The following is a 57,671-nucleotide window of genomic DNA, read 5'->3' on the forward strand; positions in this document are numbered from 1 at the left end:
GTGTGTCAAACGGGATTTTCTGGGGCGTTACAATGCCCACTGAGGCATTTGTTGTCATTTGTAATTTCCAAGTGAAGCGGCAAAAGGGGTATTATAACGTTTCGTTTTTGTTTTGTGCATGAGGCTTCAGACGGCCTGCCCTGATTAAAGGCAATATTTTTGGGAGAATGTGGAATGATAGGCAGGCTTTTACGATTTTTTTTCTTTTGTGCCATAGCGGCATTGATTGTGAACCGTTTGTTCAGCCGCAAACAAAAGCGCACCATTCGGGAAATCGCCAAAATCAGCGCGTGGGTATTGCTGGGCGCAGCGGCCGCTACGCTGTTTTGGTATCTGATGATGCTGTTTTTCAAGCATATTCCCAATTCTTATTGATAAAATATAAAAGGCCGTCTGAAAACCTTAATCCAGCGTTTTCAGACGGCCTTTTAATATTCAAACTTAAAACAATTCTTCCGGAATCTTGCAAACCGGAATCGGATTGACTTTGTGCTGCATGGCTTTGTGCAATCGGGTATAGATTGCCAAAACTTCGCGCTGTCTGCCTTCAAAATCTTCAGGCTTGTGGCTGTCGTACACGCTCATCGCCCATTCGAGTTCGGGATAAGATGCGCCCATTTGCTCTTCATCGGTACGCTCGGTATCCCAAAGGCCGTCTGTCGGCACGGCTTTTTGAATGTCTTCCGATACATCCAACTCGGCTGCCAACGCGTACACTTGAGTCTTGGTCAAATCGGCAATCGGGCTGATGTCCACACCGCCGTCGCCGTATTTGGTGAAGAAACCGACGCCGAAATCTTCAATTTTATTGCCCGTCCCCGCCACCAGCAAACCATGCAGCTGGCCGTAATAATAAAGCGTCGTCATGCGCAGGCGGCTGCGTGCATTGGCAAGTGCCAGCTGTTTGTTGGGAAATTCGGTTTCGCTGACGTCAACGGTATCGGCGAAAGTATCGAAAGTTTGGGTCAAATCGACGCTTTGCGCTTTTACATTGGGATAACGCTTTTTCAGACGGCCCATGTGTTCTTGTGCGCGGTTGACTTGGTCGGATTTCTGACGAATCGGCATTTCCAACAACAAAACCGACGAACCGGTTTGCGCGGCAAGGGTGGAAACCACGGCAGAATCGATGCCGCCGGATACGCCGACGACAAAACCTTTGGCACGCGCCTGCTCGGCGTAATCTTTGAGCCATTGAACGATATGGCGGATGATGGCTTGGGTTTGCATAGGGATAAATGTTCGCTTCAAATAAACCGAATGATAGCCTGATTTGCACTTGTCTGAAAGACGACAGGGTATAATGTTTCTTTTATTTCTTGCACACACACCATGTCCAAACCCATTCTTTTGCGCTGGCTCGGCGTCTGCCTGATTCCGCTTGCCACCCTTTTATGGTTTGCCCTCAACCCGCCCGAAGACAAAACGCAACACCTCATCAACGGTATCATCCTTGCCTGCGAAGCCACATTCCTATTTAAATTCGTCCTCTTTGACGTCATCAAACACCACCTCAAACAAGAGCCCGAATTGAAACGGCAAAGCATTTGGATGTTTATCCCGATTGTTTTGCTGATTGTTTATTTATTCCACTATTTCGGCGCATTCTGATGTTTTCAGACGGCCTTGGGCATATTTTTCCATGAACACCACCCCACCTTATACCTGCTGGATTTTCTGCAACGTCATCGATAACTTCGGCGACATCGGCGTTTCATGGCGGCTGGCGCGTGTTTTGCAACGCGAACTCGGCTGGCAAGTGCATTTGTGGACAGACGACTTCCCGTCCCTTCAGGCACTCTGCCCTGACTTGGCCTCGATTCCCAATATCCATCAAGGCATCGGCATTCACGCTTGGCAAGCCGACTACGCCGAAGAGACCGATACAGCCCCTACTCCTAACGTTGTTATCGAGACCTTCGCCTGCGAACTGCCCGACAACATTCAAACCATCATCCGCCGACACCGATCGCTTTGGCTTAACTGGGAATACCTCAGCGCGGAAGACAGCAACGAGAGGCTGCACTTAATGCCCTCGCTCCAAGCCGGCGGCATACAGAAATACTTTTGGTTTATGGGTTTCAGCGAAAAAAGCGGCGGCCTGCTGCGCGAACGCGATTACGCCGAATCTGCCAGCTTTGATACGGAAGCCTTACGCCGACAACTCAAACTTCCCGCAAAAAACGCGTCCGAGTGGCTGCTTTTCGGCTATCAAAGCGATATTTGGGCAAAATGGCTGACCATGTGGCAACAGGCCGGCCAACCTATTACCCTGCTGCTTGCGGGTACGCAAATCATCGCCAGCCTGAAAAACAGCGGCCTAGTGCCGCAAAATGCTCTGCTTGAAGATGGCGATATGTATCAGAGCGAACACATTACCCTGATCAAAATCCCTTTTGTCCCCCAACAGGATTTCGACAAACTGCTCAACCTTGCCGACGGCACCGTCATACGCGGCGAAGACAGCTTTGTTCGCGCCCAGCTCGCCGGAAAGCCTTTCTTTTGGCACATCTATCCGCAAGAAGAAAATATCCATCTCGACAAACTGCACGCGTTTTGGAACAAAGCGCATCAGGTTTATCCTGATGTTGTCGCCACGGTACACCGCCGCCTTTCCGATGAACTCAACAACGGTGAAGCACTCAGCGACAGCCAGCGTCTGCAGGCATGGCAAACCCTGACTGCACACCAAAATGAATGGCGGCAAAGCGCGGCAAAATGGCGGGACGGACTTTTTGCTCAAAAAAGTGCCGTTGAAAAACTTGCCGCCTTTATTTCAAAGCACAAAAAAATACGCTAAAATAGCGCGTTTTATTACAACCGATTTGATTGGAAAACTACAATGAAAACAGCACAAGAACTGCGCGCCGGCAACGTATTCATGGTCGGCAACGATCCTATGGTCGTTCAAAAAACCGAATACATCAAAGGCGGCCGCTCTTCCGCCAAAGTCAGCATGAAACTGAAAAACCTGCTGACCGGTGCCGCTTCTGAAACCATTTACAAAGCCGACGACAAATTCGACGTCGTTATCCTGTCCCGCAAAAACTGTACTTACAGCTACTTTGCCGATCCTATGTACGTCTTCATGGACGAAGAATTCAACCAATACGAAATCGAAGCCGACAACATCGGCGACGCGTTGAAATTCATCGTTGACGGTATGGAAGACCAATGCGAAGTTACTTTCTACGAAGGCAACCCAATCTCCGTAGAATTGCCTACCATCATCGTTCGCGAAGTTGAATACACCGAGCCTGCCGTTAAAGGCGATACCTCCGGTAAAGTGATGAAAACCGCGCGTCTGGTCGGCGGCACTGAAATCCAAGTGATGTCTTATATCGAAAACGGTGACAAAATCGAAATCGATACCCGTACCGGCGAATTCCGCAAACGTGCTTAATCAGCCCGTAACACAAAAAGGCCGTCTGAATATTCAGACGGCCTTTTTATCAATCTGCCTTATTGTTTCTTCAAGCCCTTGGCTGCAACAGTCGCAATCGTACCGTCAATGCCTTTGCTCTTAATCAGCTCGCCAAATTGGTTGCGGTATACCGTTACCAAGCTGGTACCGTCCACGCGGATATTGTAAATCTTATACGCACCGCCGCTTTGGTAAAGCTGGTAGGCTACTTCATACTTGGTGCCTTTTTTGGTCTGAATTTCCGAGAAAACGTCAAACTTATTACCGTTTGCCGTCATCTTCGGCAACAGGCGCACATTCGCATCCGCCGCACCAATCAACGCGGAATGCGAGTACATCGCAATCACCATATCTTTGAATGCACGGATAAAATCGGTTTTCTGTTTGGCAGAAAATTCACGCCATGGCGCACCAACCGCCAAAGCCGAAATACGCTCATAATCCAGATAACGGTTAGCATACTGCTCAACCTGTTTCACACGTTGCGCTTCTGTCAAAGAAGTATTGCGTGCAATTTTCAACACGGCATCAATGTTTTGCTGCATCTGCTTTTGCGCCGGATGCGTTTCCGCCGCCACATAAGGCGCGGCAATCACCATCGGTGCGGCTACAATCAAAGTCTGAAGAAAACGGGTCATGACGATATCCCTCCAAAATAAAACCGCATTGTAAAAACAATCTATTCCAAAAAACTTAATTCTTTGTAAAAGCAGTCATGAGCAATGAAAAATCCTGCAATTAAATTTCAGACGGCCTGATAAAAATAAGATAACATACGAACGCTATTTTAAAAGGAAAAAGCCATGCCCTATGTCAACATCAAAGTAACCGGCGGCAACGAAGCCCCGAGTGCGGAACAAAAAGCCGAATTAATTCGCGGCGTCACCGAATTACTCTCACGCGTTCTCAACAAAAACCCCGAGACGACCGTCGTCGTCATCGACGAAATCGATATGGACAACTGGGGCATAGGCGGTAAAAGCGTGACGGTTCGCCGTGCCGAAGCGCGCAATAAGTAAGCCTCGGCCGTCTGAAACCCTTTTAATTTACCCACAAAAAGAGTACATTTATCCCATTGTTAACAATTTTACGGAACACACATCATGGAGAAATTCCCTAAATCATCCAAACTGGACCACGTTTGCTACGACATCCGCGGCCCGGTTCACAAAAAAGCCCTGCAACTGGAAGAAGAAGGCAACAAAATCCTCAAGCTCAATATCGGCAATCCGGCTCCGTTCGGCTTTGAAGCGCCTGATGAAATCTTGGTTGACGTCATCCGCAACCTGCCGACTTCACAAGGCTATTGCGACTCCAAAGGCCTTTACTCCGCACGCAAAGCCATCGTCCACTACTACCAAACCAAAGGTCTGCTCGACGTTACCGTCAACGACGTTTACATCGGCAACGGCGTCTCCGAATTGATTACCATGTCCATGCAGGCGCTGCTCAACGACGGCGACGAAATCCTGATTCCCGCACCAGACTATCCTTTGTGGACCGCCGCCGCAACACTGGCAGGCGGCACCGTCCGCCATTATCTATGCGACGAAGAAAACAACTGGTTCCCCAACCTGGCCGACATGGAAGCAAAAATTACGCCTAAAACTAAAGCCATCGTCATCATCAACCCCAACAACCCTACCGGCGCAGTGTATAGCAAAGAAATCCTGCTGGAAATCGCCGAACTGGCGCGTAAACACGGTCTGATTATTTTCGCCGACGAAATTTACGACAAAATCCTCTACGACAACGCCGTACACCACCATATCGCCGCGCTTGCCCCCGACCTCCTGACCGTTACATTCAACGGTCTCTCGAAAGCCTACCGCGTTGCCGGATTCCGCCAAGGCTGGATGATACTCAACGGCCCGAAACATCATGCAAAAGGCTATATCGAAGGCTTGGACATGCTCTCGTCTATGCGCCTTTGTGCCACCACACCCATGCAACACGCCATTCAGACGGCCTTGGGCGGATACCAAAGCATCAACGAATTCCTCCTCCCCGGCGGCCGCCTGCTCGAGCAACGCAACAAAGCATGGGAACTGGTCAACCAGATTCCGGGCATATCCTGCGTCAAACCCATGGGCGCATTGTATATGTTCCCCAAAATTGATACCGAAATGTACAGCATCCATGACGACATGAAATTCATCTACGACTTACTCGTACGTGAAAAAGTCCTGTTCGTCCAAGGCACAGGCTTTAACTGGATACGCCCGGACCACTTCCGTATCGTTACCCTGCCGCCCGTTCATCAAATCGAAGAAGCCATGGACAAACTCAAACGCTTCTTGCAAAACTACCATCAATAAACCTAAGCTAGACAGGCCGTCTGAAAAAGCAAACTGCTGTTCAGGCGGCCTCTTTAATCAAACAGCAACTTGGCAAAGCCTGCCGACATGCGTATAATCGACTTTTCCTATCTGGGGGCGATCTTGGTTTCGACGGGGGTTGCAAAGCAGATGCGGGCATACCGGGGTCTCAGATTTCCCGTAAAACACTGAATTTAAATAGTCGCAAACGACGAAACTTACGCACTGGCCGCTTAAGGCCTGCCGTTGCAGCAGTTGGTCAATGGGCTGTGTAGCGCAAGCTACCGCAACGTCATTCTACATTGACTGGTTTTCTGTCGGGTTACTTGGCAGGAAACGAGATTTAAGGTAACTGGTTCTCTGAAGGCCTGTTGGTCGGCATGATGGGGACGAGATTCTAAATAGACACAACTAAGTATGTAGAACGCTCTGTAGAGGACTTTCGGACGGGGGTTCGATTCCCCCCGCCTCCACCAGATTTAAAGCGCAAACTTTTGATATAAAAAGGTTTGCGCTTTTTTATAAACTTAAACAGGCCGTCTGAAAAATTTCAGACGGCCTGTTTTATCTCAAATATCTGAGCGAAAAAACGTTTTCTTTCGATACATTCCCAATAGTGCTTTAAAAAAATTTCAGCCTCACATTTTTCTATCGGATTTCATATTCATTTTACGATGAGGTCTAACCGTTACACTCAATGGCAGATGATCTGACAAATGCTGCCAGTCTTTACTGTTGTGGATTTCAGAATCGATGACATCAAGATTGCGTGTATAAATGCGGTCGAGGCTGAGGATGGGCAGGCGCGAAGGGAAGGTTTTGGGGCGTTTGCCTGTATTATCGACGAATACTTCGTTCAAATCTAATGCCCTGCCCAGCTCACGCGCTGATTTCTGCCGCCAGTCATTGAAATCTCCGGCGATAATCAACGGGCTTTCCGGACGAATATATCGACTAACGTAGTCGCTGATGGCACGGTATTGTTTGAGGCGGTCCGGTTCGCGCAAGTTGAGGTGGACGCACAAACACACCAGCGGGTCTTCCCAACCTTCGGGCACGACCTCGCAATGCAACAGGCCACGCTGTTCGAGTTTGTTGACGCTGATGTTGAGGTTGTTTTCCGTTTTCAGCGGTAGGCGGCTGAGAATGGCGTTGCCGTGGTGTCGTTTGGGATAGACGGCATTTTTGCCGTAGCTGCGATGATAATCGAGGCTGTCGCCGATGATATCGTAATGCGGCGCATCGGGAAAGTCGGTACGGCGGCTTCTGTTGAGATGTTGTCCTTGGACTTCTTGTAAAAACAAAACGTCCGAACCCAATGCACCCAGCGCGTCAGCCATGCGGTTGACCTGCACTTTGCGGTTGAGCGCAGACATGCCTTTGTGCATATTGTAGGAAGTAATGGTAACTGGACGGGGAGACATGATGTGTGATGAAGCGGTTTATTTGTTTTAGTATAGCACCGGAGCGTGTGGTTTTACGGCAATTTTGGTTATACTTGTTTAAAGAATAAAACGGCGTTTTGACAGGGAATTTCCCAATCAAAACGCCTTCTGTTTTTCAGACGGCCTTGCGTCCAAATCAGTTGTTGATTACTTCGACATTGGTTTCAAAAGTAACGGCGTGCTGATATTTAGATGCGGTTTTGCGTTTCGGATAAGGATATTTGGAAACGCTTTTCACTGCGCGTTCGTCCATTTCAGGATTACCGCTGGATTGAATGATATTCACGCGGTCAACATTGCCAGCAGGAGTTGTGAAGACATCCATCAAAACGGTTTTAACGCTGCCATTTTGCGCTTTCATGGCTTCCAGGGTTTCGGTATCGGCTGCTTGTGCGGTACCGAATACAGCGGCAAACAACAGGGCTGAGGCGAGGAGTTTAGTCGTTTTCATGTTTTAGTCCTTATTAGGGTTGTGGTTAGGTTAAATATTTCAGACTGCCTGATTCGTCGTTATTTGAAATTCAAAATCGGCCAACCTTTTGCTTTGGCTTCTTTTTCCAGCTCGGCATCCGGATTGACGGCGACAGGTTCATCCACGATACGCAGCAGCGGCAAGTCGTTTTTGGAGTCACTGTAAAAATAAACCTTGCCGTAGCTTTCAAATGTCTCGCCACGCTCGGCAAGCCATTGGTTCAATCGGGTAATTTTGCCTTCTTTCAGGCTGGGCGTACCGACATAGTTGCCGGTATATCGGCCGTCTTCGCCGGTTTCAAGCTGTGTGCCGATGACGTTGTGAATACCGAAAAGATGGCAGATAGGGGTAATGATAAATTCGTTGGTCGAAGAAATAACCAACATTTCATCGCCCGCCATTTGATGGCTTTGCACCAACATACGCTGCATCGGAGAAATGTGTGGAACAATATATTCGGCCATAAACTCGCGATGAAACTCAGCCAATTCTTCCTTGCTGAAACGGGCTAAAGGCGCGAGATGGAATTTGAGGAAGGCATCGATATCAAGACAACCGTTTTGATAGTCTTGGTAGAACTTTTCATTTTGCGCCTCGGTTTCAGCCGCATCGACTATGCCTTTTTTAATCAGGTATTGCGGCCAAGAGTGATCCGAATCGGTATTGATCAAGGTATTATCGAGGTCGAAAATGGCAAGGTTTTTCATTGGGTTTCCTGTTGTTTTAGAAGCTGGCGCAAAAGTGGCAAAGTAATGCGCTTGCCCATCATAACGGCGTAGTTGTCGAGGGTATCGAGCATTTGCATCAGGCTGTCCATATCGCGCCGCCAATGGTTCAGCAGGTATTCGAAGATTTCCGGATCGATGGTTACCTGACGGGCGGCGGCCATGCTGACGAGCGCATCGATTTTTTCCCGGTCGGTCAACGGTTTGACTTCGTAAACCAAGCAATACGCCATGCGTGTGCGCAGGTCTTCGCGGATAACGAGTTGTTGCGGCGTATATTCGGAACTCAAAAGCAAAAAGCCTTTGCCGCTGTTGCGGAAGCGGTTGAAGATGGCAAATAGTAAAGCCTGTTCTTCATTATTGAGCTTTTCGATTTGGTCAATGGCGAGATATTCTGCATCCAACGCGGCTTCTGTCAGCGGCGTGGCGGCGGCATCAATATAGAGAGCATTTCGTCCGGCATCGAGCGCCTGTGCGACCCATGCCTGCAAGAGATGGCTTTTGCCTGCGCCCTCTTCGCCCCACACATAGATAAACTGCCCATGTTTGTGCTGCAACACATACACCAGCTCGGCATTTTCTGTTCCCAGAAATTTGTCGAAGCCGGGATAATCATGGCTGGCAAAATCGAAGATGAGCTGGTTCACAAAGGCGCACCGGTTAGGTTGAAATCGGCTTTATTTTACGTTGTTTTGCCGTCCACCATCAAGGATAAAGGCCGTCTGAAGCCTATACCTGCAACATATCTGCACTTCTAAACATATCTTGACGTGCTTACGGCATTGGTTTTATTCCGCTTTGGTTTTACAATGTCGAACTTCTCGCCGAAACATTTGTCTGTTCTTTTTCAGACGGCCTTTTTATTTGGGGAACCCTAGTGATTTCTACCCTTATTGATTTCATCCTCCATATCGACCAACACCTTGTCCACCTCTCCGCCCAATACGGCCCGTGGATTTACGCGATTTTGTTTGTTGTGATTTTCTGCGAAACCGGTTTGGTCGTAACGCCATTTTTGCCCGGCGACTCACTGCTGTTTGCCGCCGGCGGTATTGCGGCCATCGGCGGCATGAATATCCACGTCATGGTATTGCTGCTCTTAGTAGCCGCCATTTTAGGCGATGCGGCCAATTTTATGATCGGCAAGTATTTTGGACAAAAACTGTTTGCCAATCCTGATTCCAAAATTTTCCGCCGTTCGTATTTGGAAAAAACCCATGCGTTCTATGAAAAACACGGCGGCAAAACCATCATCATTGCGCGCTTTGTGCCGATTGTGCGGACGTTTGCGCCATTTGTCGCCGGCATGGGCGATATGCACTACGCGACGTTTATCCGTTACAACATTATCGGCGCGGTGTTGTGGGTATTGTCGTTTTCCTATGCAGGCTACTTCTTCGCCAATATCCCCGTCGTCAAAAACAATCTGGGCTTAGTCATGGCGGCAATCATCGTGATTTCGATTTTACCTGCGGTAGTCGAAGTCATCCGTGCCAAACTTAACGCCAAAAAATAACAATCAATCGAAAAGTTTGAAAGTTTAAACACATCAAGGAATTGTCATGCCGTTGCTGTCTATTGAGTTTGCGGTATTCTTTATCGTATTTTTGCCAGTGTACTGGGCATTTGCACGTTTGCCGCAAGTTCAAAACGTTTTACTTTTGGTTGCCGGGCTGGGCTGGCTTTACCGTATCGACCCTATCTTTGCCGCTCTGATTTTGGTTTACTCATCTGTGGTTTACCTGGTCAGCGTGCTGATGTTTTCTGAAAACGAGAATATCCGCAAATTTTGGCTGGGTTGCGGTATTTCGGCGGCATTGACTGTTTTGTGTTTCTTCAAATATTTCGACTTTTTCCGCCCGATTATTCAGCAATATACAGGGCAAAGCGCCGTCATCGACATCCTTTTGCCTCTGGGCTTGTCTTATTACACTTTCCAATCGCTGGCTTACTTGGTGTATTGCTACCGCGAGCCTAAGGGAGACCGTTTTGAATGGCACGAGCTCCTACTGCATCTGAGCTTCTTCCCCACCATCACATCTGGCCCGATTATCCGTGCGGCCGCTTTTAAAAGCATAGACGGCGAACAAGCAGGCGCATTGGCGCAAATCCGTACCAAACAGGCACGCCAACTGATTTATCCGGCTTTGGCAGTTGGCCTGATTGTATTGGGCATTGCCAAAAAATGGTGGCTTGCCGGCGTATTGGCAGAAGGCTGGGTATCGCCTGTTTTTGAAAATCCGGCCCAGTTCGACGGCTGGGGCGTGTTGTCTGCGATTTATGGCTACACCTTCCAACTCTTTTTCGACTTTTCCGGCTACTCGGATTTGGTCATCGGCTTGGCCATGCTGCTCGGCTTCCAGCTGCCGAAAAACTTTGCCGCGCCGCTTCGCGCCATCAACATCCGTGACTTCTGGGATAGATGGCACATCAGCCTTTCCACTTGGATTCGCGACTATATCTATATCCCTTTGGGTGGCAGCAAGAAAGGCTTCGGACGCACCCAGCTCAATCTGATGACTGCCATGTTGCTTTCCGGCATTTGGCATGGCTACGGCTGGAGCTTTTTGATTTGGGGCGCGCTGCACGGTGCGGCTTTGGTCTTCCTTAACTGCGGCGATAAAATCGTCGGCCGCAATGCTTTAGGCCGTCTGAAAATCGGCAAACCGCTTGCCTGGCTGTTTACCTTCCATTTCGTTTGTTTCGCTTTTGTCGTGTTCAACAGCGCAACGCTTGCCGATACGGAAATGCTGTTTAGCGCATTATTTGCCAATGACAAAGGTTGGAACGCGCCTCTGCCGACCGACCTCATGTTGCTGGGTACATTTGCACTGATGCTTTTGCTGTACCCGTATTTGCTTCGCTTATTTGAAGCATCAGTAAAAGGCTTGGACAAACTGCCTGCATGGCTGTGGTTTATCCCCATCACGCTTATCCTCGCCCTGATTATCGTCTTCGCCCCGTCCGGCATTCCCGGCTTTATTTACGCCAACTTCTAAGGAGCAGAACATGAAACGCTTTATCTCCCTGTTTGTTTCTATTCTGCTCAGTGCGGTTGCGCTGACGTGGTTTGCCCAAAACTCCATCAATGCCTATTGGCAGCAAACCTATCATGAAAACAGTCCGCTTGAGCCTTTATCCGAATACGCTTGGTGGCGTATCGGTGCGGATTGGCAACAAAAAGCCTACGAATTTTCAGACGGCCTGAAAGCTTCGCTGGAAGCAGAAGACACTTTGGCTTCGGAAGACTCTGGCATTGAAACAGCAAAGCCGTCTGAAAATACGGAGAACATTGAAACATCGGACAATCAAAAAGAGCCTACCGCTTCTGATGCGGCTAACAATACGGATACCACAGCCAGCGAGCCAAGCAATCAGGATGATCAGTTGGCAACGCAGGTTGTATTGAAAAAAGGCAACAAAGTTTTCTTTGCCGGCGACTCGCTGATGCAGGGCGTTGCACCTTTCGTACAAAAACACCTCAAGCAAGAATATGGCGTACAATCGGTCAACCTCAGCAAACAAAGCACCGGTTTATCCTACCCCAATTTCTTCGACTGGCCGAAAACCATCGAACAAACTTTGCAAAAAGAACCTGACATCCGCGTTTTGGTTGTATTCTTAGGCCCTAACGACCCTTGGGATTTCCCGATGGGTAAAAAATACCTGAAGTTCGCCTCCCCCGAATGGGAAGCGGAATATCTCAACCGCGTCCGCCGTATTCTTAATGCAGCCTCCACACATGATGTCCAAGTCATCTGGCTGGGCATTCCTTACATGAAAAAAGCCAAGCTCAATGAACAGATGCGCTACCTCGACAAAATCCTGTCGGGTACAGTATCGCCTCAAGCCATCTGGCTGCCGACCGACAAACTGTTGAGCAATGGCGCAGAAGAGTATGCCGACTCTGTCAAAGTAGATGGAAAAATCATCCGTTACCGCAGCAAGGACGGCATTCACTTTTCCGCAGAAGGCCAAAAACTATTGGCCGGAAAAATTATGGAAAAAATTAATTTTACACACGATACACAACCATGAAATTTAATAAAACCTTACTCCTCACGCTTCTCGCACTCCCTATTACCGCCTGCGCAACCAATGACGGCCTGTTAAGCAACTACGGCTCCAACCGCCCTGCCTGGCTGAACAAACTGCAACAGCTCAACCATACTTCAGACGGCAAATTCCGCATTATCCAAGTCGGTGACTCCCATACTGCCGGCGACTATTTCACCGACCGCCTGCGTCGCCGTTTGCAACAACAATGGGGCAACGGCGGCATCGGTTGGGTTTATCCCAACACCGTTAAGGGCCAGCGTATGGCAACCATCCGTTACAACGGCAGCGGTTGGAACACCATCAGCAGCCGCAAATCACACAGCGATTTTTCTTTCGGCGGTATTGAAGCACGCGCCGATGGCGGCAGCGTTACCTTAAGCGCAGCCGACGGCAGCATGGATATGCAACAGATCTCCATTTTCGGCAAACCGGTTTGGTCCGAGCAAACCCTGACCGTCAACGGCCGCGAAATCCCTGCCACACAAAACGGTTGGCAACTGATACGTACCAATGCTTCCCTGCCGATGACCCTCAGCAGCAGCATGCCTTGGCAAATCGGTTTCATTAATATCGAACGCCCCGGACGCGGCGTAACCGTTTCCGCCATGGGCATCAACGGCGCACAGTTGTCCCAATGGTCAAAATGGCGGCCGGGTATGTGGGAAGATTTGGCACAAACCAAAGCCGATTTAATCATCCTTGCCTACGGTACCAATGAAGCCTTTTCCGGCAACCTCGATATTTCCTCTACCGAGCGGACATGGCGCAATTACATCCGTCAAATCAAAAACACCCTGCCCAACGCAGGTATCCTGATCCTCGGTGCTCCGGAATCTTTGAAAACCGCCTACGGAAGCTGCGGCAACCGCCCTGTCTTACTAAGCGAAGTACAACAAATGCAACAACGTGTTGCCCGTGACGAAAAAATCATGTTCTGGTCTTGGCAGGATGCGATGGGCGGGGCATGCAGCATGAAAAGTTGGATGGCTCAAGGCTTGGCAGCCAAAGACGGCGTTCACTTCTCTGCACAAGGTTACGAAACTGCAGCTGATAAGCTTGCCGACAGCCTGATCCGCTTTGCCCAATAAATTGGCAAAAGCCTAAGTATTTTTCATTAACAGCACACAAAAGGCCGTCTGAAATTGATATTTCAGACGGCCTTTTGTTTATCGCTTATTCAGCAAACTACCTAATTTTTAAGCCAACAAATTGCTGCTCATTCGTTGCGTTTGGTTTTCCGTAAAATGAACCAATCTTACCTGCTTATCAAAACCTAATGGCTTGGCGACAAGGCGGTTGGGCAGCTTGTTTAAATGATGGTTGTAACTTCCGGCTCTGCGGTTGTAAGTACGGCGTGCCGATGCGACTTCAGCTTCTGCAGCATCCAGCATTTCTATCAAACCGGCCAATTGCTCATCAGGATACTGTTTCAAAAGGCCGTTGACGGCAGTTTGCAATTTTTTCAGCGCATGATTCAATGCTGTTTCGGCTTCACACAGATGTTTGATTTTGGATTCGGAAAATGTTTTGGCAGTTTGCGCCAATGCGGTTTCGACTTCGGCACACATCTGCTGAACGTGTTGATCCGATGCAATGCCCTGCTCTTGCAGGTGTTTGCTGTATGCATCCAATACATGACGGACGGCCTGATGTCGGCAGTCGAGCGCAATACGCAAAGAGACAAAAGATTCGCGACAGTCTTTTTTGCGGTCTTTCAACTGTTGTTTGAAATACAATAAGACGGCGGCGATTGATACAAAGATAAGTGCAAGACTAATAATGCCCATAGTGAGTTCCCTAGTTATGATGCCACTCATATCGGTGGCTGATTTTATTAACATCGATTATAATCCAATTTTAATATTTTTTCCCAATTTTCATAAAAAAGGCCGTCTGAAATTCAGACGGCCTGAAGTTTATATTTCTATTTCAATGCTTTGACTTGATGTCAATAACCCACACTTCTGATTGCGAACCCAAACGAAGGGGAATGCCCCAGAAGCCGTAGCCTGAAGTGGTGAAGAAATGGCCGTTGCCGATTGCTTCATAACCATAAGCGAGACGATAAAGCGTACGGACGATAAGGTTGGCGGGTGCAACTTGGCCGTTGTGGACATGGCCGGAAACCTGCACATCTATCGGCAGCCGGGCATGGGTTTCGATTGAAGTAGGACGGTGATCCATCAATAAAACCGGTAATTGGGTATTTTGACCTTCCAAAAGCTGCTCCGCACTAGGACGCTTGCGATCCAAATCATCGCTCCGCCCTACCAGCAACACACCATTCACTTCCAAAACCTGATTGGCCAAAACCGTCAAACCTGCCGCTTCCAATTCATGTTTGATGCGCTTCTGATCGCGGAACCAGTCATGATTGCCCAAAGTGGCGTAAACGCCCATCGGCGCAGTCAGCTTCTGCAAATGCGGTTTCATGTTTTCTTTCAGGTACGCATCGACGGTATCGTCCATCAAATCGCCCGGCAGCAACACCATATCGACTTGTTCCTGCTTCATAATGTCCGTCAGCTTGTCTAATTGACGCGCGCCAAACAAAATCCCCAAGTGCAAATCGCTGGCCACGCCGATACGTAGCGGCTTATCCATTTTCTTATTGATGAATACGGTCTGATGGCGGACAACGGGCGTATAGGCGTTATACATCCCAAAACCGAGCAAACCGGCCACAAACAAAGGCGCAAACAGCCTCAGGCTTCGAGAAAGCGGTTGGCGTGCCATAAAACGGCGCAGCAAAAGATACAGGATAAATGTCGCCAGCGCGGCATACATCACAAACAGCAAGATCACCATCCAAAACGCCACCACGCGGAACATCATATGCCCCAATTCCAGCAGTAAGCCGACCAACAAGCCGTTTGTAATGAAATAGGAAATACCCATCAGCCAACGCCTGCCGACTTTGCCAATCCAAGGCGCAAACAGCCATTGCAGCGAACGCCCAAGCCCGAATGTAAACACTTGCAACAGAATGACGCTCACAAAAAACATCTTGCCAAACATGCCTTTCCGCCCTAAAAAATCAAAAGGCAGATTTTAGGCCGTCTGAAACTTTCAGTGTATAATCTCCCGCGTAAAAACCCATAATATTTTGAAAGGAATCATCATGAGCCAACCTCAATCAGCTATTATTCCTGATCACGCACAAGCCGGTATTTTTATCGAAGCAGACATTTCAGACGGCCGCAACGAAGACATCAAATCTGCCTGCCGTCTTTCTTTGGAATCCTTGGCCAAACTGAAAACTCGTTTTCCGAATGATATTTTGGGTTTGACCATTGCTTTTGGCAGCCGCGCATGGCAATCGTTCGGCCATACTGACGAAGGCAGAGAAATCAAACCTTTCCCTGAATTGGGCAACGGCCTCGCCCCTTCCACCCAACACGACCTCTATATCCACATTCAAGCCACCGAGCAAAAAGCCGCCTATGCCTTGGCTCAATCTGTTTTAGGCGCATTCGGCGACAGCATCCGCGTATCCACTGAAGAACACGGCCTGCGCCTGTATGAAGACCGCGGCTTTGACGGTTTTATCGATGGTACGGAAAATCCGCAGGGCGATGACAATGTGCGCAATGTCGCCATTATTCCCGAAGGCAAGCCCGATGCCGGCGGCAGCTATGTTTTGCTGCAAAAATACCTGCACGATTTGAAAAAATGGGATGCCGTTCCTACTGCCGAACAAGAAGCCAGCGTGGGCCGCAGCAAAGAAACCAATGATGAATTCAGCGAAGATGTACGCCTGCCCGACTCCCATCTCGGCCGCGTCAATGTCAAAGAAAACGGCGTTGGCTTGAAAATCGTCCGCCGTAGCTTGCCATTCGGCAAAATCAGCGGCGAACACGGTTTGATGTTCACTTCCTATTGCAACACGTTGCACAATATTGAAGTTCAACTGCTCAATATGTTCGGCGAATCTGACGGCAAAACCGACTTACTGCTGAAATATTTGTCTAAAGCCGTATCAGGTGCTTACTACTACGCGCCTTCTGTCGAGCGTTTGCAAAATCTTTAACGGCTCACAGGCCGTCTGAAAAAACCTGCCTTCTCAAAGGCAGGTTTCGTTATTTAAATTCCCTTAATATTTTATGGTATCATCATAGAAATTTATCCCATCGTTGCTTAATAAACCCTGATTACAGACAACAATAAAAACTGATACGCCCCAAGCAGCTATTTTCGATAAAATAAACCCAATTATTATCCCTATAAAATTACGACACCATGTATAAATCCCGCCTTCTTCCCCTACCCGTATTGATTCTCTCCGCGCTGAACGCCTATGCGGCCAATACGCCGAATCCGCTTGATCAAATCGATAAAAACGTACCCAACCAATTCGACAAAGACTTCCGCGACAATCTCGATCAAATTCATTCGGTCGAAATCCAAAAACGCGAGCAGTCGGCATGGGATTTACAAAAAAAACAAGATAACGATGCGGTTGCACAAGAGGTGCCGTCTGAAAACAATACCGAATGCTTGGATTACACCGGTATCGAGCTTTCCGGTATTACCCTCATCGATTCCCAAAAGATTGAAGCCAAGTTACCCAAATGCATCAATCAAAACAGCATCAACCAACTGAACCGGGACATCGTTGCCGAATATATCGCTCAAGGCTATCCGCACACGCAAATCAAATTTGAAACCACGACTGAACGCGTCCTGAAATTGACAGTCATCGAAGGCAAAATCCGTGAGATTACCGGCGGCTCCCGTACGGTCAACGTCGACACCCTCTTTCCCAATCATCAAGGCAAACCGCTAAATATCCAATACCTCGACCAAGGTATCGAACAGGCAAACCATGTTGCCGGCAACAACGTCAGCATCGATGTTTATCCGCATGATGACGGCACCGCCTCCATCCAACTCAACAACGATGCCGAAAAACATTGGGGCGGCAGCATTACCATCGACAATAAAGGCAGCAAACCCAATACCACGACACTGCGCAGCAGCCTGAATATCGGCAGCCCGTTGGGATTGAGCGACTCCCTTTATCTAAACGGCTACACCAATCTAAACAACCACGACAGCCATTACAGTCGCGGCGGCAGCCTGTTCTACCAAGTTCCTTATGGCGCATGGACATTCAGCACTTACGCTGCCGCGTCGCAATCGCAAAGCATCCTAACGCCCAGCGTAACGCGCTACGCCTACCGCTCCCAATCCAAAGCGGCAGGAATCAAAGCAGACCGCGTATTCTCACGCAGCCAAAAACACATTGCCTCCGCCTATGCCGGCATCGATTATGTGAAACAGACTGCAAAATTTGCCGACAGCAAACTGGAATTGCAAAGCCCTGAAATCTATTCGGCACAAGTCGGCCTGTCGCATACAGCCATCCTGCCAAACGGCATTTGGCTCAACAATATCGGCGTGGAACAAGGGTTTGCGAAAAATACCGAACATACGCCGTTCGACAAACGCTATACCTCTGTATCCTTGCAAAGCAATTTGATTCAAAACCGCCCATTGGGCAAATGGATCGTGCGCAACCATCACCAAGTCGATGCCCAATATAGCCCACATGATTTGTTTGCCGCCAAAGAAATGGACGTCGTCGGCTACCAAAATGTACGCGGTTTCCGTTCGACTTCTTTGGGCGCAAGCAGCGCAGTCCTGTTAAGCAATACCGTTTATTTCCGCCGTAATACGCCCCACGGCATCTATATCGAACCTTATCTGGGCGCAGACATCGGCGTTGCCAAAAATCATCACGAAGGTTCGCAACGCGCCATGGGCTTAGTGGCAGGTTTGAATTTGGGCAAGGCGGACAAATGGCAGCTTTCTGCCGACTACGGCAAAGGTTTTGCGCGCATGCCCAACCAATCAAACAGCGAAAAACAGGATCATGTGACTGTTTCTTTACGCATTCCATTTTAAAGTTATGTAAATATATATCCTTTTATCCAATATATAAACCGCCCATCTTAATATTATTAATTTTCCATTAATATCAATGAGATGGGCGGTTTTTATTTGCATTTGAAATAGTGCACACAAGGCCATACTGGTGGTATGATTGTAAAAAATTTCATAACAATGTTAATACATTCAAAAATTTCCTCAACAGAAATCCAATACTCGATATGGGATTTCTGATTCAATCTCCATCACGATAAATAAGGATTAAAATCCATGAAAATCGACACTTTATATCAGCCTAAGCTCTCAGCTTCCGGCAAAGTAACTGTCGCCGTGTGCTTTGCATTCCTGGGAAATGCAGCGGTAGCCGCCAATATCGAAGCCATCGGCCAAACTTCGGTACAGCAGCAGCACAATGTTGACATCGTCAACATTGCCGCACCGACGGCCCAAGGTCTTTCTCACAACCAATATAATAAGTACAACGTTTCCCAACACGGCGCCGTTTTGAATAATGCCCTGTCTGCCGGTAAATCCCAACTGGCCGGAAACCTGTCTGCCAACAAAAACTTCCAAGGTCAGGCCGCATCTGTGATCTTGAATGAAGTGGTCAGCAAAAACCCTTCCCTGATCTTGGGTCAGCAAGAGATCTTCGGTATTGCCGCAGACTATGTTTTGGCAAACCCTAACGGCATTACCCACAACGGCGGCAGCATCCTGAATGCCAACCGCGCATCCTTGGTTGTCGGTACGCCAACTGTTTCAGACGGCGCATTGAAATCTTTCAATATCAGCGACAATGGCAAACAACTGCAAGTAAACGGCAATTTGAGCGGCAACCGCGTAGTTGACCTGCTCGCGCCGCAAGTTGTAGTCGGCAAATCAGCCAACGTTAATGCCGCCGACGCCATCAACATTTCTTCAGGTAAAAGCAACTTCGACTACAAAACCGCACAAATCGAAGCATTGGACGCTGCTTCAAATGCGCCGGTGCTTGACGGCCATATCTTCGGCAGTATGCGCGCCGGTACCATCCGCATCCACGCGACCGACAAACGCGCCAAACAAAACATTCAAAATGCCGCCATTACCGGCACCCGCTACCTGAATATCGACAGCAAAGGCAACCTGAGCATCCAGTCAGCCAATCTGACCAGCGCACAAATGGAATTATTTGCTCGTGATACCGACATCAAAGGCACGGTTACCAGCCATTCCGCCAACAAATCTTCCAGCGGCAAAGAGGCAAAAAATGTTCAACACTTCCGTTCAGACCGCAACAAAACGGAAAACTTTACCGCCAGCAATATCAATGCATCCGAGTCATTGACTTTGAACAACAGCGGCAGCCTCAACCTGAGCGCGGCCAACATCAATGCCGGTGCGCTGACTGCATCTGCCACGGGCAACATCAATTCTAACGCGGTAAAAACAACCAACCGTACAGAATCCGACCATACTCAAAGCAAAGGCCTTTGGTACAACAACAACCTGAGCTCTTCTGCTGACGAAAGCCTGCATCAAACCAAAATCAATGCCGGTTCTGTCAATATTGCCACCACAGGCAAAGTCCAATTGGACGCGACCGAACTGAACTCGGCTGCTGATGCTCGCATTGCCGCCCAACAAGGCATCGTATTGAGCAGCAACAGCGAAACCGACAGCAGCTCGACTTATGTCAGCTTCAAAAATGAAACTGCTGCCCTGAAAACCGGTATCGCTACAAAATCTTCCAAAAACTCTACCGCCCATCAAACCAAAATTTCCGCAGCCGGTGATATCGGTTTGATTTCCGAAGGCGATTTGAGCACTTACGGCGCAAGCATTGCGGCAAACGGCAATATTGTTACCGATGTCAACAACATCAACTTGGGTACTCAAACCACCATCAACACCAACAGCCTCGACGACCAGAAAAAATACTGGGGCGGTCTGTTCGGCGGTGAAAGCCAAGTTCAAAACAACCGTACCGAAAACCTGCACAGCAGCAGCATTACTGCCAACTCAAACGTAGTTTTGGGTGCAAAAAACGGCGTCAACGTTTACGGCAGTACCGTTGAAGGCCAAGCCGGTACATTCGTCAGCTCCAAAGCAGGCAATGTTGATATTAAAAACGCCACCAGCACCGATACTTCCGCACAAAGCGCGCGTAAAGGTACGATTTTCAATATCACGACCTCTAAAACCAGCAGCAATAGCAGCATTGAAAAAGTAACCGGTTCAACCCTGGTTTCCAATGCCGACCTGACCGTTGTTTCCAACAAAGACATCAATGTGATCGGCTCTGCATTGTTTGCGGCACAAAAACTGCAACTGTCTTCCGCAGGCGATTTGACCATTGATGCTGCCAAAGCGGTAGAAAACAAACAGGTCAACGAGTATTCCATCAAAGGCTACTCTGGCACCGAAACCAATAAAGAAAACGGCAGCGTGACTGCCAAAGCCGGTATCAAATTCACCGATACCCACACCGACACCCATTCTGTCGGCCTGAACGGCAGCATTTTGACCGGTAAAAACACCCAGTTGTCTTCCAACTCAAACATTACCGTCAGCGGCAGCCAAGTCAACGGCGAAGAATCTGTCAACATTTCCGCAGCCAATGACGTCAATATTGTTGCATCCAAAGGCAGCAACACTGTGACCGAATCCGGACGCGTAACTGATTTGGGCGTATCTGCTACTGCATACGAAAAAAATAACGTTGCAGGCGTCGGCGTGTCTGTCGGCATTACCAGCACCAAAACAGATGCAACTACCGTAACGAATACATCCCATGTATCCAACATCAACACCGGCGGCAATACTACCATCACTGCAAACGGCAATATTAATCAAGAAGGTACAGTGATTAATGCGACCGGCAATGTGGTTGAATCTGCCAAAAACGTTACCCATGCAGCGGCACACAGCGGTGCGAAATCCGATGTGAAACAAAATAGCGGCGGTTTGGTCGTTTCTGCCGGCATCAGCACCAACAAAGGCATCGGCGGTGAAATCACTGCACAAGGTCAAGGCAATTCTTCGACCCACAATGAATCCACTGCAACCGTAACCACCATCAACGCAGGCAATGCCATCGTTTTGGCAAATGACAAAGTGTCTGATGAAGGTACAAAATATGATGTTACCGGTGCGATCAACATTGATGCAGGTTCATACCACAACACTGCCGCCCACAACACCAGCAACAGCAGCAGCAAACAAGGCGGCGCTTCTTTGACTGTCGGCGCGTACACCAAAGACGGTTCAAACGTTGATGTGAATGCGAACCTGAACGTCAACTACGCTGATGAAAACAAAAAAGAATCTACCGCCGTCAAAGGCGATATGAATGCGACCAATGTTGTCATCAACGCCAAAGACTCTGCTGAAATTGCATCCAACATTACTGCCAACAACAACGTCAACATTACCGCAGGCAACGGCGTAACCTTCACCGAGTCAGCCAATACTGCCTCCAACCAAGGTACAACCGTTAATGTCGGTATCGGCGCTGGTGCGACAATCAATGTTGAAACCGGTGTTGCCGTTCCTCACGTCAATGGCTCTGTCGGCGTCAACAAAACCGATAACGCTTCTTCTACCGCCACAGGCGCGAATGTAGCGGCCGGCAACGAGATTAAAATCAATGCCAACAACGGCGACGTCAACCTGCACGGTACCAACCTGGTATCCAACAACTCCGTTGAAGTAGAAGGCAACAAAGTCAATACTTCCGGTGCGATCAGCAGCGTTAACGAAAAAAATCTGACCGTCAATGTCAACGGTAGCTACGCTTCAGGCAAACCAAACGGCGGCATCAACGCCAAAGGTAAAAACGAAGCCAACGTAACCAATACGGCAAACACCATCCAAAGCGACAATGTTGTTATTACTACCGGCTCTCCAACCGGTTTGAGCGTCAACAATACGACCATCAACGGTAATAATGTTGCGTACTACTATGACGACAGTAAAGCTCCTGCGGCGAACCGTTATACCTATCGTCCTCGCCAACCAAGCTACGCCAAACGCCGTTTGCGCTACTAAGATGCGCTATTGAAGCCATTTAATAGCCATTAAGACATGCCGTCTGAAAACAGAAAGTTTTCAGACGGCATTTTTATCATCAATGCAAAACAACACACTATCTCTGTTATGATAATGCCTCGCTAATATTATTCCGTTCCAACCATGTCTTCCGCCCTTCCTTTTGACGCGCTCACACTTTCCATCGACGGCACCAACCTCATCGAAGCTTCTGCCGGTACGGGTAAAACCTACGGCATTGCCGCGCTCTTTACCCGACTGATTGTCTTAGAAAAAAAAGACATCGAGAAAATTCTGGTCGTTACCTTTACCAAAGCGGCGACGGCAGAACTGAAAACCCGTTTGCGTGCGCGTTTGGACGAAGTGTTGCAGGTTTTAAACGAAATCCAAACCTTGGGCGGCAAGCCGGAACATATTTCAGACGGCCTGAACAAATATTACGAAAAAGAGAAAAAATCCCCTGATGACTTTCTCAATCGCTTGATTCCTTTGGCTTTAGGCGAGCAAGACGGACAGGAAAGCTGCCATCGCCTGATTCTCCGCCTCAAAGCCGCGCTGAGCCAGTTTGACAACGCATCGATTTACACCATCCACGGCTTCTGTCAGCGCGTCTTGCGCGATTACGCATTTTTATGCGGTGCACCTTTGGATGTCGAGCTGTCGGACGACTCGCGCGAGAGGCTGCTGATTCCTGCGCAAGACTTTTGGCGGCAGAGAGTGGCAACCGATGCCACATTGGCACAATTGGTTTTTGACCGGAAATGCACGCCCGAAGAAATGCTTGCCGAAATCAAAAGCTATACCGGCCGCCCCTATCTGAAATTCAGACGGCCTGAAGGCAATTTGCAAGAAGCCCAAGCCAACCTTCAAGAAACATGGCAAAAAGTTTGCGGCCAATTGGAAGACTTGGAAAAAGCGTTTTGGGCAATCTTTCCCAAACTTAACGGCCAGACCTACAGAAGAAATACCTTTGAAAATGTTTTTACCGATTTAAAAACAAACGCCGAATCCAACCGTCTGCCCCGCCTGAGCAAACAAACGCTGGAAAAATTAAGCCTCTTCAGTATCGACACGCTCAACAGCAAACTGAAAAAAGAATATAAAGCCGATGCCGATGCGCCGGAAATTATTCAGCTGCAAGCCTTGGCCAATCTCGGTCGTGATTTGCAGGCAATGAAAAGCGCGGAAGAAGCAGTCTTCATCTGCCTGCAACTAGACCTCCTTTCCTACATCAACCAATCCATTGCCGAACAAAAAAAATCACGCCGCGAGCGCGTGTTTGACGATTTGCTGCTGGATGTCCATCAGGCATTGACCACCCATGAACACGGCAACGCATTGGCAAAAGCGGCAGCGGCAAACTGGGAAATCGCGCTGATTGACGAATTCCAAGATACCGACCCGCTGCAATACGAAATTTTCCGCCAAATTTTTATCGAACAAGGCTGCCCGCTGTTTCTTGTTGGCGACCCCAAACAGGCAATTTACAGCTTTCGCGGTGCGGACATTTACGCCTATCTGCAAGCCGCGCAAGATGCGGACAGGCATTACACCCTTGCCGTCAACTACCGCAGCCATGCCAAGCTGATCAACGGCATCAGCGCCTTGTTCAAACAAAAAAAACACCCATTCGTGTTGGAAAACATCGATTACAGCGAGGTCTCCGCCAGCCGCGCCGAAAGCCGGCTGTCGCCACACCGCCCCGCCATCCAAGTGCGCTGGCTCAATACGGACGATCAAACCGGCAAAGAGATTTTGCGCGGCTGTGCCGCCGAATATTGCGCCGATGAAATTGCCTTTGCGCTCAATGAAGCGGCCGAAGGCCGTCTGAATTTCAAAGGTCGCGCATTGGAATCCGGAGATATTGCCGTTTTGGTCCGTACCAATAACGAAGCGGCGATGATTGCCGGTAAACTGAAACAGCGCCGTATCCAAAGCGTGTTGCTGTCGCGCCAGTCCGTTTTCGATTCTGCCGAGGCAGACTCGCTGTCCGCGCTGATCGGCTTTTGGCTCAACCCAAGGCAGACCGACTGGCTGCGCTTTGTCTTGACCGGCGTTTTGTTCGGCTATACCGCCAAAGAGATTTACGAACTCAACCACAACGAACACCAGCTGCTGAAATGGCTGGAGTCATCTGCCGAGGCCATGGAAAAATGGCGGAAAGGCGGCATTTTTGCCGCCGTGCAGCAGTTTTCCGCCCTACATGACATAGAAACCCGCCTGCTCAAAGGCGGCAACGAACGCAGCCTTACCAACTACTACCAAATTCTGGAGCTTTTGGCCGAAGAAGACAGCCAAAGCCGCAACCCTGCCGCCCTGCATAAATGGTTAAACGAACAAATCAGCCGTGCGCGCAGCGGCCATTTCCCGTCAGACGCGCAAACCATCCGTCTTGAAAGCGACGAAAAATTGGTCAAAATCGTTACCATGCACGCGTCGAAAGGTTTGCAATACCCTTTGGTTTACTGCCCCTTCGCATGGGATACCAAAGACAACTCCAAAGAAAACTGGAAAATCCTGCATACGGACAACCACGAAACCGAGCTACTGGCAAAATCGCAAACCTCGGAAGCAGAACTAAGCCACCTTGCCGACGAAAAGACGGCAGAAGATTTACGCCTGCTTTATGTCGCCCTTACCCGCGCCGAAGAACAGCTCAACATCTACGCTGCCGCCAATAAAAACTGTACGCCCAACAATCCTTTTGCCTATCTGCTCGAAGGTTTACCAGATGCCGGTTGCGAAAGCGTCAGTCAAAGCTATAAAAGCGCGACAGACGTTGTGGAAATGCTTAAAAACAACTGGCAACACTTTATCAAAAACGCGCCTGAAAATACGGAGTTTGCCTTCACGGAAGAAGCCCCGCCGGAAACCGTCTACCAATACAGCCTCCAGCAAGACCAAGCTTTTAGCGTACAGAGCATCAAACGCCGCGATTTTGACTTTATCCGCCACACCAGCTTTACCGGTTTGAGCAGGCACACCAAGTCAACCGACGAACAACACGAGCCTTTGCAACCTGCCATCGACCCGGCAGAAAGCGCAGACCGTGCCATGCCGTCTGAAAACCTGCCGTCCCCGCTTTCAGACAGCCTCGATATCCACCATTTCCCCCGCGGCACCAATGCCGGCGTATGTTTGCATGAAATGTTGGAAAAACTCGACTTCGCCGCCTCTGCCGAGAGCCAATCCGAAATGATTGCCGAAGTTTTGCAACGCCACAGCTTTGAAGACAAATGGCTGCCGACGGTAAGCACTATGCTCGACACCTGCCGCCTGACGCCTTTAATCGGCGAGAGCCTGTCGCAGATTCCGCCGACCCGACGCCTGCCCGAAATGGGGTTCACCCTGTACATGGACGATTTCAAACTGGACGACTTGCGCCGTTGGTTTGCCTCAAGCGAAGCAAACCTGCCGCCCGAATGCGTCCAAGCCGCGCAACTGCTTGACTTCCATGATTTGCAAGGCTATTTAAACGGCTTTATCGATATGGTTTGCCAAGATTCAGACGGCAATGTCGTTTTAATCGACTACAAATCCAACCATTTGGGCAACGATGCAAACGCGTACACGCAACAGGCGATGAACGAAGCCGTGGCGCATCATCACTACTACCTGCAAGCCCTGATCTACGCCGTTGCCATTGCGCGCTACTACGCGCTGCGCGGCAAGCCGTTGCCCAAAATCGCCATCCGCTACCTCTTCCTGCGCGGCATGGACGGCTCGGAACAAGGCATTTGGAAATGGGACATCGATACCGCCTTGCTCTCTACTTTCGTTGAGCGGAAAACAAATTCCTGATAAATCATTTTGTTAAATCGTCAAAAAGGCCGTCTGAAACGTTTTCAGACGGCCTTTGATTATTTGTGCAAACCGCATTCCTTACTGTCTTTGCTTTCCCACCACCATCGTCCGGCACGGATATTTTCGCCCAGCTTGACCGGACGCGTGCAGGGTTCGCACCCAATACTGGGATAGCCCTGATGATAAAGCGCATTGAGCGGAACTTGGTGCTCATGTGCATATGCCCAAACATCCTGCTCTTCCCAATCGAAAATAGGATTGAATTTGGCGATGTTGCGGCCTGTATCCTGCTCTTCAAAATTCAATTCGCTGCGCGTTTCGGACTGGCTGCGGCGTTGTCCGGTCAGCCATGCGGGGGCGTTGTGCAAAGCGCGGTTGAGCGGTTCGATTTTGCGGATATGGCAGCAACGGCGGCGCAACTCGACGCTGTCGTACATGGCAGTCGTGCCGAATTCAGCTTCAAATTCATCGGCGGTTTGCTGGTTGGGATAAAACACTTCCAATTCGGTTTGATAACGCGCATTGGTTTCGGCAATCAGCGCGGTGGTTTCGGGATTGAGTTTGCCCGTATTGAGCGTAATGATGCGGATGGGCAGTTTCAGACGGCAAACGGCATCGGTAATGACCATATCTTCGACCGCAAGGCTGGATGCGAACACGGCTTGCGGATAGCGCGCGGTAATGTCTTGCAAACGGCGCTCCAAAGCAGCCGCCAACTCAGGCAGGCGGCGGCGTTCGGCATCATTGGTTTCGGGGATTTTCCAAAATTGAGGACGGAATAAAGACATGGCTGGTTGTTCCTAATAATTTTCAGACGGCCTGTTGAAACGGCTGTCGATATGGTTATGGAACGATATTGTCCTGCGCCCTATCTTCAAACGGAAAGAATGCTTTTCTATTTCTTTATAACCAAAGCGTCTGCTGCTGGTTTTTCGGCAGTAAATGACTCACGCCGATGCCGATCAGGCGGAAGGCGTCTTCGCGTTGCGGCGGTATGCGTTGCAGCAAAGTATGCGCCGCCTGAAGCAGCGAGGCACTGTCGGGCAGGACGGAAGAATACGTCAGCGAACGCGTAATAATGCGGAAATCGTGGGTTTTGAGTTTGAGGGTAACGCCTTTGGCTTCGACGTTTTTGCGCTCAATCTGCCGCCAAAGGTCTTCGGCAAGGTGCGGCAAATGGCTTGAAGCCTGCGCCAAAGACAAATCTTCGGGCAAAGTGATTTCGGTTGAGATTTGCAGGCGTTCGCGTTCAGCTTTGACCGGCCGCTCGTCGATACCGCGTGCCAAATCATAAAGGCGGTAGCCGTAGCGGCCGAAATGGTTTAAAAGTTCGCCGCGCTCAAAACGGCGCAAATCGCCGGCAGTCTGCATACCGAGGGCGTTCATCTTTTTCAGCGTAACTTTGCCGACACCGGGAATCTTACCCAACGGCAAGCTCTCCAAAAACGCCATGATTTTGGGCGGCGGCAATACAAACTGTCCGTTTGGCTTACGCCAGTCAGACGCGATTTTTGCCAAAAACTTATTGGGCGCGATGCCTGCGGAAGCAGTCAAACCGGTTTCTTCAAAAATTTCGGCGCGAATGCGTTTGGCCACCTCGCTGGCGTACGGGATATTTTTAAAATTTCGGGTAACATCCAAATAGGCTTCGTCCAAAGACAAAGGCTCGATCAAATCGGTATAACGCCGAAACACGGCATGAATCTGAGCCGACACCTGGCGGTACAAATCAAAATGCGGCGGCACAAACACCGCCTGCGGACACAGCCTTTTTGCCGTCGCCACCGACATGGCCGAGTGCAAACCGAATTTGCGCGCTTCATAAGACGCGGCACAAATGACCGAGCGCGCACCGTCCCATGCCACAACGACGGGCAGCCCTTTCAAGTGCGGCTGCTCGCGCAGTTCTACCGAAGCGTAGAATGCGTCCATATCGATATGGATGATTTTGCGTTGGGACATGGGAAAAGGTAGATAAGGAAAAGGCTTATTGTAACAAAAGGCCGTCTGAAATTTCAGACGGCCTCCATGTTCACACCTTATTTTTTACCGGAAAGCTGATCAAACAATCCGCCGTCGGCAAAGAATTTTTTCATGATGTCCGACCAAGCGCCGAACTTCTCATTCGGATTAAAGGTTTCAATATCGGGGAAATCGGCTTTGTGTTTGGCCAACACTTCGGCATTGCGCGGACGCAGATAAAGATTGGCGGCCAACTCTTGAGCCGGTTCGCTCCAGAGGTTTTTCAGGTAGGCTTCGGCAGCGGCGCGCGTGCCTTTTTTATCGACTACGCTGTCCACAACGGCAACCGGCGCTTCGGAAAGAATAGTGTAGCTTGGGTAGACAATTTCAAATTGGTCTTGGGTCAGTTTTTTGCTGACGTAGTTGGCCTCGTTTTCAAAGGTAACCAAGACATCGCCGATATTGCGTTGGCTGAATGTCGTCGTTGCCGCGCGGCCGCCGTTTTCAAACACAGGCGTGTTTTTCAGCAATGCGGCCACAAAATCTTGGGTTTTGCCTTCATCGCCGTTGTTGACTTTCAAGCCGTAACCGTACGCGCCCAAAAAGGCGTAGCGGCCGTTGCCTGTGGTTTTCGGGTTGGCCAAAACGATTTGCACGCCGTCTTTGGCCAAATCGCCCCAGTCTTGGATGTGTTTCGGATTGCCTTTGCGTACCAAGAAAACGACGTTGCTGGTATAAGGCACGGCATTATCCGGAAGGCGCGTGTTCCAATCGTCTTTAATCAGGCCTTTTTTCACCAAAAGCTCGATATCGGAAGTCTGGTTCATGGTCACCACATCGGCAGCCAAACCGTTGGCGACAGCCAAAGCCTGCTTGCTGGAGCCGCCGTGCGACTGTTGGACTTCAACCGACTGTCCGCCGTTTTTTGCGGCAAACTCTTTGACAAATAAAGGATTGTATTCTTTATAAAAATCTCGTGCGACATCATAAGAGACGTTCAACAGCTTCACATTACCGCCCTTGCCTGCGGAAGCAGCATTGTCGGCAGATTGTTCGTTTTTGGGAGAGCAGGCACTCAACGCCAGCGCGGCGGTCAATGCGGCAAAAGAAAGGGTACGGATATTCATGGTCGGCTCCTATTAAAAGTATGGCGATACTTTATCGGGATCGGAGGCAAACGGGAAATAATGTTTGCTTTTGGGTTTATCAGTTTTGGTTATATAAACCGAGGCCGTCTGAAATCAAAAAATAATTATTTATAACTATAAAATCTAAACCATATTATTTACAAAGTTAATAAAAAAGAGTACCGTTCGTATTCGCCGAATCATTAGGCGTTTTGTTCAATAATCGAAAAATGGAGTGTAGAAACGATGAAACAATGGATGCTTTTAGGATTGCTGGGATTGGGCGCAGTGGCACAGGCTCACGATGTTTGGGTGGCCGCACCGACACATCAGCCTGCCGGCCAAATCCTGCATGCGGATTTGGGTTACAGCCATGACTTCCCCAATGTCGAAAAAATCGCCGACGACCGCGTACATATTTTCAAACCGCTGCAATTGACCGGCAGCTCAAAGAAAACCGTTGATTTGGTAAATAAAGGCGAAAACTATCAATACGTTTCCAAAGCCGCTTTGCCTGAAGGTTCCTACTGGGTCAGCGCGACCTACCAACCGACTTTCTGGTCGAAAAACAAAGATGGCTGGAAACAGCAAACCTTGAAACAGCTGGCCGATGCCACCTATTGCGAACAATCGCAAATGTTCGGCAAGAGCTTTGTCCAAGTGGGCAACGGCGCAGTTGATGAAGCGGTATTGACCCGCCCTATCGGCCAAGAGCTGGAACTGGTTCCGCTGCAAAATCCGAACGAAGTCAAAGCCGGCGGCATTTTGCCGGTCAAAGTCCTGTACAAAGGCGAGCCTTTGGTTAAAGCCACCGTTACCGCCAGCTCGGACACTTTAGCCGAAATGGACTTGGAATCGACCCATGACCACCGCGAGCCTCAAGGCTTCTCCGGCAAAACCGATAAAAACGGCGTGGTCAATGTGATTACGCTGATTGACGGCTTGTGGAAAATCAAAGTGGTGAACGAGACCGATTACGGCGATAAAAGCGTATGTCAGAAAGACAATACTTACGCAACGCTGATTGTGCCTGTCGGCACCAAACGCGCAGCCGCACGCCATGCCCACCATCATCATTAACAGTCATTAAAAAAGGCCGTCTGAACTTTCAGACGGCCTTTTTTTATTCTAATTCATAACCCAAATTTCTAAAAAAACGGGAGTATGTTTCCAACTCATCACCATTTAATTGGGTAAAACGGATACGGTTGCAGCCGGTCAAGACCACACTTCCCATCCAGTGCGCCCCAAAGACGCGCTCTAAAGGGACATTCCTCATTTGATTGATAAACGGTACTTCTGAAGAAAATTGCGTCGCAATATTCGGAGGCGCGAATTTCAGACCCAAGTCCTGCAATGTATAACGGTGTTGCGCCGTCAAAAACATATCCTCGTGGTGCAGCCGCACCAGCCATTCCATATCGGCAATTTTTCCGTCTTCCGGAGGCAAAGGCGGTCGGATTTCTACATTTAAGCCCAGCTGTCGCGGCATGGTTAAAAGCCGCTTGCTGCGCAGGCTGAAACTGCCGTTCTGCGGCTCGTCCAAATTCGGAGAAGTCTGAATCAGATGTTGTTTGGCCAAATATTGGTCGGTTCCCTTCAGGAAAAACTGCCCGTCTGCTTCAGTTTCCAACAAAATCGGCAAAGGTGCACCGATGTAGTCATATTCCCGATAGGCATCCTGCCAGTTTTGACCGTTCAACACCCATCCGTCATTTTGAACAATCAAACAATAATCAGTATCGATGTAATACATCAGTTGGTACAAAACAAACAGATTGTATTCCAGATACCCGAATGGCCGGCAAGGCTGATGTCGGATATTCTCCGGCAAACCTTGCGGACAGCTTGGGCTGATCAGCAATCCACGACTTCCGGGCAATTCGGCACAGCTGCGGATAATGGCATACATCGTGCCCTCGGTATAAGAATCTACACCGGTAATACCAACCACGGTAATGTCAGTAAAACTCATCAATATGTTCCCCTGTTTCAGATGGCCTTTGAGTTATTTACGACGCCTTGTTGCAGATATCTTTCAAGCGATACAAAGCATCCAAGGCTTCGCGCGGCGTGAGGTTGTCGGGCTGAATTTGCGCCAACGCTTCAGCCAATTCATTGACCTGCGAATGATCGACCGGCTCAATTTCCTGTTCTTTCCCTTCCTCGTCTTCCCTATTTTCAGACGGTATGGCGCTGAAAATATCCAACTGCGGACGGTTGGCGGCGGCTTGGTTTTCCAAATCGTTTAAATGCTTTTGAGCTGCTTTCAAAGCGCGGTTGGGCAGGCCTGCGAGTTTGGCGACGGCGATACCGTAGCTTTTGCTGGCGGGGCCTGGTTCAATGTGGTGGAGGAAGACAATGTCTTGTCCTTGCTCAAGCGCGGAGAGGTGCATATTGACTGCGGTTGCATGGGCTTCAGGCAGTTTGGTCAGCTCGAAATAGTGGGTGGCGAAGAGGCTGAAGGATTTGTTTTTTTGCAGCAAATGTTCGGCGATGGCTTGGGCAAGGGCGAGGCCATCAAAAGTCGAAGTGCCGCGTCCTACTTCGTCCATAAGGACGAGGGATTGCTCGGTGGCGTGGTGGAGGATGTAGGCAGTTTCGCTCATTTCGACCATGAAGGTGGAGCGGTTGGAAGCTAAGTCGTCCGATGCGCCGATACGGGTGAAGATTTGGTCGATGGGTCCGATTTGGGCGGCGTCGGCGGGGACGAAGCTGCCAGTGTGCGCCATGAGGACGATGTGGGCGACTTGGCGCATGTAGGTGGATTTGCCGCCCATGTTGGGACCGGTCAGGAGCATGAGACGGTGTTTGTGGTCGAGGCGGGTGTGGTTGGCGGTGAAGTGGCGCACTTGTTGCTCGACGACGGGATGGCGGCCGTTTTCGATATGGATGACGGGATAGTCTGCGAACTCAGGACAAACGAAGCCGCGTTCGGCGGCGGTAGCAGCGAAGGTGGAGAGTACGTCGAGGGCGGCGGCGGCTTTGGCTGCTTTTTGAAGCTGCGGCAAGGCCGTCTGAACTTCTTTCAGCAGGGCTTCAAACAGGCGTTTTTCCAATGCCAATGCTTGCTCTTGTGCGGTCAGGACTTTGTCTTCGAAGGTTTTGAGTTCGGGGGTGATAAAGCGTTCGGCGTTTTTCAGTGTCTGGCGGCGCTGGTAGTCGGCGGGGGCTTGTTCGGCTTGAACTTTGGATAGCTCGATGTAGAAGCCGTGGACGCGGTTGAACTCAACTTTGAGGGTAGAAAGGCCGGTGCGTTCGCGTTCGCGCGCTTCAAGCTCGAGCAGGAATTCGTCGCCGTGGTTTTGGATGTGGCGCAACTCGTCAAGTTCTGCGCAATAGCCTTGGTTGATGACGCCGCCGTCTTTGAGCCAGACGGCAGGTTCGGGCATCACGGCGGCTTTAAGGGTTTCGGCGACGGGCAGGGTTTCGGGGAAAACGGCTTTGAGGGTTTCTAAGAGACTGCTGCCCTCGGCGGACAATTCGATTTCGAACAGGGCAAACAGGCTGTCGCGCAGGGCGGCGAGGTCGCGCGGGCGGGCGTTGCCGACGGCGATGCGGGCGGCGATGCGTTCGATGTCCGCGATGTTTTTCAGACGGCCTTGCAGGGTTTCGTATTGCGAACCCAACGCGGCAACGGCTTCTTGGCGGGCGCGGATGTGGGCGCGGCTGCGTAAGGGGTGGTACAGCCAGAGTGCCAAGAGGCGGCTGCCCATGTGGGTGGCGCAGCCGTCGAGTATGGAAAACAGGGTCGGCGATTTCTTACCGGAGAGGGTTTGCGTGATCTCGAGATTGCGGCGCGTGGCGGCGTCCATGCCGATATATTGGCTGTCGGTTTCGAGCGAAATGCCGTCGAGGTGTTGCGGCATCAGGTTTTGCGTCAGGCGGATGTAGTTCAGCAGCGCGCCCGCCGCACCGACGGCGGCTTCGTGTTCCTTGCCGTCCAAACCGAAGCCGTGCAGGTCTTGGCAGCCGAAGTATTCGGTCAACAATTTCGCGCCCGCGTCGGCGGCAAACTGCCATGAGTTCAGGCGTGTGATGTTGGCGGAGGTTGCCTGAAAACCGTCAGGAAGGCTTTTGCCTTCGGGCAACAGGATTTCCGCCGCCTGCAAACGCGCCAGCTCGTCGGCGAGTTTGTCCGCCGTCGTCAGCTTGGTTTTGAATTCGCCGCTTTGCAAAGATGCCCACGCGATGGCGATGTGTTTTTTATCCGCGTTCACCGCCGCGATGCGGTTGGTTTCCTTATCTTCCAAAAACGCCGCGTCGGTCAGCGTACCGGGCGTAACGATGCGCACGACTTTGCGCTCCACCGGCCCTTTTCCCGCACCGACTTCGCCCACCTGCTCACACACTGCCACGCTTTTGCCCATCTTCACCAGCCGCGCCAGATACTGCTCCGCCGCGTGAAACGGCACGCCTGCCATCTTAATCGGCATGCCGTCCATCTGCCCGCGCGTGGTCAGGGTGATGTCCAACAGCTTCGCTGCCTCCACCGCATCATCCAAAAACAGCTCATAAAAATCGCCCATACGGTAAAACACCAGCTTGTCGGCGTGTTGCGATTTGATAGCGAGATACTGCTGCATCATCGGGGAAACGGTGGGTTTGGACATGGAAAAGCCTTAGAAACGCAAAAGTATTATTGTAACAAAAGGCCGTCTGAAAACCTAAATAAGCTTTCAGACGGCCTTTTATATGTGCCGAATAAGATTAGTCATAAACGAAAATAATATCTAAGTCTTTTTTCGGCAGGAAATTTTCTTTGACTGCTTGGAAGCGGTTCGGCCCTACTTTGCGCAAGGATTTGTCCCAGCAGAGTGACAACACAGTATTGGGCTCGCGGTCTATGGTCAAAGTGAATTTACCGATAGGTTTTGCCCAGTTGGCACCTGTGGTCAGGACATAGCCCAAATGGTGATAGACCTTTGAACCTCCTTTCACATTTTTAAAGTTTTTAAGGAAGTTTTCATCCATGCAGTACTCATCTATGAATGCTTTGCTGTCTTTGGCTTTAAGCGAAGGCAGGAAGCTGCCGCCGACCAGCGGGGTGTATTGGTGTTTGATTTCGGTTACAGAGTTGGCTTTAAAGGTTTGCTTCCAGCTGTAAATAATCTGCGACGACCAATCGGGCAGTTCATCCGTCTGTTTGGGCAGCATGGATTGGACTTTGGCGGAGCGGCAGGCTCCGATTTTGCTGCCGATTTTTTCACCGTCTTGCTTTTTCGTCCAAGGGTGCATCAGTTCCTGATCGCTCAAACCGCATTTTTTCAAATCGGCGGTCACGTCCACCAGCGAGCCGTTACTCCGTTCAAAATAGGCACGGACGTGGGCTTGCGGGCGGACAGGTTTGCCGTCGGCGTAAATTCGGAAGCTGTCAACCAAGCCTTTGGTGTCGGCAAAGTCGTAATCGATGAAAGCAGGAACAATCGGCAAAGGGAAAAGGACGGTTTCGGTAAGGTCTTGCGAGGAAGTGTTTTTAAACCGGTAATGCACGCGAATCTGGTTTTCGCTGATGTACAAATCTTCGCTCTGCATATCGATATGCGGATTTTTCAGATATTTGATGCCGCTCGTGCTGACTGTACCCGTGCTGTCGTTGGCATGGGCTGCTCCGGCAAGCAGGAGGAGCAAGATTAAAGCTTTTTGTTTCATGATTTAACCCCTTTGAAACAGGCCGTCTGAAAAACAGGTTTCAGACGGCCTTTAACAGTAGCTTGGTTTTAAGCCAAAGCCACTTCCAAATTATCAATCAGGCGCGTGGTACCCAAACGGGCGGCGGCAAGCACCACCAATTCTTTATCGCCAACATGAGCCACTGCCAAGCTGTGTGCATGGCGGATTTCAACGTAATCAACTACCCAGCCGGCATCGGTCAAACGGCGGATACATTCGGCCTCAAGCTGGGCGTAATCCAGATTGCCGTTTTTCAGGGCGGCGGCAATGTTTTGCAACTCTTGATAGAGGCGTGGCGCTTCTGCGCGCTCTGCTTCGCTTAAATATTGGTTGCGGCTGGAAAGTGCCAGGCCGTCTGAAGCACGGCCGGTGTCGACCGGGACGATTTCGATATTGAAATTCAAGTCTTCGACAAAGCCTTTGATAATCACCAGCTGCTGATAGTCTTTTTTACCGAAACAGGCGGTATCGGGTTGAACAATGTTGAACAACTTAGTCACAACGGTCGCAACGCCGCGGAAATGGCCCGGACGGAATTTGCCGCACAATTCGTTTTTCAGGTGCGGAGGCTCGACATTGAAACGCTGTTCCACATTCGGATACAGCTCTTTTTCATCAGGCGCAAATACGACGGCAACGCCCTCGCCTGCCAATTTGTCGGCATCTTGTTGCAAAGTGCGCGGATATTTGTCGAAATCTTCGCCTTGTCCGAATTGCAGGCGGTTGACAAAAATGCTGACCACAACGTTATCGGCACGTTTTTTTGCTTCGCGCACCAGCGCAAGATGGCCTTCGTGCAGATTGCCCATGGTCGGTACAAATGCCACTTTTCCGGCAGTTTTGCGCCACTCGCGCAATTCTTTAATCGTATGAATGATTTGCATGGTTTGAAAAATCCTTTATCTTTTCCGCCGCTTCATCTACGGAAATCACGCGCCGATTATACGCTTTTATTCATCAAAAAGGCCGTCTGAAATAAGTTTCAGACGGCCTGTTTTTTATTTTATCCGGCAAACGTATGTTCGACAGATGGGAACGTTTTTGCTTTGACTTCGTCCACATAGGCTTTGACCGCAGCTTGAACGCTGTCTTTGCCCTGCATAAAGTTTTTCACGAATTTGGCGGTTTTACCGGGGAAAATGCCGAGCATATCGTGCATCACCAAAACCTGACCGTCGCAATCCACGCCTGCACCAATACCGATGGTCGGGCAAGAAACGGTTTCGGTTACTTTTTTCGCCAACTCTGCAGGAACGCATTCCATCAATACGATTGCCGCACCTGCCGCATCATGCGCTTTGGCGTCGTTGAGCAACGCTTCCGCCTTGTCGCCCCGGCCTTGTACTTTATAGCCGCCGAATGCAAACACGGATTGCGGAGTCAGGCCGATGTGGGCGCAAACAGGGATACCGCGCATTTGCAGAAATTCAGTGGTCTCCGCCATCCAGACACCGCCTTCGAGCTTGACCATATGCGCGCCGGCCGCCATCAACTCTGCCGCCGCCGCAAATGCCTGCTCTTTGCTCTGCTGATATGCGCCAAACGGCAAATCACTGACAATCATGGCATTTTTAGTGCCGCGAGCCACGCATTCAGTGTGGTAGCACATATCCTGCAAGCTCACCGGCAAAGTAGATTGACGACCTTGTACCGCCATACCCAAAGAATCGCCGACCAGCAATACATCCACGCCAGCATTGTCCATCAGCGCGGCAAAGCTGGATTCATAAGCGGTCAGCATGGCGATTTTTTCGCCCTCTGCTTTCATTTTTTGCAAAGTGTTTACGGTAATCATGGTGTTTTGTGTGTTCCGCCCGACGGGCAGCCCTTTGTTGTAATGGAAACGCGGTATTATAAGGTCTGCTTTTAAAATATCAAAGCATAAGCAAAAAGCCCGACTGCTTTCACAATCGGGCTTTTAATTGGTGCCGGCACCAAGAGTCGAACTCGGGACCCCCTGATTACAAGTCAGGTGCTCTACCAACTGAGCTATACCGGCTTACTGAAATGCCTTGCGGCACCATCAGTCTTTAACTGGTGCCGGCACCAAGAGTCGAACTCGGGACCCCCTGATTACAAGTCAGGTGCTCTACCAACTGAGCTATACCGGCAAGGAAGTCGGCATTATGCCGATAAGTTCCCATCTTGGCAAGCATTTTAAAACAAAGTTACTCACGAAATTATAAAAACCAATGATTTTAAAGAAAATTAAATACACGCCTTATCTTCCAATTCAACACACACAAAGGCCGTCTGAAAACCGCCCCAGCGCAAAACATCATTGTTTCTGTTAAAATAACGCCTTCTACATCTTTCCGTCTTTGCCCATGCCACCCCGCCATCCTTACCGCCGCTTGCGCCCAGCCAAATCCCATCTGCCCGAAGTCGGCATTTCCGAAGAAGGCAATATCCGTTCCCTGCACTTGGGCAGCGACACCATTCAAAGCTCTATGAATGTCGATCATCCGTCCGAGCTGGTGTTGTCGTACAGCCGCGCCATGATGGGTTGGCTGCTGTTTGCAGAAACCCCGCCCAAACACATCACCCAAATCGGTTTGGGCGGCGGCTCGTTTGCCCGTTGGATAGACAGCTACCTACCCGATACCAAGCAAACCGCCATTGACATCAATCCGCAAGTCATCGCCGTGGCGCGCAGCCTGTTTGAATTGCCGCATGAAGGTGAAAATTTTGAAATTATCGAGGCAGATGGCGCGGAATATATTAAAGTGTTCCGCCACAATACCGATGTGATTTTGGTAGATGGTTTTGACGGCGAACAGATTATCGATGCTTTGGTGGAAGAGCCCTTCTTCCAAGACTGCCGCAATGCCCTCTCTCCAGACGGCGTATTTGTTACCAACTGGTGGAGCGGCGACCAGCGTTATCAACGCTTTGTCGAACGCCTGCTCAACGTCTTTGACGGCCGCGTACTCGAGCTGCCTGCAGAAAGCCACGGTAACGTAGCGGTCATGGCGTTCCAAAGCAGCCCCAAAGAGCAAAATCTCGACAACTTAAAAAAACGCGCCGAAAAATTAAGCGAAAAATACGGCTTGGACTTCAAACGGATGCTTGCTGATTTGAAAGCCAACAATCAAAACAACGGCAAGAATTTTTATCTGTAAACCGCTTCAGGCCGTCTGAAAAAACAAACAAGGACACACTCATGCTCAAACCCGACATCATTCAAATCCCCGGCCCAGCCGGTTTGCTGGAAACCATCTACCTGCCAAGCACACAAGAATCCGCACGCGGCGTTGCCGTCATCAACCACCCCAATCCCCTGCAAGGCGGCACCAACACCAACAAAGTCATCCAAACCGCCGCCAAAGCCCTCAGTCAACTCGGTTTTCATTGCTACCTGCCCAATTTGCGCGGCGTAGGCAATAGCGAAGGCGAACACGACTACGGCCGCGGCGAAACGCAAGACTGCATTGCCGTTATCGACTACGCCCGCGCGCAACATCCAGACGCACCGCAATTCGCCCTAGCCGGCTTCTCATTCGGCGGCTACGTTTCCACCTTTGCCGCCCAAGAACGTACGCCTGATTTACTGTTGCTGATGGGTGCCGCCGTCCATCACTACACCGATCGCCCGGAACCATCCAACGTTCCCGATGTCGCCAAAACATTGATGATTCATGGCGCGGAAGACGAAGTCGTCAAAATCAACAAAGCCCTGACATGGGCAAAACCACAAGACCTGCCGGTTGTAACCATTGCCGGCTCGTCCCACTTCTTCCACGGCAAACTCATCGTTTTGCGCGATACGATTACACGGTTTGCACCGGCTTTATTAGGCCAAAATATAGCTACAAAATAAAACAAGGCCGTCTGAAAGCTTTTTCAGACGGCCTTGTTTGTATAAAACCTTATTATCTAAATATCAGGCTCAAGTATTAAAAAACCATCAAGGATTGTCTGCTTAACATATCAATTCTGAGCCAACCAATACTGCAAACCAATCAAAGTCTTACCATCTTTGATTTCATCGTTTGCCAATGCATTGCGCACCTCTTCCTTGCTCATCAGGACGGTTTCTGTAATTTCATCCTCATCATTGCTCAACTCACTGCCCAAACGCACACCTTGCGCTTGGTAGAGATACATTTTTTCATCGCAAAAACCGACTGCAGTATAAAAGGAGTACAACAGTTTGACGCTGTCGGCGACATATGGCGTTTCTTCCGCCAACTCACGCAAAGCGCATTCGGCAGGATCTTCGTCCGCCACATCCAATTTACCCGCCGGCAATTCCAACGTCGCCTGATCGGCGGCATAACGCCATTGGCGAACCAAAACAACTTTGCCGTCTTCCGTTTCCGCCAACACACACGCAGCACCCGGATGACGGATCACAACCCGCTGGCTTTCGTTGCCATTTGGCAGGCGAACCCGATCACGACTGATGGTAACAAAAGAACCTTCGTAGATTGGCTCACTGCTTAATTTAGTTTCTTTCAAATCCATTTTTTACCTCATTTCCAAATTATTAAATATTAAAGGCCATCTGAAATTTTACAGAAATAAACTCAGAGGATGCCTTTTCTAATAGTTACCGCTGATGTCGTTGTTGCAAACGCTCCGTATGTGTTCGCAGCTTTTCACTATTTGCTTGGTAGTCACTTGAAGACAATACAGCAACTATTGCCTCTACCTCATGAGGAAGCAATAAGGCCGTCTGAAAATTCTTAATATAAGCCGCTGCCTGCCTAATACGGCAAACATTTGGTGGCATTTTCGATTTCAACTCACAATCACCTAAGAAAACTACCATTGAATGAAACTTCTCCTCAGGAAATTGCAATAGTTCTGACAATGCTTTGATATGAGCATAATTCTGACGCAACGGGTTTTGGAAATAATGTTTCTGTTTATAGATGATTTGCGTCCATTTAGATTGCTTTTCACTACCAAAAATCCAACCTGTGTAATTTTTAGTTTCTATCACAAATATCCCAAAAATTGAGACATAAATATGATCAATTTGTGTCGTACCATCTCGAGATGGAATAATTAAATCGTGAAACTCAAAATAAGTTTTCTCATCTAAATTTTTTCCAATTACAGAACGAACTGCTATTTCCCCCATGCTTCCCTTTATTTTAGGATTTCTCAACAGTGCTTTTAATAAAAGCAAAGGAATAATGATCAGAAAAATCCAAAATATACCTGACATACTTCCCAATATTTGTTCAATCATGACGTTTTCTTTTTTATTTAAAACTAAAAATTTATATATTTATGGTTTATTCCCGAGCGCGTTCAATTTCAATACCGACCTGCGCCACATCAGGCAAGATACCCGGCTTCACAATACGGACGCGCACTTTGGCCGCACCAAAATCATTTAAAATCAATTGGGCGATATGCTCTGCCAACGTTTCCAGCAGTAAAAAATCCTGTTCGGCAAGGTTGCGGCGTACGACTTCGCATACTTCGCCATAATGAATGGTATCGCTGATATCGTCGCTCGTGAAGGTACGTTCGGAAACACTGATTTCCAAATCCAAAATCAAAGTCTGTTTACGCTCGCGTTCCCAATCATATACGCCGATTAAAGTATCGGCCTTCATGCCGTACAAAAAGATTTTATCCATTTGCCTGTCCATTTTTTTGATAGAATAACCGTTCCCATTTTAAGTAAAGCACCCAAAATGTTCAATGTACTCGCCATTATTGCCGCCTATCTTATCGGCTCCCTATCTTTTGCCGTCATCGTATCAAAATATTACGGCATGGACGATCCGCGCACTTACGGCTCCGGCAACCCCGGTGCCACCAACGTCTTGCGCAGCGGTAAGAAAAAAGCGGCCGCACTGACCTTGCTCGGCGATGCAGTAAAAGGCTTGGTTGCCGTCATCTTGGCTCGTTGTCTTCAAGATGCTTTAAATTTGTCTGATGCAACGATAGCCCTGGTCGCCATCGCCGCATTGGTCGGCCATATGTGGCCAATATTTTTCAATTTTAAAGGTGGCAAAGGCGTAGCCACCGCATTAGGCGTCTTGCTCGCCCTCTCCCCCGCAACCGCCCTACTCTGCACCTTGATTTGGCTGGTCATGGCATTCGGTTTCAAAGTATCCTCCCTCGCCGCACTGGTCGCCACCGTCTGCGCACCCATCTTCGCCTTTTTCATGATGCCACACGCCTCTTGGGCATGGGCAACCGTATTCATTGCCGCATTGGTGTTGTACCGCCATAAAAGCAATATTCAAAACCTGATTCAAGGCAAAGAAAGCAAAATCGGGGATAAAGCCGGAAAATCTTAAAAACGTAGACATATTCAAATAAAAGGCCGTCTGAAAGTATATTTTTCAGACGGCCTTTTATATTACTCAATGATTAGAATGGAATATCGTCGTCGATATCATCAACCGGAGCGGTCGGTTGTGCCGGAGCGGGACGACGGACTGGGGCGGCTGGGGGTTCTTGAGCTGGGGCAGATTGGTATTGCTGTTGTGGCGCTTGTTGGTAACTGCCTTGGCTTGAATGGCCGCCTTGGTTGTAGCCGTCATCATATGGTGCGCCGCCGCTGTTGTCGTTGCGGCCGCCAAGCATTTTCATTTCGTTGGCGATGATGTCGTAAGCGGTGCGCTCGATGCCGTCTTTGCCTTGGTATTTACGACTTTGGATACGGCCTTCCAGGTACACTTGGCTGCCTTTACGCAGGTATTGACCTGCAATTTCGGCGAGTTTGCGGTACATGGTAATGTTGTGCCATTCGGTACGTTCTACGCGTTGGCCGTTGCGGTCGTTCCAAGTTTCGCTGGTGGCAACGCTGAAATTACAGACGGCCTCGCCGTTAGGCATATAGCGGACTTCCGGGTCGCGGCCGAGGCGGCCGATGAGGATAACTTTATTCAATGACATTTTACACTCCTGTGATAATTTTTTCGGCGGCCTCTTGGTCGAATCCTTTTTGCAAGGCCTTGATATAAATGGTTTGTTTGTCTGCGCTAAAGCTGATGCTTTCAACGCCTTCAATTTCAGTCAATTTTTGGTAGAGCAAATCCGGATTTTGTTGCCATTCGGCGTTAAGCGGATAGCTGAGGTTTTTGACAGGTTTTGGTGCCGGCGAAATGACTGCCAATACCAGCCACAGCAACATCAATACGCTACAAAAGGCAAATACGCCTACAAAACCGTATTTTTGGAACAATAAACCACCGGTTGCGCCGCCGACAAATAAGCCGACCGACTGCATGGTGTTATACACGCCCATCGCGGTGCCTTTCAAATCGGACGGAGCAATTTTTGACACCATAGACGGCAGGCTGGCTTCCAATACATTGAAACCAATAAAGTAAACAATCAGATAAGCGGTAATCAACCAGACCGAGTGCATTCCAAACAGCAAACCGATTTGCGCTGCGGCAATGCAGATGATACCAAGGATAAACACTTGTTTCAGTTTGTTGCGCGTTTCGCCGACGATAATCAGCGGCACCATAATAATCAGGCCGGTAATGGTTGACGGCAGATAAACTTGCCAGTGATGGATTTTTTCCAAACCCAACTGCGTCATGGCAAACGGCAATGCTGTAAATAAAGCCATTTGCGCCGCATGCAAGGCAAAAATACCAAAGTCGAGATTGAGCAGTTGGCGGTTTTTCAATACCTCACCCATACGCGAAGGCTGAGCCTGCATGTCTTCGTGCATTTTTGACACTTCCGGATCAGGGGTCATCCAGGCAACTACGCCGATACTGATTACAGTCAGAATACCGGTCAGCGCAAACAGGCCGGATACGCCGATAAAGCTGGCAATCATCGGTGCCAGCACTAGGCTGACGGAGAAGGTCAAGCCGATACTCAGGCCGATCATCGCCATCGCACGCGTCCGCACTTCATTACGGGTCAAATCCGCCAGCAAAGCCGTTACCGCCGCGCTGACGGCACCCGCACCTTGAATGGCACGCGCGGCAACCAACATCTGCAGGCTGTCGGCAACTGCGGCCAAAAAACTACCCGCCGCAAATACAATCAGGCCGGCATAAATCACTTTTTTACGGCCGAACTTGTCGGAAGCCATGCCCAAAGGCAGCTGCAGCAAAGCCTGTGTCAGCCCGTAAATACCCATCGCCATACCGACCAATGCTTTATTATTTTCTGCGCCGGGCAACGAAGCGGCATACATTGCCAAGACAGGCAACACCAAAAACATCCCCAACATACGCAGTGCGTAAACGCCGGAAAGTGTGGTACTGGCACGCCACTCGTGCGGAAACATTTGGATGCGGTTATCTCTTGCCATAAATAATGTTTCAGACGGACTTAAGTTTGCGAAAGGCCGTCTGAAAGTGTGAATTAACAGATTTTCTGATTATACAGGATTCAAAGGAATTGCATGGGGTCAAATCGCAAACCTGCTTCATCGGTATAAAACGGTTTCAACTGAAAACCAGCATCACGCAAGATCTGCCCTATCCCATTTATCCCGAATCAACCCCACTGCCATCTATTTCGCCACGCGCCTAACACGGCATTTGGATATTTGTTACTGCCCAAGCTGCCGTTAAACCTTGCCAAAGCACGGACAATATTGCCTTTTTCGATATTGTTGTAATGGCGCAGAATGGTGCAGCCATAGCGCAGATTGGTGCGGATATCGAAAAGATTGTGCGACGGATTGCCGATATAGTTTTTCCAAAACGGCATCACCTGCATCAAACCTCGTGCGCCCACGCCGCTGATGGCATATTGGCGAAACGCGCTTTCCACTTCAATCAAACCCAAAATCACTTGGGTGTTGAGTCCGGCACGACTGCTTTCATATTGAATATTGACCAACAAACGGCGGCGCTCGCCCTCATCGGGAATAAAGCGTGCCAATCTGGAAGACATCGCCGCCAACCAACGCTCCCCTTCCCTCGAATCGGCAAACACCAGCCGCGCAGGGCTGGCGCTATTGATCGAACTGCGCATCACGGAAGCCACATCATCCGCCAGCGTTTCTTCACGTTGCGCTCCTGCCCATGCGGTCGCAGGCGTCAAAAGCATGGCTCCGCCCACTTGCAACAGGCGGCGGCGCGATAAAAATAAGGAATCTTGGTTTTCCGATTTCATGTGTTTTCTCTTTTTAGGCCGTCTGAAAAGTTCAGACGGCCTTTGATATATTTGCTTAAAATCAGCATTATAAAATACATCTATGAGCAGAATCAAAGAGCTGTATTCCTTTTATTGTCAAGTGATACCGCCTCAAGTAACATTTAGGTTTTTCTAATCAAGCGGTATTTTTTATGACCACCACTCCCGCCAACGTTTTAGCCTCCGTCGACTTGGGTTCCAACAGTTTCCGCCTGCAAATTTGTGAAAACAACAACGGCCAGCTGAAAGTCATCGACTCGTTCAAACAAATGGTTCGCTTTGCCGCCGGCTTGGACGAACAAAAAAACCTGAGCGAAGCCTCTCAAGAACAAGCCTTGGAATGTTTGGCAAAATTTGGCGAACGCCTGCGCGGATTCCAACCCGAAAACGTGCGCGTGGTGGCCACCAACACTTTCCGTGTCGCCAAAAACATCGCCCAATTCCTGCCTCGTGCCGAAGCGGCGTTGGGCTTCCCCATCGAAGTCATTGCCGGCCGTGAAGAAGCGCGTCTGATTTACACCGGCGTAGTACATACCCTGCCGCCCAAAGGCGACAAAATGCTGGTTATCGACATTGGCGGTGGCTCGACTGAATTTGTCATCGGCTCGGATTTGCAACCGCTGACCACAGAAAGCCTGCCTTTGGGCTGCGTAACGTACAGCATGCGCTTTTTCCAAAACAAAGTGACTGCCAAAGATTTCCAAGCCGCCGTTTCCGCCGCGCGTATCGAAATCCAGCGCATCAGCAAACTGATGAAGCGTACCGGTTGGGATTTCGCCATCGGCACGTCCGGTTCGGCAAAATCCATACGCGACGTTTTGGCAGCCGAATTGCCGCAAGAAGCCGACATTACCGCCCAAGGCATGCGTTATCTTGCTGATAGGATTATCGAAGCCGGTTCGGTTAAAAAAGCCAAATTTGAAAACCTCAAACCCGAACGCATCGAAGTTTTTGCGGGCGGGTTGGCCGTGATGATGGCCGCTTTTGAAGAACTCTCGCTGACCAAAATGACCGTTACCGAAGCCGCCCTCCGCGACGGCGTGTTCTACGACTTAATCGGCCGCAGCCTCAATGTCGATATGCGAGAACAGACAACGGCAGAGTTCCAAAAACGCTACCACGTCAGCCTCAACCAAGCCAAACGCGTTGCCGATACCGCACAAGCCTTCATGAACAGCCTGTGCCACGCCAAAAACGTAACCGTTCAAGAGCTTGCCTTATGGAACCAATACCTTAGCCGCGCAGGCCGTCTGCATGAAATCGGCTTGGATATTGCCCATACCGGCTATCACAAACACTCCGCCTACATTCTCGAAAACGCCGATATGCCGGGCTTCTCACGCAAAGAGCAAACCATTTTGGCGCAACTGGTTATCGGCCATCGCGGCGACCTCAAGAAAATGGCGGACATTATCGGCAACAACGAAATCATGTGGTGTGCCGTATTGTCCCTGCGCCTGGCCGCCCTCTTCTGCCGCTCGCGCCTGCCGCTTGATTTGCCGCCGCAAACCCAGCTTCGCGTCGATGAAAACAACCACAGCTTCATCTTGCGCATCAACGCCCAATGGCTGGAGCAACACCCCCTCATCGCCGATGCGTTGGACTATGAAAGCGCACAATGGCAAAAAATCGATATGCCTTTCTCGGTTCAAGCACAATAAACCGCGCTCCGTTATAATAGGCAGCTTTTCAAAATCCAAACCGCAGGCCGTCTGAAAACGACAGCCTGCCATACATCAAGGAAAACCATGAGAAAACCTCAACGCGGCTACGCCCGCCAAGACCGTGTCAAAGAACAAATCATGCGCGAGCTTGCCGAACTCGTCCGCACCGGCCTGAAAGACCCGCGCGCAGGCTTCATCACCATCAACGAAGTCGAAGTAACCCGCGATTACAGCCACGCCACCGTGTTCTACACCGTCCTCGACGACAGCACACGCGACATTACCGAAGAAGCTTTGGAACACGCCAAAGGCCATTTGCGCAGCGAATTGGCCAAACGCATCAAACTCTTCAAAACGCCCGAGCTGCACTTCAAATACGACGAATCACTCGAACGCGGCATGAGCATTTCCAGCCTGATCGACCAAGTGGCGGCGGAAAAACCGGTTGAAGATTGATTGATTAAAACACGCAGGCCGTCTGAACCCTTTCAGACGGCCTGAACATTAATATTCCCTAATTAATATGACCAATAAACCCACCAAACACCCGGTCAACGGCGTCCTTCTCCTCGACAAACCTGAAGGCCTTTCCAGCAACACTGCCCTGCAAAAAGCACGGCGCTTGTTCCGTGCCGAAAAAGCCGGGCATACCGGCGTACTCGATCCTTTGGCCACAGGGCTTTTGCCTGTTTGCTTCGGTGAAGCGACCAAGTTCGCCCAATATCTGATTGATGCCGACAAAGCCTATACGGCCACGCTGAAACTGGGCGAAGCCAGCAGCACAGGCGATGCAGAAGGCGAAATCGTTGCTACCGCACGCGCCGATATTTCATTGTCCGAATTTCAGACGGCCTGCCAAGCCTTAACGGGCGATATCCGCCAAGTGCCACCGATGTTTTCCGCCCTTAAACACGAAGGCAAACCGCTGTACGAATACGCACGCAAAGGTATCGTTATCGAACGCAAAGCGCGCGACATCACCATTTACTCCATTGATATCACTGAGTTTAATGCACCCAAAGCCGTGATAGACGTACGTTGCAGCAAGGGTACCTACATCCGCACCCTCAGCGAAGACATCGCCAAACACATCGGCACATTCGCCCACCTGACCGCCCTGCGCCGTACTGAAACCGCCGGATTTACCATTGCCCAAAGCCACACGCTCGAAGCCTTGGCAGAATTAGACGAAGCCGAACGCGATGCCCTGTTGCTGCCTTGCGATGTTTTGGTGCAACATTTCCCCAAACTTGAGCTAAACGACTACGCCGTTACCATGCTCAAACACGGCCAACGTCCCCAGTTCACCGACGACATTTCCGCCGAACAGCCTATCCGTGTATACAACCGAGACGGCACATTTATCGGGCTGGTGGAATATCAAAAAGAAATAGGCCGTCTGAAAGCCTTGCGCCTGATGAATACCGCCGACCAATAACTTCCTGCAAAGAGAGCCGATCATGAAAGTCTATACCGCCGCCCAAATGCGCGAACGCGAACAAGCAGCCGTCGATAAAGGCACGAGCTTCGACCAACTGATGGAAAACGCCGGCAGCTCTGCCGCCCAAGACCTCATGCAGCGTCATCCCCAAGCCGGACGCGCCCTGATCGTTTGCGGCAAAGGCAACAACGGCGGCGACGGCCTAGTCATGGCAAGATATATGCAGGCGCAAGGTTGGCACATCGATATTCTATTTTCACTCGGAGAAAACCTCTCCCCTTTGGCTCAAACCAATCGCGAACGCCTCAACGGTTTGCCCCATATTGAATTGATATCCGTCCAAGAACTGGAAGGCCGTCTGAAAAACGGTTACGACATCATTATCGAAGGCATATTCGGCACAGGCTTCAGCGGTGCGCTTCCAACCGAAATCGCCGCCCTCTGCCGCCAACTCAATCATGCAGACGGCCTGAAAGTTGCCCTCGATATTCCCACCGGCCTCAACTGCGACACCGCCGAAGCCGATCCTGACACATTCCGCGCAGACCTGACCTACACCTTTGCCGCCTACAAACCGGCACACTTAAGCGAATCCGGCAAAACCTATTGTCAAGAAACCGTCTGTTTGCCTATTGGCATTGATTAAAAAAGCAAATAATATGTCATATTTAAATCGCTTTATTTTTAGAAACAACACATTCTAAAAAAACACGCGAATTAATTTACAAGCCAATCATCAACAACACGGAAACAGACAATGAACGAACAAGAATACCGCCAAACTTTTAAAGAAGATCAGGCTGTCGGCTGGGAAGCTATCGATTCTGCGCTTAAAGCACTTTATGGAGATGTCAAACCACGCTCCTATGGTCCTATAATCAAGTATTGGTTGGGAGGCACCGATCCACTGGACAATAGCGACATTTTTGATTGTGAAGAGCAAACCTTCCATCGCCATATTGTTTCCTACGGCATGAGCGAACTTTACTTTAATCCAGAACTTGCCGGTGCAGATTACAGTAAATGGGGATTTGAATTTACCTTCCGCACTCCCCCTTACGATCAGGATCCAGATTCCGACTACAACACTAAACACGAGCCTTATTGGGCAGTCAATATGATGAATAACCTTGGTCGTTACGTTTTTGAAAGTGGCAACTGGTTTGAAGCCTACCACTTTACTTCAACTAACGGCCCTATCCGAATGGATACAGAAACCGCCATCGTCGGCGTAGCCTTCGCACCAGACCCCAAGCTGCCCGCTATCAAAACGCCAAACGGCGAAGTTCAATTTCTGCAGATAGTCGGCCTTACCCAGCCTGAGCTTGACTGGCTCTGGCAAGATCCAACAACCAAACGTTGCCAAGAGCTGATCGATATGATGCGCAAAGACAATCCGCTGTTGATTACCGATTTAGCGCGTACAAAAAGCTATGTACAACCCTAATTGATAAAGCCAAAGGCCGTCTGAAAACAGATTTTCAGACGGCCTTTGGCTTATATTTCAAATAAAAATAACAACTTACTTACAAATCTGCGCCAATTTAATCCCCAGTGCCGTCAAACCAAACGAACCGAAAACATGCAGACAGGTTGCCATCAAAGCCATGCCCCAACGTTGCGCCTGCATCAAACCCACCATTTCCACTGAAAAACCTGAAAATGTGGTCAAGCTGCCGAGAAAGCCGGTAATCCAAAGCAAACGCCATTGCGGATCGGTTAAAAGTTCCGCCAACACACCAATCAGCAGCGCGCCCAACCAGTTTGCCGCCAATGTACCGATAGAAAAAGGCGCAGAAGACACCAGCACCAAGCTAAACAGCCAACGCAATACAGCCCCGACAGCGGCACCGCAAACAATGGGAAAAATATACGCAAACATAACACGTTAAATATTCAATTCAAAAAACAGGCCATCCGGTCATGAGGCCGTCTGAAAACCAAGCAAGGATGCCTTCATATCTTATTGCCAAATCTTAGGCGCGGATTTCAAATACCTGTCGTCATCGAAAGTACAAATCCATTGCGGCTTGAGCGCGATAAAAATGGCTGTTGAAATACCGCTCAAAAATGCCTCTGCCCAAGCGATTAAGAAGAAAACAGGAAAAGCGGTTTTCCACAATACCGCCGTATCAAATACATCCGCCCAGTCCAACAAACCGACCAAAATTACGCCGGTAAACACCATACCGACCGCCGCAGCCCAAAAACCATTCAGAAAAATAAAGATAAAGATATTGGCAGGCAATCGCGATACCCAATGGCGGAAACCCAAGTTCACCAACAAAGGCGGAAGCAATACGGACAAGGCATTGATGGGGAACATATGCCAATCGCCCCAAAGCCACAAATACGGAAAAAACAGTAAAACGCCAAGGCAGAATGCGGCAGAGGTGCCCAGCATTAAAGCCGTCAGGTTCAAGGCGAGCAAATGATAGCTCATGCCGGCCAGTTGTCCGCTTTCCGGGGAGGCATTCAAACTCCAAGCCAGCGGCAACATCACGGCAGCCACCAAGAATGCGGAACGATGCTGCGATACCGACACCCATGCCTGCTTTGCACACAAAGCAAAAATCACCAGCAACACAGGCCATGCCGCCATCACGACACCAACGGGAAACCATCCGTTTTGAAAAATCATCATCTCATCCGCAAAATGTTCAGACGGCCTATTATACGCGTCTCAAGCCATAGCTTTGACAATCCTGTCTGCCTTTGCCGTTAAAGCTTGTTTCGGCTGGTTTTGTTTACCCGAAAAAAGCGTTAGAATAACGGACTTTGCCGTTTAATTAAGGGGATGGACGCATGCTTTGGACAATATTGGCTTTAATTCTGCTGGCTGTCATAGCCGGCTTGTTCTGGTGGCGCCAGAAACAAGAGCAAAAGTGGCGCCAAGAATTGGCCCGACTCAGTGGCGACGAACAAGAAATAAACGAAGAAGACAGCCCGGTCGGTTTTTCCGACCAACTGGACAGCCTGAAACGTTTGTTCAGCATGAACAAGCACACTGCCGACAACCATAAAATCGCCCGCATCCGCCTGCTTTCTGCGCTCGAACACAATAAAACGCAACGCGCCGAAACAAACGAAGAGCATGCAGCAGAGCCGTTTGCCGAAGAGCCGGAACACATCGCAGCTACCGAAGAAGAAATCAAAGTTGCGCCTAAAACCCGTAAATCTGCCAAACCGGAACGTATTCCTAAAATCACGCCGTTTGCACAGATGGAAGCTCCCGAATACAGCCCGTCTTTGGTGCAAAACAGCAATTTTGAAGAAATCACATTAGAAGAAGCCACACGTTCCCTGCATGAAGCAGCGGTTGAAGAATGGAACGAGCATTTGGCCGAAAAAAATGCGCCAATTTACAAAGACGAAGTCGAAACTCCATTGTTGCGCGCTTCATCCCTGCCGATGACAGGTATGGAAATCATCGACTACAACGACCCTATCTTGCGCCGCACACGCGAACGTGCCTTGGCGCGGGCCAATAATGTCCGCGTGGCAGAAGCCAATGCGCCACATATCGAAACCGTTCAGACGGCCTTAAGAACTGCCGAAAAAGAAGCCATCCTCCCCTATACTTCCATGCAGGCATTCCCTTCTGAAATCCAAGCGGAAGATATTCACAACAACCTTGCCCGCCGTACCGCCGCACGCCACAAACTGGCCGCAGCCGTCGCCCCATTGCGCGACTACTCTCCGCGCACCATCGAAAATGACGAAATTCTGGCCAACTTGGGACAAATCAGCCGCCCTGCCAGCCTGCGCCGTCAAGTTCGCCATACCGAAGCGGCCGCTGAAAGATGGGCGCGTAAACGAGCTGCCACGGAAGCTGTTGCACCACAACCTGCCGCACCGGCAACGCCGTCCCGTCCGAAACCGGCTGCGCCTGTTAAAAAATCTCCTTATATCTCCCGACCTGCCGCACCAAACGCAACCGTAGTCGAGCCGCCTGCCGTACCGGTTGTCCCTATGGCTAAAACCGATATTCCCGAGCCGCCTGTTTTCCAAACCTCGATTGCGCCGATTGATATTCCCGAACCGCCTGCTTTTGAACATAAAATCCAAGTGCCGATTTTTGATTCGCAAGTCAATGCGCACGTCAGCAACCAACCCGAACGCAGTATCCGCGATTATTTAATCAGTGAATCTGCCGTCGAAGAAACAGAATTCGATGGTGAGCCGGAAGCGCCTGTACAAGCGGAAGCAGAAGCTATTCAAGCGGTTGAAACCATTGAACCCATTGAATCTGTTGAAACAATCGCAAGGCCGTCTGAATATACACAGACAGTCGTTGAAACACCTGTTCGAAGCGTAGAACCAAGCGTTCAAGAAGATACACCAAGCATAGCTATTCCAACTTCGGCAACCCTGACCGAGGCACACCTGCCGACCACTGCCCTGCTCCTGCCGCCGCAGTTTGACCCAAGCGCCTCGCAAACTGAAGAACAGTTGCTGGAAAACAGCATTACCATCGAAGAAAAACTGGCCGAGTTCAAAGTTAAAGTCAAAGTGATGGACTCCTATTCCGGCCCGGTCATTACGCGCTACGAAATCGAGCCTGATGTCGGCGTACGCGGCAGTGCCGTTTTGAACCTTGAAAAAGACTTGGCGCGCTCGCTTGGCGTGGCTTCCATCCGCGTGGTGGAAACCATCCCCGGCAAAACCTGCATGGGCTTGGAATTGCCTAATCCGAAACGCCAAATGATCCGCTTGAGCGAAATCTTCAATTCGCCTGCGTTTACCGAATCCAAATCCAAACTGACCCTCGCTCTCGGCCAAGACATTACCGGCCAGCCTGTTGTGACAGACTTGGCTAAAGCGCCGCATCTGCTGGTTGCCGGTACGACCGGTTCGGGTAAGTCCGTAGGCGTGAATGCCATGATTCTGTCCATGCTCTTCAAAGCAACGCCTGAAGACGTGCGCATGATTATGATTGACCCGAAAATGCTGGAACTGAGCATTTACGAAGGCATTCCGCACCTGCTCGCCCCTGTCGTGACCGATATGAAGCTGGCAGCAAACGCCCTGAACTGGTGCGTCAACGAAATGGAAAAACGCTACCGCCTGATGAGCTTTATGGGCGTGCGCAACCTTGCCGGTTTCAACCAAAAAATTGCCGAGGCCACCGCACGTGGCGAAAAAATCGGCAGCCCGTTCAGCCTCACGCCTGAAAATCCTGAACCATTGGAGAAACTGCCGTTTATCGTGGTCGTGGTAGATGAGTTTGCCGATCTGATGATGACTGCAGGCAAGAAAATCGAAGAGCTGATTGCCCGTCTTGCCCAAAAAGCACGCGCAGCCGGCATCCATTTGATTCTTGCCACCCAACGCCCAAGCGTGGATGTCATCACCGGCCTGATTAAAGCCAATATTCCGACACGCATTGCCTTCCAAGTGTCCAGCAAAATCGACAGCCGCACGATTCTTGACCAAATGGGTGCGGAAAACTTGCTCGGCCAAGGCGATATGCTGTTCCAGCTACCCGGTACCAACTATCCGCAACGTGTACACGGCGCATTCGCCTCCGACAATGAAGTTCACCGCGTAGTGGAATACCTGAAACAATTCAGCGCGCCTGACTATATCGACGATATTTTGAGCAACGGTTCCACCGAAGACTTTACCGGCACCAGCCGCAGCAACGACAGCGACCTCGACCCCATGTATGACGAAGCCGTTTCCGTTGTCTTGAAATCGCGTAAGGCCAGCATTTCCAATATCCAACGCCAACTGCGCATCGGCTACAACCGCGCCGCCCGCCTGATTGAACAAATGGAAGCCGATGGTATTGTTTCCCCGGCGGAAAACAACGGCAACCGCACCATCTTGGCGCAAAGCAGCGACCATCTGGATTAATTTATCCTCGCTTAAATCAAGGCCGTCTGAAAAGTTTTCAGACGGCCTTTTTAAATCAGATAATGAGTTCAAAGATTCCGATCAAATTAATAATCTATAAATAATATTATCTACAAAACCAAAGGCTTTTCCATTAACGGCATTTGCCTCGCTATTAAATAAGGGGCTGTACTAGATTAGCAGATATGTTACCCTCAAAATATGAAGATAACGCACTGCAAATTAAAGAAAAAAGTACAGAAAGAACTGCTCCGTTTTTTTTGTGCTGGAAGTTACCGCCCGTTCTGCCGCCGATATTTTGGGTATCCATCCCAATTCGGCAGCATTGTTCTACCGTAAAATCCGCACGGTTATCAGCCATCATTTGGCCTTGGCTGCCGATGAGGTTTTTGAGGGCTCTGTTGAGCTGGACGAAAGCTATTTCGGCGGACGGCGTAAAGGCAGACGTGGTCGCGGTGCAGCAGGAAAAGTAGTTGTCTTTGGCATTCTGAAACGCAATGGACGGGTCTATACCATTGTAGTAGATAATGCTAAGTCCGATACTCTGATGCCTGTTATCAAACAGAAAATTATGCCGGACAGCATTGTTTACACGGATAGCCTAAGCAGCTACGACAAGTTGGACGTGAGCGGTTTCATCCATTACCGCATCAACCATTCCAAGGAATTTGCCGACCGTCAGAACCACATTAACGGCATTGAGAATTTTTGGAGTCAGGCAAAACGTGTCTTGCGAAAATACAACGGAATCGATCGCAAATCTTTCCCGCTGTTCTTGAAAGAATGCGAATTTCGATTTAACTTCGGCACACCGTCCCGGCAGCTAAAAATCCTGCGGGATTGGTGTGGAATTTAGAGCTAATCTAGTACAGCCCCTTAAATAAACCCAGCCTCAATAAACAAAACTCGACCTGCCAGATATATCCCTATTCATTTGTCGCCATTTTCAGACGGCCTTTTGTCAAGACCGGAAAAAACAGGTAAATCCGTTTTTCGATTAGAAGCAATATTATTATGATTCATGCCTTCGGCAACACCCCACCCTTTACGAGGAAAAACAAATGAAAAAATATTTTGCAGAATTTTTCGGCACTTTCTGGCTGGTATTCGGTGGCTGCGGCAGCGCAGTTTTGGCAGCAGCCTACCCAGAACTTGGCATTGGCTTTGCCGGTGTCGCTTTAGCATTCGGTTTAACCGTACTGACCATGGCTTACGCTGTCGGCCACATTTCTGGAGGCCACTTCAACCCTGCCGTTTCCGTCGGCCTTTTCATCGGCGGCCGTTTCAACGGTAAAGACCTGTTGCCTTACATCGTATCCCAAGTTATCGGTGCGATTGCCGCTGCTGGCGTTCTGTATCTGATTGCTTCCGGTAAAACCGGTTTTGATGCTGTTGCCTCCGGCTTTGCCAGCAACGGTTTCGGCGAACACTCTCCTAACGGTTACGACATGATGGCAGCGTTACTGATCGAGTTCGTACTGACCGCATTCTTCCTGATCATCATCATGGGTTCTACCGACAAACTGGCTCCGGCCGGCTTTGCCCCTATCGCCATCGGCCTGGGTCTGACCCTGATTCACTTAATCAGCATTCCTGTAACCAATACTTCTGTTAACCCTGCACGTTCTACCGGCGTTGCCTTGTTCCAAGGCGGCTGGGCTGTTGAACAATTGTGGTTGTTCTGGTTGGCTCCTATTGCCGGCGCAGCAGTTGGCGCGGCTATTTACCGCTTCGTTTTGGCTAATGACGACAAATAATATTGACGGAATGACATTCCCGGTGTGGCTGATACTCTAAACCGACCGCACCCAAGTTGCCGAGACACAAACGCACCGCCTGACTCAGACGGTGCGTTTGTTTTTGCCATGTTACAATACTTTCTTTTCTCACATTCTCAAACCATCATGCAAACCTTACCTTTTCAAACCGATATCGCTGACAGAATGCTGGTCAATACCGAAAACGAAACCATCCATCCCGATGCCGTATTCGTACAAACGCAAAACGGCTATTGGATTGCTTGGCACGACCAACAAGCCGCCTTGCTTGCCCCCGACACACCACCCGATATTCCCTGCTTTTGGGTAGAAGGCGCAGAAAGCTTGGAAGAGCTGGTAAGCATGGTAGAAAATGGTGAATTTGACGAAGTTGAGGAATTTGACGGCGATGATGATGCTTGGCAAGAAGCACTAGGATGCGACCATCATCATGAAGGACACTGCGGATGCAGCCATTGAGATGCACAAAACGCCTGCTTCCGGTACTTGCCCTTTGTCTGACGCTTAACGGCTGCGTTGTAGGCGCGGCTGTCGATTTGGCTGCCACAACCGTCCTGACTGCCGGGAAATTGGTTGTCAAAGGAACGGGGGCAGTGATTGATGCCGCCATTCCTGACAGCAAAAAAGACAAGGACAAAGAAAAAGAAAAGAGCAAAGAAAAGAGCAAAGAAAAGCCAAAATCGGAAGAAATCATCCACAAAGAAGAATCATCCGATGAAGTAACGCAATAATCCTTCAGACGGCCTCGGAATCCTACTGAGGCCGTCTGAACATTCATCCTTACATATAGCCCTGTTCGCGCAAAGAGCAAGTTTCTTTTGCCGTCACGATAAAATGGTCCAACAGCGTAATATCGACCAAACTTAAAGCCTGTTTCAAACGCTCTGTAAACTGCACATCAGATTCAGACGGCCTTGCCGAGCCGCCCGGATGATTGTGTGCCAAAATCAAACTGTCGGCATATTCATCCAATGCCAATTTGACGATTTCACGGATATAAACCGTATTTTCCGCCACCGTACCGCGCGACAATTCCCGTACCGCAATCAATTGATTTTGACGGTTGAGCAGCAAAGCAACGCTGACCTCGATTTTTTCATGCCCAAGATGCAGGCGCAGATAATCCGCAACCGATTTCGGGCTTGACAAAACAATCTGCTCCTGCAAATCTTCACCCAAAATCCGCCGCCCGATTTCTTTGACCACGGCAAATTGAGTATAGCTTGCCAAACCCATGCCCTTATAAGCAGCGAGTGTTTTGGCATCCGCACTCATCAGCTTCCCCAAACTGCCAAATTCACCCAACAAATAACGCGCCAAATCGACCGCACTCATACCGCGTGTTCCGACACGCAATAAAATCGCCAGCAACTCCGCATCACTCAATGCCGCCGCGCCGTGCTCCAACAGCTTCTCACGCGGCCGCTCCCCCTCGGGCCATTCTTTAATGCTCATGTTTTCCCTTTTTATTCATATAGCGGATTTAGTTTTTTTATTCAGAACAAAACCATCTTGCCCGCATAAAACGCAATCCGCACGACTTTATTAAAATTAATGCAATTTGCGTATTTTATTCTATCTTAAATTATTTTTTAAGACATTTGAATATAAATTAAATCCTTTTGTGCAGAAAAACAACGTTACCCATTTTCGCTATCCTGTTCCCCTGCCTGCCTTTCCTTTCCTATTTGCTTCAAATCAGCCGCTACAAGCATTTTCATATTGCCCCTATGAGGCTTAGGCTAATATAATATTGAGTTTGCCGAGAGCAAAAGCTGAGGCTTAAACTGCTTTCTATCCACGCTGCCCGTGCGCTTTACAAGAGTTTCAGACGGCCTCCGTCCGACTCCCGCCAGCAATCAAACAGCTTTTTATCACCCATTCGAAAATCCGTTTTGCCGGTACTCGTCTTTCTTTTTGGAGTATTGCCATTATGACCGCAACCACTGCGTCTTCAGCCAAACCTTATTTGCAAATCCAAGGCTTGGTGAAAAAGTTTGGTGACAATTACGCTGTCGATAACATCGACTTGGACATCTATCAACACGAAATCTTCGCCCTTTTGGGCAGCTCAGGCAGTGGCAAATCCACGCTGCTGCGCATGTTGGCAGGCATGGAAAGCCCCAATCAGGGCAAAATCATTCTCGACGGCCAAGACATTACCAAGCTTGCTCCGTACGAGCGCCCAATCAACATGATGTTCCAAAGCTATGCTTTGTTCCCGCACATGAGCGTTGAGCAAAACATCGCTTTCGGTCTGAAACAAGACAAAATGCCTAAAGGCGAAATTGATGCCCGTGTGGAAGAAATGCTACGCCTGGTGCAAATGACCAAATTTGCCAAACGCAAGCCGCACCAACTCTCCGGCGGTCAGCAACAACGTATCGCTTTGGCGCGCAGCCTGGCGAAACGTCCTAAAATCCTGCTGCTTGACGAACCTTTGGGCGCACTCGATAAAAAACTGCGCCAACAAACCCAACTGGAATTGGTCAACACGCTGGAACAAGTCGGCGTAACCTGCATTATGGTTACCCACGACCAAGAAGAAGCGATGACGATGGCTACCCGTATCGCCATTATGTCCGACGGCCAATTGCGCCAAGTCGGTACGCCTAGCGATGTGTACGACTACCCTAACAGTCGCTTTACCGCTGAATTTATCGGCGAAACCAATATTTTTGACGGCGTCGTTATTGACGACCGCGCCGATTTCTCTATCGTCAAATGTGACGGCTTGGAAAACCACGTCCGCATCGACCACGGCCTTGGCGTTCCGAACGACCATGAAATCTGGATCAGCATCCGCCCAGAAGACATTGATTTGCATAAAGAAAAACCAGAACACTTGGGCGCGCACAACTGGGCCCAAGGCACGGTTAAAGAAATTGCCTATCTGGGCAGCTTTGCAATTTACC

Annotated in this window: 54 protein-coding genes, 2 tRNA genes, 1 other RNA gene and 1 pseudogene (2 of these 58 running past the window's edge); 30 read left to right on the forward strand and 28 right to left on the reverse strand. The window is 49.7% G+C overall.

What is annotated here, in order from left to right; all coding sequences use genetic code 11:
• Positions 1-58, reverse strand: the beginning of a protein-coding gene (gene metX / locus DBY97_RS01140) for a homoserine O-succinyltransferase MetX (protein WP_063068764.1). The gene continues 1,082 nt to the left of window position 1, outside the view; the window shows 58 of its 1,140 coding nt (coding positions 1-58); its start codon is at positions 56-58; the stop codon falls past the left edge of the window.
• A gap of 116 nt (positions 59-174) precedes the next feature.
• On the opposite strand from metX, the gene DBY97_RS01145 reads away from it, so the two are divergent.
• Positions 175-375, forward strand: a complete 201-nt coding sequence (locus DBY97_RS01145; protein ID WP_003682450.1) for a protein MIGRI — start codon at positions 175-177, stop codon at positions 373-375.
• A 66-nt stretch (positions 376-441) separates the two neighbouring features.
• Here the strand turns inward: DBY97_RS01145 and nadE are convergent, their stop codons facing one another.
• On the reverse strand, positions 442-1,230 hold the full coding sequence (gene nadE / locus DBY97_RS01150) for an NAD(+) synthase (RefSeq protein ID WP_107857160.1): 789 nt from the start codon (positions 1,228-1,230) through the stop codon (positions 442-444).
• Between the two features lie 102 nt (positions 1,231-1,332).
• Between nadE and DBY97_RS01155 the strand changes: the two genes are divergently transcribed.
• Genes DBY97_RS01155 through efp form a run of 3 tightly spaced genes read left to right on the forward strand, consistent with a single transcriptional unit; the run spans position 1,333 to position 3,403 of the window.
• On the forward strand, positions 1,333-1,611 hold the full coding sequence (locus DBY97_RS01155; RefSeq protein ID WP_107857161.1) for a hypothetical protein: 279 nt from the start codon (positions 1,333-1,335) through the stop codon (positions 1,609-1,611).
• Between the two features lie 31 nt (positions 1,612-1,642).
• A complete protein-coding gene (gene earP / locus DBY97_RS01160) occupies positions 1,643-2,800 on the forward strand; it encodes an elongation factor P maturation arginine rhamnosyltransferase EarP (RefSeq protein ID WP_107857162.1) in 1,158 nt (385 codons plus the stop codon).
• Between the two features lie 42 nt (positions 2,801-2,842).
• Positions 2,843-3,403 (forward strand): elongation factor P, encoded by a 561-nt coding sequence (gene efp / locus DBY97_RS01165; protein ID WP_002213793.1) that lies wholly within the window; start codon positions 2,843-2,845, stop codon positions 3,401-3,403.
• Positions 3,404-3,462: 59 nt separating this feature from the next.
• Here the strand turns inward: efp and DBY97_RS01170 are convergent, their stop codons facing one another.
• Positions 3,463-4,062 (reverse strand): MlaC/ttg2D family ABC transporter substrate-binding protein, encoded by a 600-nt coding sequence (locus tag DBY97_RS01170; protein WP_107857163.1) that lies wholly within the window; start codon positions 4,060-4,062, stop codon positions 3,463-3,465.
• 165 nt (positions 4,063-4,227) lie between these two features.
• On the opposite strand from DBY97_RS01170, the gene DBY97_RS01175 reads away from it, so the two are divergent.
• The 3 genes from DBY97_RS01175 to ssrA all read left to right on the forward strand — a co-directional run bounded on the left by DBY97_RS01175 (position 4,228) and on the right by ssrA (position 6,218).
• Complete coding sequence (locus tag DBY97_RS01175) at positions 4,228-4,443, forward strand: tautomerase family protein (protein ID WP_049333410.1); 216 nt, start codon at positions 4,228-4,230, stop codon at positions 4,441-4,443.
• 84 nt (positions 4,444-4,527) lie between these two features.
• Positions 4,528-5,742, forward strand: coding sequence for a pyridoxal phosphate-dependent aminotransferase (locus DBY97_RS01180; RefSeq protein ID WP_107857164.1), 1,215 nt, complete (start codon positions 4,528-4,530; stop codon positions 5,740-5,742).
• Between the two features lie 113 nt (positions 5,743-5,855).
• Positions 5,856-6,218, forward strand: a transfer-messenger RNA (tmRNA) gene (gene ssrA, locus DBY97_RS01185).
• Between the two features lie 162 nt (positions 6,219-6,380).
• Here ssrA and DBY97_RS01190 read toward each other — a convergent pair.
• The 4 genes from DBY97_RS01190 to hda form a co-directional block, all read right to left on the reverse strand.
• Positions 6,381-7,166, reverse strand: coding sequence for an endonuclease/exonuclease/phosphatase family protein (locus DBY97_RS01190; RefSeq protein ID WP_107857165.1), 786 nt, complete (start codon positions 7,164-7,166; stop codon positions 6,381-6,383).
• A 157-nt stretch (positions 7,167-7,323) separates the two neighbouring features.
• Positions 7,324-7,638 (reverse strand): TonB family protein, encoded by a 315-nt coding sequence (locus tag DBY97_RS01195; protein WP_070584188.1) that lies wholly within the window; start codon positions 7,636-7,638, stop codon positions 7,324-7,326.
• A 59-nt stretch (positions 7,639-7,697) separates the two neighbouring features.
• Complete coding sequence (locus DBY97_RS01200; protein ID WP_070646826.1) at positions 7,698-8,366, reverse strand: HAD family hydrolase; 669 nt, start codon at positions 8,364-8,366, stop codon at positions 7,698-7,700.
• The gene (gene hda, locus DBY97_RS01205) at positions 8,363-9,031 is read right to left on the reverse strand and encodes a DnaA regulatory inactivator Hda (RefSeq protein ID WP_003682428.1); all 669 of its coding nucleotides are present in this window, start codon (positions 9,029-9,031) and stop codon (positions 8,363-8,365) included. Before hda ends, DBY97_RS01200 begins: the two co-directional genes overlap by 4 nt.
• Positions 9,032-9,261: 230 nt before the next feature.
• On the opposite strand from hda, the gene DBY97_RS01210 reads away from it, so the two are divergent.
• The 4 genes from DBY97_RS01210 to DBY97_RS01225 are packed head-to-tail and all read left to right on the forward strand — an operon-like array spanning position 9,262 to position 13,531.
• Entirely contained in the window at positions 9,262-9,900 is a 639-nt protein-coding gene (locus tag DBY97_RS01210; protein WP_070608201.1) for a DedA family protein, read from the forward strand.
• 46 nt (positions 9,901-9,946) lie between these two features.
• Positions 9,947-11,383 (forward strand): MBOAT family O-acyltransferase, encoded by a 1,437-nt coding sequence (locus DBY97_RS01215; protein ID WP_107857166.1) that lies wholly within the window; start codon positions 9,947-9,949, stop codon positions 11,381-11,383.
• A 10-nt stretch (positions 11,384-11,393) separates the two neighbouring features.
• Positions 11,394-12,422 (forward strand): peptidoglycan O-acetyltransferase PatB, encoded by a 1,029-nt coding sequence (patB, locus tag DBY97_RS01220; RefSeq protein WP_107857167.1) that lies wholly within the window; start codon positions 11,394-11,396, stop codon positions 12,420-12,422.
• On the forward strand, positions 12,419-13,531 hold the full coding sequence (locus DBY97_RS01225) for an SGNH/GDSL hydrolase family protein (protein WP_107857168.1): 1,113 nt from the start codon (positions 12,419-12,421) through the stop codon (positions 13,529-13,531). Before patB ends, DBY97_RS01225 begins: the two co-directional genes overlap by 4 nt.
• A gap of 108 nt (positions 13,532-13,639) precedes the next feature.
• On the opposite strand, the gene DBY97_RS01230 is transcribed toward DBY97_RS01225, so the two are convergent.
• Both DBY97_RS01230 and DBY97_RS01235 read right to left on the reverse strand, forming a co-directional pair.
• Positions 13,640-14,230, reverse strand: coding sequence for a LemA family protein (locus tag DBY97_RS01230; RefSeq protein WP_107857169.1), 591 nt, complete (start codon positions 14,228-14,230; stop codon positions 13,640-13,642).
• Positions 14,231-14,372: 142 nt separating this feature from the next.
• Positions 14,373-15,461, reverse strand: a complete 1,089-nt coding sequence (locus DBY97_RS01235; RefSeq protein WP_107723085.1) for a metallophosphoesterase — start codon at positions 15,459-15,461, stop codon at positions 14,373-14,375.
• A gap of 103 nt (positions 15,462-15,564) precedes the next feature.
• On the opposite strand from DBY97_RS01235, the gene DBY97_RS01240 reads away from it, so the two are divergent.
• The 4 genes from DBY97_RS01240 (at position 15,565) to recB (ending at position 26,165) form a co-directional block, all read left to right on the forward strand.
• Entirely contained in the window at positions 15,565-16,473 is a 909-nt protein-coding gene (locus tag DBY97_RS01240; RefSeq protein WP_107723084.1) for a Dyp-type peroxidase, read from the forward strand.
• 209 nt (positions 16,474-16,682) lie between these two features.
• On the forward strand, positions 16,683-18,350 hold the full coding sequence (locus tag DBY97_RS01245) for a ShlB/FhaC/HecB family hemolysin secretion/activation protein (RefSeq protein WP_107857170.1): 1,668 nt from the start codon (positions 16,683-16,685) through the stop codon (positions 18,348-18,350).
• A gap of 255 nt (positions 18,351-18,605) precedes the next feature.
• Positions 18,606-22,364 carry a beta strand repeat-containing protein gene (locus tag DBY97_RS01250; protein ID WP_107857171.1) on the forward strand — a complete coding sequence of 1,253 codons (3,759 nt, stop codon included), beginning with the start codon at positions 18,606-18,608 and terminating at the stop codon, positions 22,362-22,364.
• Between the two features lie 144 nt (positions 22,365-22,508).
• Positions 22,509-26,165: an exodeoxyribonuclease V subunit beta gene (recB, locus tag DBY97_RS01255; RefSeq protein WP_107857172.1), complete on the forward strand. Its 3,657-nt coding sequence runs from the start codon at positions 22,509-22,511 to the stop codon at positions 26,163-26,165.
• A 59-nt stretch (positions 26,166-26,224) separates the two neighbouring features.
• On the opposite strand, the gene DBY97_RS01260 is transcribed toward recB, so the two are convergent.
• The 3 genes from DBY97_RS01260 to DBY97_RS01270 form a co-directional block, all read right to left on the reverse strand.
• Positions 26,225-26,956 carry a phosphoadenylyl-sulfate reductase gene (locus DBY97_RS01260; protein WP_107857173.1) on the reverse strand — a complete coding sequence of 244 codons (732 nt, stop codon included), beginning with the start codon at positions 26,954-26,956 and terminating at the stop codon, positions 26,225-26,227.
• 115 nt (positions 26,957-27,071) lie between these two features.
• Positions 27,072-28,130, reverse strand: a complete 1,059-nt coding sequence (gene dinB / locus DBY97_RS01265; protein ID WP_049348646.1) for a DNA polymerase IV — start codon at positions 28,128-28,130, stop codon at positions 27,072-27,074.
• A 77-nt stretch (positions 28,131-28,207) separates the two neighbouring features.
• Entirely contained in the window at positions 28,208-29,251 is a 1,044-nt protein-coding gene (locus tag DBY97_RS01270) for a sulfate ABC transporter substrate-binding protein (protein ID WP_199900723.1), read from the reverse strand.
• Positions 29,252-29,503: 252 nt separating this feature from the next.
• Between DBY97_RS01270 and DBY97_RS01275 the strand changes: the two genes are divergently transcribed.
• Entirely contained in the window at positions 29,504-30,337 is an 834-nt protein-coding gene (locus DBY97_RS01275) for a DUF4198 domain-containing protein (protein WP_107857175.1), read from the forward strand.
• 43 nt (positions 30,338-30,380) lie between these two features.
• Here DBY97_RS01275 and DBY97_RS01280 read toward each other — a convergent pair whose 3' ends face one another.
• From DBY97_RS01280 to DBY97_RS01310, 7 genes are all read right to left on the reverse strand, one after another.
• A complete protein-coding gene (locus DBY97_RS01280; protein ID WP_107857176.1) occupies positions 30,381-31,232 on the reverse strand; it encodes a DUF5672 family protein in 852 nt (283 codons plus the stop codon).
• 37 nt (positions 31,233-31,269) lie between these two features.
• Complete coding sequence (gene mutS, locus DBY97_RS01285; protein WP_107857177.1) at positions 31,270-33,870, reverse strand: DNA mismatch repair protein MutS; 2,601 nt, start codon at positions 33,868-33,870, stop codon at positions 31,270-31,272.
• A 97-nt stretch (positions 33,871-33,967) separates the two neighbouring features.
• On the reverse strand, positions 33,968-34,909 hold the full coding sequence (locus DBY97_RS01290; RefSeq protein WP_107857178.1) for a DUF4424 family protein: 942 nt from the start codon (positions 34,907-34,909) through the stop codon (positions 33,968-33,970).
• A gap of 68 nt (positions 34,910-34,977) precedes the next feature.
• Positions 34,978-35,814, reverse strand: coding sequence for a pantoate--beta-alanine ligase (gene panC / locus DBY97_RS01295; RefSeq protein ID WP_107857179.1), 837 nt, complete (start codon positions 35,812-35,814; stop codon positions 34,978-34,980).
• A gap of 119 nt (positions 35,815-35,933) precedes the next feature.
• A complete protein-coding gene (gene panB / locus DBY97_RS01300; protein ID WP_049333454.1) occupies positions 35,934-36,725 on the reverse strand; it encodes a 3-methyl-2-oxobutanoate hydroxymethyltransferase in 792 nt (263 codons plus the stop codon).
• A gap of 128 nt (positions 36,726-36,853) precedes the next feature.
• Positions 36,854-36,929, reverse strand: a tRNA-Thr gene (locus DBY97_RS01305).
• A 36-nt stretch (positions 36,930-36,965) separates the two neighbouring features.
• Positions 36,966-37,041, reverse strand: a tRNA-Thr gene (locus DBY97_RS01310).
• A gap of 216 nt (positions 37,042-37,257) precedes the next feature.
• On the opposite strand from DBY97_RS01310, the gene DBY97_RS01315 reads away from it, so the two are divergent.
• Entirely contained in the window at positions 37,258-38,052 is a 795-nt protein-coding gene (locus DBY97_RS01315; protein ID WP_107810602.1) for a polyamine aminopropyltransferase, read from the forward strand.
• 41 nt (positions 38,053-38,093) lie between these two features.
• Positions 38,094-38,750 (forward strand): alpha/beta hydrolase, encoded by a 657-nt coding sequence (locus DBY97_RS01320; RefSeq protein WP_107857180.1) that lies wholly within the window; start codon positions 38,094-38,096, stop codon positions 38,748-38,750.
• Between the two features lie 110 nt (positions 38,751-38,860).
• Here DBY97_RS01320 and DBY97_RS01325 read toward each other — a convergent pair whose 3' ends face one another.
• The 3 genes from DBY97_RS01325 to folB form a co-directional block, all read right to left on the reverse strand.
• Positions 38,861-39,397, reverse strand: coding sequence for an NUDIX hydrolase (locus DBY97_RS01325; protein ID WP_107857181.1), 537 nt, complete (start codon positions 39,395-39,397; stop codon positions 38,861-38,863).
• 85 nt (positions 39,398-39,482) lie between these two features.
• Positions 39,483-40,130 carry a nuclease-related domain-containing protein gene (locus tag DBY97_RS01330; RefSeq protein ID WP_107857182.1) on the reverse strand — a complete coding sequence of 216 codons (648 nt, stop codon included), beginning with the start codon at positions 40,128-40,130 and terminating at the stop codon, positions 39,483-39,485.
• A 46-nt stretch (positions 40,131-40,176) separates the two neighbouring features.
• Positions 40,177-40,527: a dihydroneopterin aldolase gene (gene folB / locus DBY97_RS01335; protein WP_107857183.1), complete on the reverse strand. Its 351-nt coding sequence runs from the start codon at positions 40,525-40,527 to the stop codon at positions 40,177-40,179.
• 57 nt (positions 40,528-40,584) lie between these two features.
• Here folB and plsY point away from each other — a divergent pair, with 57 nt between their 5' ends.
• Positions 40,585-41,196, forward strand: coding sequence for a glycerol-3-phosphate 1-O-acyltransferase PlsY (gene plsY, locus DBY97_RS01340; RefSeq protein WP_070459903.1), 612 nt, complete (start codon positions 40,585-40,587; stop codon positions 41,194-41,196).
• 73 nt (positions 41,197-41,269) lie between these two features.
• Here the strand turns inward: plsY and DBY97_RS01345 are convergent, their stop codons facing one another.
• From DBY97_RS01345 to DBY97_RS01355, 3 genes are all read right to left on the reverse strand, one after another.
• Positions 41,270-41,797, reverse strand: coding sequence for a single-stranded DNA-binding protein (locus tag DBY97_RS01345; RefSeq protein WP_107857184.1), 528 nt, complete (start codon positions 41,795-41,797; stop codon positions 41,270-41,272).
• Position 41,798: 1 nt separating this feature from the next.
• The gene (locus DBY97_RS01350; RefSeq protein ID WP_107857185.1) at positions 41,799-43,181 is read right to left on the reverse strand and encodes an MFS transporter; all 1,383 of its coding nucleotides are present in this window, start codon (positions 43,179-43,181) and stop codon (positions 41,799-41,801) included.
• Positions 43,182-43,369: 188 nt separating this feature from the next.
• Complete coding sequence (locus DBY97_RS01355; protein WP_039863563.1) at positions 43,370-43,993, reverse strand: lytic transglycosylase domain-containing protein; 624 nt, start codon at positions 43,991-43,993, stop codon at positions 43,370-43,372.
• 173 nt (positions 43,994-44,166) lie between these two features.
• Between DBY97_RS01355 and ppx the strand changes: the two genes are divergently transcribed.
• From ppx to DBY97_RS01380, 5 genes are all read left to right on the forward strand, one after another.
• Positions 44,167-45,675: an exopolyphosphatase gene (gene ppx, locus DBY97_RS01360; protein ID WP_070749621.1), complete on the forward strand. Its 1,509-nt coding sequence runs from the start codon at positions 44,167-44,169 to the stop codon at positions 45,673-45,675.
• Between the two features lie 87 nt (positions 45,676-45,762).
• Entirely contained in the window at positions 45,763-46,134 is a 372-nt protein-coding gene (rbfA, locus tag DBY97_RS01365; RefSeq protein WP_003685554.1) for a 30S ribosome-binding factor RbfA, read from the forward strand.
• A gap of 67 nt (positions 46,135-46,201) precedes the next feature.
• Positions 46,202-47,116 carry a tRNA pseudouridine(55) synthase TruB gene (gene truB, locus DBY97_RS01370; protein ID WP_107857186.1) on the forward strand — a complete coding sequence of 305 codons (915 nt, stop codon included), beginning with the start codon at positions 46,202-46,204 and terminating at the stop codon, positions 47,114-47,116.
• 22 nt (positions 47,117-47,138) lie between these two features.
• Complete coding sequence (locus DBY97_RS01375) at positions 47,139-47,765, forward strand: NAD(P)H-hydrate epimerase (RefSeq protein WP_107857187.1); 627 nt, start codon at positions 47,139-47,141, stop codon at positions 47,763-47,765.
• Positions 47,766-47,876: 111 nt separating this feature from the next.
• Positions 47,877-48,566, forward strand: coding sequence for a suppressor of fused domain protein (locus tag DBY97_RS01380; RefSeq protein ID WP_107857188.1), 690 nt, complete (start codon positions 47,877-47,879; stop codon positions 48,564-48,566).
• A gap of 75 nt (positions 48,567-48,641) precedes the next feature.
• Here DBY97_RS01380 and DBY97_RS01385 read toward each other — a convergent pair whose 3' ends face one another.
• On the reverse strand, positions 48,642-49,001 hold the full coding sequence (locus DBY97_RS01385; protein WP_107857189.1) for a CrcB family protein: 360 nt from the start codon (positions 48,999-49,001) through the stop codon (positions 48,642-48,644).
• Positions 49,002-49,082: 81 nt separating this feature from the next.
• Positions 49,083-49,760: an energy-coupling factor ABC transporter permease gene (locus DBY97_RS01390; RefSeq protein WP_070826816.1), complete on the reverse strand. Its 678-nt coding sequence runs from the start codon at positions 49,758-49,760 to the stop codon at positions 49,083-49,085.
• Positions 49,761-49,924: 164 nt separating this feature from the next.
• Here DBY97_RS01390 and DBY97_RS01395 point away from each other — a divergent pair, with 164 nt between their 5' ends.
• From DBY97_RS01395 to DBY97_RS01415, 5 genes and pseudogenes are all read left to right on the forward strand, one after another.
• A complete protein-coding gene (locus tag DBY97_RS01395) occupies positions 49,925-52,978 on the forward strand; it encodes a DNA translocase FtsK (RefSeq protein ID WP_107857190.1) in 3,054 nt (1,017 codons plus the stop codon).
• Between the two features lie 201 nt (positions 52,979-53,179).
• Positions 53,180-53,834 (forward strand): annotated as a pseudogene (locus tag DBY97_RS01400) (IS1595 family transposase).
• A gap of 205 nt (positions 53,835-54,039) precedes the next feature.
• Positions 54,040-54,735 (forward strand): aquaporin Z, encoded by a 696-nt coding sequence (gene aqpZ, locus DBY97_RS01405; RefSeq protein WP_063067881.1) that lies wholly within the window; start codon positions 54,040-54,042, stop codon positions 54,733-54,735.
• Positions 54,736-54,882: 147 nt separating this feature from the next.
• Positions 54,883-55,215 carry a general secretion pathway protein GspG gene (locus DBY97_RS01410; RefSeq protein WP_107723668.1) on the forward strand — a complete coding sequence of 111 codons (333 nt, stop codon included), beginning with the start codon at positions 54,883-54,885 and terminating at the stop codon, positions 55,213-55,215.
• The gene (locus DBY97_RS01415; RefSeq protein WP_107723450.1) at positions 55,203-55,487 is read left to right on the forward strand and encodes an NF038104 family lipoprotein; all 285 of its coding nucleotides are present in this window, start codon (positions 55,203-55,205) and stop codon (positions 55,485-55,487) included. Before DBY97_RS01410 ends, DBY97_RS01415 begins: the two co-directional genes overlap by 13 nt.
• Before the next feature lie 49 nt (positions 55,488-55,536).
• Here the strand turns inward: DBY97_RS01415 and radC are convergent, their stop codons facing one another.
• A complete protein-coding gene (gene radC / locus DBY97_RS01420) occupies positions 55,537-56,211 on the reverse strand; it encodes a RadC family protein (RefSeq protein ID WP_107857191.1) in 675 nt (224 codons plus the stop codon).
• Positions 56,212-56,689: 478 nt separating this feature from the next.
• On the opposite strand from radC, the gene DBY97_RS01425 reads away from it, so the two are divergent.
• On the forward strand, positions 56,690-57,671 hold the 5' portion of the coding sequence (locus DBY97_RS01425; protein ID WP_107857192.1) for an ABC transporter ATP-binding protein. It continues 143 nt past the right edge of the window; 982 of the gene's 1,125 nt are visible here — the first part of the coding sequence; it begins with the start codon at positions 56,690-56,692; its stop codon lies beyond the right edge, outside the window.

Source organism: Neisseria subflava (assembly GCF_003044645.1).
GTDB lineage: Bacteria > Pseudomonadota > Gammaproteobacteria > Burkholderiales > Neisseriaceae > Neisseria > Neisseria subflava_B.

Coding starts and splice junctions, on each gene's coding strand:
- DBY97_RS01235 (WP_107723085.1), bottom strand. CDS start 15,461: ATGTTTGGCAAGATGTTTTTTGTGAGCGTCATTCTGTTGCAAGTGTTT.
- DBY97_RS01200 (WP_070646826.1), bottom strand. CDS start 8,366: ATGAAAAACCTTGCCATTTTCGACCTCGATAATACCTTGATCAATACC.
- DBY97_RS01290 (WP_107857178.1), bottom strand. CDS start 34,909: ATGAAACAAAAAGCTTTAATCTTGCTCCTCCTGCTTGCCGGAGCAGCC.
- dinB (WP_049348646.1), bottom strand. CDS start 28,130: ATGTCCCAACGCAAAATCATCCATATCGATATGGACGCATTCTACGCT.
- rbfA (WP_003685554.1), top strand. CDS start 45,763: ATGAGAAAACCTCAACGCGGCTACGCCCGCCAAGACCGTGTCAAAGAA.
- panB (WP_049333454.1), bottom strand. CDS start 36,725: ATGATTACCGTAAACACTTTGCAAAAAATGAAAGCAGAGGGCGAAAAA.
- DBY97_RS01410 (WP_107723668.1), top strand. CDS start 54,883: ATGCAAACCTTACCTTTTCAAACCGATATCGCTGACAGAATGCTGGTC.
- DBY97_RS01170 (WP_107857163.1), bottom strand. CDS start 4,062: ATGACCCGTTTTCTTCAGACTTTGATTGTAGCCGCACCGATGGTGATT.
- aqpZ (WP_063067881.1), top strand. CDS start 54,040: ATGAAAAAATATTTTGCAGAATTTTTCGGCACTTTCTGGCTGGTATTC.
- DBY97_RS01395 (WP_107857190.1), top strand. CDS start 49,925: ATGCTTTGGACAATATTGGCTTTAATTCTGCTGGCTGTCATAGCCGGC.
- DBY97_RS01385 (WP_107857189.1), bottom strand. CDS start 49,001: ATGTTTGCGTATATTTTTCCCATTGTTTGCGGTGCCGCTGTCGGGGCT.
- DBY97_RS01195 (WP_070584188.1), bottom strand. CDS start 7,638: ATGAAAACGACTAAACTCCTCGCCTCAGCCCTGTTGTTTGCCGCTGTA.
- DBY97_RS01350 (WP_107857185.1), bottom strand. CDS start 43,181: ATGGCAAGAGATAACCGCATCCAAATGTTTCCGCACGAGTGGCGTGCC.
- DBY97_RS01145 (WP_003682450.1), top strand. CDS start 175: ATGATAGGCAGGCTTTTACGATTTTTTTTCTTTTGTGCCATAGCGGCA.
- DBY97_RS01330 (WP_107857182.1), bottom strand. CDS start 40,130: ATGATTGAACAAATATTGGGAAGTATGTCAGGTATATTTTGGATTTTT.
- DBY97_RS01155 (WP_107857161.1), top strand. CDS start 1,333: ATGTCCAAACCCATTCTTTTGCGCTGGCTCGGCGTCTGCCTGATTCCG.
- plsY (WP_070459903.1), top strand. CDS start 40,585: ATGTTCAATGTACTCGCCATTATTGCCGCCTATCTTATCGGCTCCCTA.
- DBY97_RS01380 (WP_107857188.1), top strand. CDS start 47,877: ATGAACGAACAAGAATACCGCCAAACTTTTAAAGAAGATCAGGCTGTC.
- DBY97_RS01215 (WP_107857166.1), top strand. CDS start 9,947: ATGCCGTTGCTGTCTATTGAGTTTGCGGTATTCTTTATCGTATTTTTG.
- DBY97_RS01280 (WP_107857176.1), bottom strand. CDS start 31,232: ATGAGTTTTACTGACATTACCGTGGTTGGTATTACCGGTGTAGATTCT.
- patB (WP_107857167.1), top strand. CDS start 11,394: ATGAAACGCTTTATCTCCCTGTTTGTTTCTATTCTGCTCAGTGCGGTT.
- DBY97_RS01250 (WP_107857171.1), top strand. CDS start 18,606: ATGAAAATCGACACTTTATATCAGCCTAAGCTCTCAGCTTCCGGCAAA.
- DBY97_RS01345 (WP_107857184.1), bottom strand. CDS start 41,797: ATGTCATTGAATAAAGTTATCCTCATCGGCCGCCTCGGCCGCGACCCG.
- truB (WP_107857186.1), top strand. CDS start 46,202: ATGACCAATAAACCCACCAAACACCCGGTCAACGGCGTCCTTCTCCTC.
- recB (WP_107857172.1), top strand. CDS start 22,509: ATGTCTTCCGCCCTTCCTTTTGACGCGCTCACACTTTCCATCGACGGC.
- DBY97_RS01325 (WP_107857181.1), bottom strand. CDS start 39,397: ATGGATTTGAAAGAAACTAAATTAAGCAGTGAGCCAATCTACGAAGGT.
- folB (WP_107857183.1), bottom strand. CDS start 40,527: ATGGATAAAATCTTTTTGTACGGCATGAAGGCCGATACTTTAATCGGC.
- nadE (WP_107857160.1), bottom strand. CDS start 1,230: ATGCAAACCCAAGCCATCATCCGCCATATCGTTCAATGGCTCAAAGAT.
- DBY97_RS01415 (WP_107723450.1), top strand. CDS start 55,203: ATGCAGCCATTGAGATGCACAAAACGCCTGCTTCCGGTACTTGCCCTT.
- DBY97_RS01230 (WP_107857169.1), bottom strand. CDS start 14,230: ATGGGCATTATTAGTCTTGCACTTATCTTTGTATCAATCGCCGCCGTC.
- DBY97_RS01275 (WP_107857175.1), top strand. CDS start 29,504: ATGAAACAATGGATGCTTTTAGGATTGCTGGGATTGGGCGCAGTGGCA.
- DBY97_RS01240 (WP_107723084.1), top strand. CDS start 15,565: ATGAGCCAACCTCAATCAGCTATTATTCCTGATCACGCACAAGCCGGT.
- DBY97_RS01260 (WP_107857173.1), bottom strand. CDS start 26,956: ATGTCTTTATTCCGTCCTCAATTTTGGAAAATCCCCGAAACCAATGAT.
- DBY97_RS01225 (WP_107857168.1), top strand. CDS start 12,419: ATGAAATTTAATAAAACCTTACTCCTCACGCTTCTCGCACTCCCTATT.
- ppx (WP_070749621.1), top strand. CDS start 44,167: ATGACCACCACTCCCGCCAACGTTTTAGCCTCCGTCGACTTGGGTTCC.
- panC (WP_107857179.1), bottom strand. CDS start 35,814: ATGCAAATCATTCATACGATTAAAGAATTGCGCGAGTGGCGCAAAACT.
- DBY97_RS01315 (WP_107810602.1), top strand. CDS start 37,258: ATGCCACCCCGCCATCCTTACCGCCGCTTGCGCCCAGCCAAATCCCAT.
- DBY97_RS01180 (WP_107857164.1), top strand. CDS start 4,528: ATGGAGAAATTCCCTAAATCATCCAAACTGGACCACGTTTGCTACGAC.
- efp (WP_002213793.1), top strand. CDS start 2,843: ATGAAAACAGCACAAGAACTGCGCGCCGGCAACGTATTCATGGTCGGC.
- radC (WP_107857191.1), bottom strand. CDS start 56,211: ATGAGCATTAAAGAATGGCCCGAGGGGGAGCGGCCGCGTGAGAAGCTG.
- DBY97_RS01390 (WP_070826816.1), bottom strand. CDS start 49,760: ATGATTTTTCAAAACGGATGGTTTCCCGTTGGTGTCGTGATGGCGGCA.
- DBY97_RS01190 (WP_107857165.1), bottom strand. CDS start 7,166: ATGTCTCCCCGTCCAGTTACCATTACTTCCTACAATATGCACAAAGGC.
- DBY97_RS01245 (WP_107857170.1), top strand. CDS start 16,683: ATGTATAAATCCCGCCTTCTTCCCCTACCCGTATTGATTCTCTCCGCG.
- mutS (WP_107857177.1), bottom strand. CDS start 33,870: ATGTCCAAACCCACCGTTTCCCCGATGATGCAGCAGTATCTCGCTATC.
- DBY97_RS01375 (WP_107857187.1), top strand. CDS start 47,139: ATGAAAGTCTATACCGCCGCCCAAATGCGCGAACGCGAACAAGCAGCC.
- DBY97_RS01175 (WP_049333410.1), top strand. CDS start 4,228: ATGCCCTATGTCAACATCAAAGTAACCGGCGGCAACGAAGCCCCGAGT.
- earP (WP_107857162.1), top strand. CDS start 1,643: ATGAACACCACCCCACCTTATACCTGCTGGATTTTCTGCAACGTCATC.
- DBY97_RS01355 (WP_039863563.1), bottom strand. CDS start 43,993: ATGAAATCGGAAAACCAAGATTCCTTATTTTTATCGCGCCGCCGCCTG.
- DBY97_RS01320 (WP_107857180.1), top strand. CDS start 38,094: ATGCTCAAACCCGACATCATTCAAATCCCCGGCCCAGCCGGTTTGCTG.